Annotated in this window: 52 protein-coding genes and 1 pseudogene (1 of these 53 running past the window's edge); 32 read left to right on the plus strand and 21 right to left on the minus strand. The window is 59.7% G+C overall.

Annotation, left to right across the window (positions count from 1 at the left end):
* Positions 1 to 10 precede the first annotated feature (10 nt).
* A complete protein-coding gene (locus EV281_RS00830) occupies positions 11 to 1180 on the plus strand; it encodes an alpha-D-ribose 1-methylphosphonate 5-triphosphate diphosphatase (RefSeq protein ID WP_132651082.1) in 1170 nt (389 codons plus the stop codon).
* A gap of 18 nt (positions 1181 to 1198) precedes the next feature.
* Here the strand turns inward: EV281_RS00830 and purN are convergent, their stop codons facing one another.
* A complete protein-coding gene (gene purN / locus EV281_RS00835) occupies positions 1199 to 1864 on the minus strand; it encodes a phosphoribosylglycinamide formyltransferase (RefSeq protein ID WP_132651083.1) in 666 nt (221 codons plus the stop codon).
* Positions 1861 to 2934, minus strand: coding sequence for a phosphoribosylformylglycinamidine cyclo-ligase (purM, locus tag EV281_RS00840; RefSeq protein ID WP_132651084.1), 1074 nt, complete (start codon positions 2932 to 2934; stop codon positions 1861 to 1863). Before purM ends, purN begins: the two co-directional genes overlap by 4 nt.
* Positions 2935 to 3158: 224 nt before the next feature.
* Here purM and EV281_RS00845 point away from each other — a divergent pair, with 224 nt between their 5' ends.
* The 4 genes from EV281_RS00845 (at position 3159) to ppx (ending at position 8789) form a co-directional block, all read left to right on the plus strand.
* Positions 3159 to 4283, plus strand: a complete 1125-nt coding sequence (locus tag EV281_RS00845; RefSeq protein WP_132651085.1) for an AI-2E family transporter — start codon at positions 3159 to 3161, stop codon at positions 4281 to 4283.
* Positions 4276 to 4989 (plus strand): DnaA regulatory inactivator HdaA, encoded by a 714-nt coding sequence (gene hdaA / locus EV281_RS00850; RefSeq protein WP_132651086.1) that lies wholly within the window; start codon positions 4276 to 4278, stop codon positions 4987 to 4989. Before EV281_RS00845 ends, hdaA begins: the two co-directional genes overlap by 8 nt.
* Before the next feature lie 63 nt (positions 4990 to 5052).
* On the plus strand, positions 5053 to 7257 hold the full coding sequence (locus EV281_RS00855) for an RNA degradosome polyphosphate kinase (protein ID WP_132651087.1): 2205 nt from the start codon (positions 5053 to 5055) through the stop codon (positions 7255 to 7257).
* A gap of 11 nt (positions 7258 to 7268) precedes the next feature.
* The gene (gene ppx / locus EV281_RS00860; RefSeq protein ID WP_132651088.1) at positions 7269 to 8789 is read left to right on the plus strand and encodes an exopolyphosphatase; all 1521 of its coding nucleotides are present in this window, start codon (positions 7269 to 7271) and stop codon (positions 8787 to 8789) included.
* Between the two features lie 92 nt (positions 8790 to 8881).
* On the opposite strand, the gene EV281_RS00865 is transcribed toward ppx, so the two are convergent.
* The 4 genes from EV281_RS00865 to EV281_RS00880 all read right to left on the minus strand — a co-directional run bounded on the left by EV281_RS00865 (position 8882) and on the right by EV281_RS00880 (position 14317).
* Positions 8882 to 10237, minus strand: coding sequence for an esterase-like activity of phytase family protein (locus EV281_RS00865; RefSeq protein WP_132651089.1), 1356 nt, complete (start codon positions 10235 to 10237; stop codon positions 8882 to 8884).
* Between the two features lie 109 nt (positions 10238 to 10346).
* The gene (locus tag EV281_RS00870; protein WP_132651090.1) at positions 10347 to 11408 is read right to left on the minus strand and encodes an adenylate/guanylate cyclase domain-containing protein; all 1062 of its coding nucleotides are present in this window, start codon (positions 11406 to 11408) and stop codon (positions 10347 to 10349) included.
* A 173-nt stretch (positions 11409 to 11581) separates the two neighbouring features.
* On the minus strand, positions 11582 to 12733 hold the full coding sequence (gene rnd / locus EV281_RS00875) for a ribonuclease D (protein WP_132651091.1): 1152 nt from the start codon (positions 12731 to 12733) through the stop codon (positions 11582 to 11584).
* 192 nt (positions 12734 to 12925) lie between these two features.
* On the minus strand, positions 12926 to 14317 hold the full coding sequence (locus EV281_RS00880) for a multicopper oxidase family protein (RefSeq protein WP_132651092.1): 1392 nt from the start codon (positions 14315 to 14317) through the stop codon (positions 12926 to 12928).
* A 249-nt stretch (positions 14318 to 14566) separates the two neighbouring features.
* Between EV281_RS00880 and aspS the strand changes: the two genes are divergently transcribed.
* Positions 14567 to 16357, plus strand: a complete 1791-nt coding sequence (aspS, locus tag EV281_RS00885) for an aspartate--tRNA ligase (protein WP_132651093.1) — start codon at positions 14567 to 14569, stop codon at positions 16355 to 16357.
* 74 nt (positions 16358 to 16431) lie between these two features.
* Here the strand turns inward: aspS and EV281_RS00890 are convergent, their stop codons facing one another.
* Positions 16432 to 17619: a hypothetical protein gene (locus EV281_RS00890; protein WP_132651094.1), complete on the minus strand. Its 1188-nt coding sequence runs from the start codon at positions 17617 to 17619 to the stop codon at positions 16432 to 16434.
* Between the two features lie 230 nt (positions 17620 to 17849).
* Between EV281_RS00890 and parC the strand changes: the two genes are divergently transcribed.
* Both parC and EV281_RS00900 read left to right on the plus strand, forming a co-directional pair.
* On the plus strand, positions 17850 to 20105 hold the full coding sequence (parC, locus tag EV281_RS00895; protein ID WP_132651095.1) for a DNA topoisomerase IV subunit A: 2256 nt from the start codon (positions 17850 to 17852) through the stop codon (positions 20103 to 20105).
* 163 nt (positions 20106 to 20268) lie between these two features.
* Positions 20269 to 20766 (plus strand): SRPBCC domain-containing protein, encoded by a 498-nt coding sequence (locus tag EV281_RS00900; protein WP_132651096.1) that lies wholly within the window; start codon positions 20269 to 20271, stop codon positions 20764 to 20766.
* Here EV281_RS00900 and EV281_RS00905 read toward each other — a convergent pair.
* The 6 genes from EV281_RS00905 to hemB form a co-directional block, all read right to left on the minus strand.
* Positions 20756 to 21145, minus strand: a complete 390-nt coding sequence (locus EV281_RS00905; protein WP_132651097.1) for a type II toxin-antitoxin system death-on-curing family toxin — start codon at positions 21143 to 21145, stop codon at positions 20756 to 20758. The genes EV281_RS00900 and EV281_RS00905 overlap by 11 nt on opposite strands.
* Positions 21145 to 21366, minus strand: coding sequence for an AbrB/MazE/SpoVT family DNA-binding domain-containing protein (locus tag EV281_RS00910; protein WP_132651098.1), 222 nt, complete (start codon positions 21364 to 21366; stop codon positions 21145 to 21147). Before EV281_RS00910 ends, EV281_RS00905 begins: the two co-directional genes overlap by 1 nt.
* Positions 21367 to 21424: 58 nt before the next feature.
* Positions 21425 to 22303 (minus strand): DMT family transporter, encoded by an 879-nt coding sequence (locus EV281_RS00915; RefSeq protein WP_132651099.1) that lies wholly within the window; start codon positions 22301 to 22303, stop codon positions 21425 to 21427.
* Positions 22303 to 23079, minus strand: coding sequence for an arginyltransferase (locus EV281_RS00920; RefSeq protein WP_132651100.1), 777 nt, complete (start codon positions 23077 to 23079; stop codon positions 22303 to 22305). Before EV281_RS00920 ends, EV281_RS00915 begins: the two co-directional genes overlap by 1 nt.
* A 181-nt stretch (positions 23080 to 23260) precedes the next feature.
* Positions 23261 to 23719, minus strand: coding sequence for an RDD family protein (locus EV281_RS00925; RefSeq protein WP_132651101.1), 459 nt, complete (start codon positions 23717 to 23719; stop codon positions 23261 to 23263).
* A gap of 73 nt (positions 23720 to 23792) precedes the next feature.
* Entirely contained in the window at positions 23793 to 24806 is a 1014-nt protein-coding gene (gene hemB, locus EV281_RS00930) for a porphobilinogen synthase (protein WP_132651102.1), read from the minus strand.
* Positions 24807 to 24941: 135 nt separating this feature from the next.
* Here hemB and EV281_RS00935 point away from each other — a divergent pair, with 135 nt between their 5' ends.
* The 7 genes from EV281_RS00935 (at position 24942) to EV281_RS00965 (ending at position 31587) form a co-directional block, all read left to right on the plus strand.
* Positions 24942 to 25379 (plus strand): DUF6163 family protein, encoded by a 438-nt coding sequence (locus EV281_RS00935; protein WP_132651103.1) that lies wholly within the window; start codon positions 24942 to 24944, stop codon positions 25377 to 25379.
* A gap of 128 nt (positions 25380 to 25507) precedes the next feature.
* Positions 25508 to 26020, plus strand: coding sequence for a MarR family winged helix-turn-helix transcriptional regulator (locus EV281_RS00940; protein ID WP_132651104.1), 513 nt, complete (start codon positions 25508 to 25510; stop codon positions 26018 to 26020).
* A gap of 442 nt (positions 26021 to 26462) precedes the next feature.
* On the plus strand, positions 26463 to 27764 hold the full coding sequence (locus EV281_RS00945) for a L,D-transpeptidase family protein (RefSeq protein WP_132651105.1): 1302 nt from the start codon (positions 26463 to 26465) through the stop codon (positions 27762 to 27764).
* A 180-nt stretch (positions 27765 to 27944) separates the two neighbouring features.
* Complete coding sequence (gene glyA, locus EV281_RS00950; RefSeq protein WP_132651106.1) at positions 27945 to 29243, plus strand: serine hydroxymethyltransferase; 1299 nt, start codon at positions 27945 to 27947, stop codon at positions 29241 to 29243.
* Positions 29244 to 29351: 108 nt separating this feature from the next.
* On the plus strand, positions 29352 to 29828 hold the full coding sequence (nrdR, locus tag EV281_RS00955; RefSeq protein ID WP_132651107.1) for a transcriptional regulator NrdR: 477 nt from the start codon (positions 29352 to 29354) through the stop codon (positions 29826 to 29828).
* Positions 29829 to 29830: 2 nt separating this feature from the next.
* Positions 29831 to 30970, plus strand: coding sequence for a bifunctional diaminohydroxyphosphoribosylaminopyrimidine deaminase/5-amino-6-(5-phosphoribosylamino)uracil reductase RibD (ribD, locus tag EV281_RS00960; RefSeq protein WP_132651108.1), 1140 nt, complete (start codon positions 29831 to 29833; stop codon positions 30968 to 30970).
* Positions 30970 to 31587: a riboflavin synthase gene (locus tag EV281_RS00965; protein ID WP_132651109.1), complete on the plus strand. Its 618-nt coding sequence runs from the start codon at positions 30970 to 30972 to the stop codon at positions 31585 to 31587. The genes ribD and EV281_RS00965 overlap by 1 nt, the downstream gene beginning before the upstream one ends.
* On the opposite strand, the gene EV281_RS00970 is transcribed toward EV281_RS00965, so the two are convergent.
* The 3 genes from EV281_RS00970 to EV281_RS00980 form a co-directional block, all read right to left on the minus strand.
* Entirely contained in the window at positions 31584 to 32099 is a 516-nt protein-coding gene (locus tag EV281_RS00970; protein ID WP_132651110.1) for a GNAT family N-acetyltransferase, read from the minus strand. The two genes, EV281_RS00965 and EV281_RS00970, sit on opposite strands and share 4 nt — an antisense overlap.
* A 42-nt stretch (positions 32100 to 32141) precedes the next feature.
* On the minus strand, positions 32142 to 32636 hold the full coding sequence (locus EV281_RS00975) for a cupin domain-containing protein (RefSeq protein ID WP_132651111.1): 495 nt from the start codon (positions 32634 to 32636) through the stop codon (positions 32142 to 32144).
* 115 nt (positions 32637 to 32751) lie between these two features.
* Complete coding sequence (locus EV281_RS00980; RefSeq protein ID WP_132651112.1) at positions 32752 to 33108, minus strand: hypothetical protein; 357 nt, start codon at positions 33106 to 33108, stop codon at positions 32752 to 32754.
* 344 nt (positions 33109 to 33452) lie between these two features.
* Between EV281_RS00980 and EV281_RS00985 the strand changes: the two genes are divergently transcribed.
* The 3 genes from EV281_RS00985 to EV281_RS00995 all read left to right on the plus strand — a co-directional run bounded on the left by EV281_RS00985 (position 33453) and on the right by EV281_RS00995 (position 36728).
* Positions 33453 to 33908 (plus strand): 6,7-dimethyl-8-ribityllumazine synthase, encoded by a 456-nt coding sequence (locus EV281_RS00985; protein ID WP_132651113.1) that lies wholly within the window; start codon positions 33453 to 33455, stop codon positions 33906 to 33908.
* 3 nt (positions 33909 to 33911) lie between these two features.
* A complete protein-coding gene (gene nusB, locus EV281_RS00990; protein WP_132651114.1) occupies positions 33912 to 34394 on the plus strand; it encodes a transcription antitermination factor NusB in 483 nt (160 codons plus the stop codon).
* Positions 34395 to 34589: 195 nt separating this feature from the next.
* Entirely contained in the window at positions 34590 to 36728 is a 2139-nt protein-coding gene (locus EV281_RS00995) for a sodium-translocating pyrophosphatase (protein WP_132651115.1), read from the plus strand.
* Between the two features lie 70 nt (positions 36729 to 36798).
* Here the strand turns inward: EV281_RS00995 and EV281_RS01000 are convergent, their stop codons facing one another.
* On the minus strand, positions 36799 to 37332 hold the full coding sequence (locus EV281_RS01000) for an outer membrane protein assembly factor BamE (RefSeq protein ID WP_132651116.1): 534 nt from the start codon (positions 37330 to 37332) through the stop codon (positions 36799 to 36801).
* 188 nt (positions 37333 to 37520) lie between these two features.
* Between EV281_RS01000 and EV281_RS01005 the strand changes: the two are divergent.
* The 6 genes and pseudogenes from EV281_RS01005 to EV281_RS01030 all read left to right on the plus strand — a co-directional run bounded on the left by EV281_RS01005 (position 37521) and on the right by EV281_RS01030 (position 41952).
* Positions 37521 to 38112 (plus strand): annotated as a pseudogene (locus tag EV281_RS01005) (ubiquinol-cytochrome C chaperone family protein).
* Between the two features lie 11 nt (positions 38113 to 38123).
* Positions 38124 to 38678 (plus strand): DUF177 domain-containing protein, encoded by a 555-nt coding sequence (locus EV281_RS01010; RefSeq protein ID WP_132651118.1) that lies wholly within the window; start codon positions 38124 to 38126, stop codon positions 38676 to 38678.
* A gap of 102 nt (positions 38679 to 38780) precedes the next feature.
* Positions 38781 to 39827 carry a phosphate acyltransferase PlsX gene (plsX, locus tag EV281_RS01015; protein WP_132651119.1) on the plus strand — a complete coding sequence of 349 codons (1047 nt, stop codon included), beginning with the start codon at positions 38781 to 38783 and terminating at the stop codon, positions 39825 to 39827.
* Positions 39828 to 39846: 19 nt separating this feature from the next.
* A complete protein-coding gene (locus tag EV281_RS01020; RefSeq protein ID WP_132651120.1) occupies positions 39847 to 40818 on the plus strand; it encodes a beta-ketoacyl-ACP synthase III in 972 nt (323 codons plus the stop codon).
* 106 nt (positions 40819 to 40924) lie between these two features.
* A complete protein-coding gene (locus EV281_RS01025) occupies positions 40925 to 41263 on the plus strand; it encodes an integration host factor subunit alpha (RefSeq protein WP_132651121.1) in 339 nt (112 codons plus the stop codon).
* A 146-nt stretch (positions 41264 to 41409) separates the two neighbouring features.
* Entirely contained in the window at positions 41410 to 41952 is a 543-nt protein-coding gene (locus EV281_RS01030; RefSeq protein WP_132651122.1) for a MerR family transcriptional regulator, read from the plus strand.
* Positions 41953 to 42257: 305 nt separating this feature from the next.
* On the opposite strand, the gene EV281_RS01035 is transcribed toward EV281_RS01030, so the two are convergent.
* Entirely contained in the window at positions 42258 to 42575 is a 318-nt protein-coding gene (locus EV281_RS01035; protein ID WP_132651123.1) for a DUF1236 domain-containing protein, read from the minus strand.
* Positions 42576 to 42944: 369 nt separating this feature from the next.
* Between EV281_RS01035 and bcsN the strand changes: the two genes are divergently transcribed.
* From bcsN to EV281_RS01065, 6 genes are all read left to right on the plus strand, one after another.
* Entirely contained in the window at positions 42945 to 43928 is a 984-nt protein-coding gene (gene bcsN / locus EV281_RS01040; protein ID WP_132651124.1) for a cellulose biosynthesis protein BcsN, read from the plus strand.
* A gap of 53 nt (positions 43929 to 43981) precedes the next feature.
* Entirely contained in the window at positions 43982 to 46180 is a 2199-nt protein-coding gene (gene bcsA / locus EV281_RS01045; protein WP_132651125.1) for a UDP-forming cellulose synthase catalytic subunit, read from the plus strand.
* On the plus strand, positions 46177 to 48717 hold the full coding sequence (locus EV281_RS01050; RefSeq protein WP_132651126.1) for a cellulose biosynthesis cyclic di-GMP-binding regulatory protein BcsB: 2541 nt from the start codon (positions 46177 to 46179) through the stop codon (positions 48715 to 48717). Before bcsA ends, EV281_RS01050 begins: the two co-directional genes overlap by 4 nt.
* On the plus strand, positions 48714 to 49760 hold the full coding sequence (locus EV281_RS01055; protein WP_132651127.1) for a glycosyl hydrolase family 8: 1047 nt from the start codon (positions 48714 to 48716) through the stop codon (positions 49758 to 49760). Before EV281_RS01050 ends, EV281_RS01055 begins: the two co-directional genes overlap by 4 nt.
* Complete coding sequence (locus tag EV281_RS01060) at positions 49757 to 52168, plus strand: tetratricopeptide repeat protein (RefSeq protein WP_132651972.1); 2412 nt, start codon at positions 49757 to 49759, stop codon at positions 52166 to 52168. Before EV281_RS01055 ends, EV281_RS01060 begins: the two co-directional genes overlap by 4 nt.
* Before the next feature lie 154 nt (positions 52169 to 52322).
* Entirely contained in the window at positions 52323 to 52991 is a 669-nt protein-coding gene (locus EV281_RS01065; RefSeq protein ID WP_132651128.1) for an HAD family hydrolase, read from the plus strand.
* 97 nt (positions 52992 to 53088) lie between these two features.
* Here the strand turns inward: EV281_RS01065 and EV281_RS01070 are convergent, their stop codons facing one another.
* The gene (locus tag EV281_RS01070; protein WP_132651129.1) at positions 53089 to 53400 is read right to left on the minus strand and encodes a hypothetical protein; all 312 of its coding nucleotides are present in this window, start codon (positions 53398 to 53400) and stop codon (positions 53089 to 53091) included.
* A gap of 52 nt (positions 53401 to 53452) precedes the next feature.
* On the opposite strand from EV281_RS01070, the gene EV281_RS01075 reads away from it, so the two are divergent.
* Positions 53453 to 53695 carry a hypothetical protein gene (locus tag EV281_RS01075; protein ID WP_132651130.1) on the plus strand — a complete coding sequence of 81 codons (243 nt, stop codon included), beginning with the start codon at positions 53453 to 53455 and terminating at the stop codon, positions 53693 to 53695.
* A 72-nt stretch (positions 53696 to 53767) separates the two neighbouring features.
* Here the strand turns inward: EV281_RS01075 and EV281_RS01080 are convergent, their stop codons facing one another.
* Both EV281_RS01080 and EV281_RS01085 read right to left on the minus strand, forming a co-directional pair.
* Complete coding sequence (locus EV281_RS01080) at positions 53768 to 55741, minus strand: protein-L-isoaspartate(D-aspartate) O-methyltransferase (RefSeq protein ID WP_132651131.1); 1974 nt, start codon at positions 55739 to 55741, stop codon at positions 53768 to 53770.
* Between the two features lie 93 nt (positions 55742 to 55834).
* Positions 55835 to 56764 (minus strand): NADP-dependent oxidoreductase, encoded by a 930-nt coding sequence (locus EV281_RS01085; RefSeq protein ID WP_132651132.1) that lies wholly within the window; start codon positions 56762 to 56764, stop codon positions 55835 to 55837.
* 207 nt (positions 56765 to 56971) lie between these two features.
* Between EV281_RS01085 and EV281_RS01090 the strand changes: the two genes are divergently transcribed.
* Positions 56972 to 57133 carry the beginning of a YbhB/YbcL family Raf kinase inhibitor-like protein gene (locus EV281_RS01090; protein WP_132651133.1) on the plus strand. The gene runs 303 nt beyond the window's last position, so the window shows 162 of its 465 coding nt (coding positions 1–162); its start codon is at positions 56972 to 56974; its stop codon lies beyond the right edge, outside the window.

The raw sequence follows: 57133 nt of genomic DNA on the forward strand, positions 1-57133 counted from the left end.
GAGAAAGCCCATGTGGCTCGGTAATTTCACCCTCGTTTTGCCCAACGAGGTGGTGAATGAAGGTTCTGTGCGGATTGAAGACGGCTTGATCGCCGAAATCAGGCCGGAGCCGGTTGCCAACGCCGTTATCGATGGCGGAGGGCGTCTGCTGATGCCGGGTTTCGTCGATCTGCATGGAGATATGATCGAACGGGAAATCGCCCCGCGCCCGAACGCCCATATGCCGATCGACTTCGGCATCCACGAACTCGACAAGAAGCTTGCCGCTGCTGGCGTCACGACAGCTTTTGCCGCCGTCTCCTTCGCGACGGAAAGTGTCTACGGCCATGTCCGTTCGCTGGAGACGACCTCAGCGGTCATCGAGGGCATCAACACGCTGCGCGACAATCTGCTGATCGATCATCGCGTCCATGCCCGCTACGAAATCACCAATACCGGCGCAGCCCCGGCGCTGGAGCGCCTGCTGGAAGCCGGCCATATCAATATGGTCTCGCTGACGGACCACACGCCGGGGCAGGGCCAGTATAACGACATCAAGAGCTATATCCTGAGCATTTCCGAACGCCGCGCCGTATCGGAGGAAATGGCTGCAGAGATCGTCGCCCAGCGTATTGCCATGCGCGACAATCCCGAGATCGAGGCCAAGCTGAAGGATATCGTGGCGCTCGCCAAGAAGCATGGCCTGTCGCTCGCCTCGCACGATGATGACAGTGTCGAGAAGGTCGCCGAAATGTTCGATCTCGGCGTCACCATCAGCGAGTTCCCGGTCACGCTGCCGGCTGCCGAAGAAGCTCGCCGCCGCGGCCTTTGGACCCTGATGGGCGCGCCGAATGCGCTGCGGGGCAAATCCATGTCCGGCAATCTGAGCGCGCTCGATGCCGCTAAGGCCGGCCTGCTGACGGTGATTGCTGCCGATTACCATCCGGCTGCATTCGTACCCGGCATCTTCAAGCTGGCGGAAATGGTCGAAGGCGGTCTTCCCGCTGCCGTCGCCATGGCCACGTCGAATGCCGCCCGTTCAGCTGGCCTGATGGACCGCGGCGAGATCGAAATCGGCCAGCGTGCCGATCTCGTTGTCATCGAGCCGGGCGATGTCCATCGCATCCGCGCCACTTTCCGCGGCGGCCAGTTCGTCTATAGCGATGGTACGCTGCATCCACTTCAGGCTCTTGCGGCCTGAAGTCAGAACATTTCTGCTTTAGCCGCCGATCAGCGAAATAAGCTGCGATTTGGGGGCGGTGGCGGAAGCTGTCGTTCCGACGGCCTTCCGGCCTTCCATCTTCACCTTGCCTTCGGCAAAGAGCTTGAGCGCCTGCGGATAAAGCTGATGTTCGACGGTCAGTATGCGTCCTGCCAGCACCTCGGCGGTGTCGCCCGCAAGTATAGGCACGGCGGCCTGGCCGATGACTGGGCCTTCATCCATGCCTTCGGTGACGAAATGCACGGTGCAGCCGGCAATCCGCATGCCGGCGTCGATCGCCCGCTGATGCGTATGCAGCCCCGGAAAGAGCGGCAGCAGGGAAGGGTGGATATTGATGATCCGGCCTTCGTGGCGCTGGATGAAGGCGCCTGACAGGAGGCGCATATAGCCGGCGAGGCAGATAATATCCGGCGAAAGCTCATCGAGCGCGGCAAGGATTGCCGCCTCGTGCTCGTCCTTGTTCGCATAATCCTTGCGCACGAAGGCGAAGGTCGGGATACCCTCGGCAGCCGCCTTGGCAAGCCCGCCCGCATCCGCCTTGTCAGAGATCACGCCGACGATCTCGGCCGGATAATCGGCCGATTTTGCCGCCTGCACCAACGCCATCATGTTGGAGCCGCTGCCGGAAATGAAGACGACGGTGCGTTTGCGCGGCGAATTCATAGGGCGAGCGTGCCCTTGTAGATCGTGCCGGCTTCGCCTTCGGCGCGGGCGACCATGCGGCCGAGCGTGACGACTGTCTCGCCTTCTGCTTCGAGCACCTTGGAGACGGCGGCGGCATTTTCTTGCGCGACCACAACGATCATTCCGATGCCGCAGTTGAAGGTGCGCAGCATCTCCTTCGCCTCGACGCCGCCTGTCTTGGCAAGCCACGAGAAGACCGGCGACACATTGACGGCGGCAAGATCGATCTCGGCGGCAAGATGCTTCGGCAGCACGCGTGGAATATTTTCCGGGAAACCGCCGCCGGTGATGTGGGCGAGCGCCTTCAGCGCACCGGTCTCGCGGATCGCCTTCAGGAGCGGCTTCACATAGATGCGGGTCGGCATCAGCAGCGCCTCACCAAGCTTCTTGCCTTCGGCAAAAGGGGCCGGCGCATCCCAGCCGAGGCCGGAAAGCGCAACGATCTTGCGCACCAGCGAAAAACCGTTGGAGTGAACGCCAGAGGAGGAAAGGCCAAGGATGACGTCACCCTCGGCAATATCGCCAGACGGCAGCAGCTTGCCGCGCTCGGCAGCACCCACTGCGAAGCCGGCGAGGTCATAATCGCCGGAAGAATACATGCCCGGCATTTCAGCCGTTTCTCCGCCGATCAGAGCGCAGCCTGCCTCGCGGCAGCCGGCAGCGATACCGCCGACAATGGCAGCACCCTGATCCGGATCGAGCTTACCGGTCGCGAAATAGTCGAGGAAGAAGAGCGGCTCAGCGCCCTGCACGACCAGATCGTTAACGCACATGGCAACGAGGTCGATGCCGACTGTGTCGTGATAATCAGCGTCGATGGCGATCTTCAGCTTGGTGCCGACGCCGTCATTGGCCGCAACGAGAACCGGATCGGTGAAGCCCGCAGCCTTGAGGTCGAAGAGGCCGCCAAAGCCGCCGATCTCGCCGTCCGCGCCCGGGCGGCGCGTCGAACGCACGGCTGGCTTGATCTTCTCCACCATCAGGTTGCCGGCATCGATGTCGACGCCTGCATCGCTATAGGTCAGGCCGTTTTTTCCAGACTGGCTCATGATGATCTCCGGAGGATTTGAAGCTGCGGATAAAAGACCGCGTCACATGCCGGTCGCAATTGCATGAGAGTGCGCTTTATGCAAGCGTTGCAAGGGAAAAGCCCCCATTTTCCAGCTAATCCCCGTACGCTTTCCGGATTTGGTGCAACAGGGTTGACCATCTTTGCGCCTCCATCCTATGTGCTGGATGCGCACGGGCAGGGCGTGCGGTCAGCGGGGAAGCGATGCCACAACAGGTCAGCGGAACGATACTGAAGCGCCAGGTCATCTTCTGGGTGGCGGTTCTGCTCATCTTCATCGCCTTCCTCTATATTTTCAGCTCGATCCTGCTGCCGTTCATCGCCGGCATGTCAATCGCCTATTTTCTCGATCCCATAGCGGACAGACTGGAGCGCCTCGGCTTGAGCCGGCTGATGGCGACCATCGTGATTCTGGTTGCCTTCGTCATCGTCTTTGCGCTGGCGCTGGTGATCTTGATCCCGGTTCTCATCAACCAGTTCAACGATTTTGCCCAGCGCGTGCCGGGTTATATCAGCCAGCTTCAGGAATTCATCGCCCATTACCAGGATTCTGTGCTGCCCGGCTGGATCAAGAGCCAACTCGGGACCATCAAGAACAATTTCTCGACCATTCTGTCGGAAGGGATGGGCTTCCTGACCGGGCTCTTCTCGCAGATCTGGAACTCCGGCAAGGCGATCGTCGACGTCATCTCGCTGCTCATCGTCACACCAGTCGTCGCCTTCTATATCCTGCTTGATTGGGACCGCATGGTTGCCAAGGTCGATGAGTGGGTGCCGCGCAATTACGTGAAAGACGTTCGTCAGATCGCCACAGAAATGGATCAGGCGATTGCCGGCTTCATCCGCGGGCAGGGTTCGCTCTGCCTTATCCTCGGCATTTATTACGCGGCGGGTCTCTCGATCGTCGGCCTGAACTTCGGCCTGCTCATCGGCCTCTTCTCTGGCATGATCAGCTTCATCCCCTATGTCGGCTCGTTGGTTGGACTCGTCCTTGCCGTCGGCGTGGCGATCGTCCAATTCTGGCCCGACTATATCTGGATCGTCGCCGTTCTCGCGGTCTTCTTTTCCGGCCAGTTCCTGGAAGGCAACATCCTGCAGCCGAAGCTCGTCGGCTCCAGCGTCGGGCTGCACCCCGTATGGCTGATGTTTGCGCTCTTTGCCTTCGGTGCGCTGTTCGGTTTCGTCGGTCTGCTGGTTGCCGTACCCGCCGCCGCGGCCGTCGGCGTCCTTGTCCGCTTCGCGCTTTCGCGCTACCTTCAAAGCGATCTCTACTATGGCAGGTCGCCGGGCGGCCGTGCCGGGAAGACGAAATCTGTTTCCGATGAATGACGTGAAGAACGCTGATCCGAAGCGCAAGGCCGGAGAACAGCTTCCCCTGGCCTTTTCGCATGACGCCGCAACCGGCCGCGACGATCTCCTGATCTCGGAGCGCCTCGCTGCCGCGGTTTCGATCGTCGATGCCTGGCCGAATTGGCCGTCGCCGGTCGTCATTCTTGCCGGTCCCGTCGGCTCCGGCAAGTCGCATCTCGCCGGCATCTGGAAGGATTTGAGCGGGGCGGAAATCATCCATCCCACAGATGGCTCCGATGCCGCAGTCGTGGCCGCGAGTGGTCCCGTGCTTTTCGAGGATGTCGATCGTGTGGGCTTCGACGACGTAAAGCTCTTCCACGTCATCAACAGCGTGCGGGAAAACGGCACCAGCCTGCTGATGACGAGCCGTCTCTGGCCGATGTCCTGGCCGGTCATGCTGCCTGATCTGCGCTCGCGCCTGAAGGCTGCAACGGTTGTCGAGATCGGTGAGCCGGACGAAGAATTGCTGTCACAGGTCATCGTCAAGCTCTTTGCCGACCGCCAGCTTTATATAGATGACAAACTCGTCCTTTATATCGTCAACCGCATGGAGCGCTCGCTCAACGCCGCCCAAACGATTGTCGAAAGGCTTGATAGGCTTGCGCTTTCCAGAGGCACGGGGATCACTCGTTCGCTTGCCGCCGAAGTATTGAATGAGTTGGGCAATTCCGGCTCGAGCGATTGACTGTCACAGTTCCGTCGTGAAACTGATATATTCGCCGAGGCGGATAAAAGCAGGGTGTGGATCATGGATAGTGCATATCAGGAACATCAGGAATCCACCCCGGACAACAGTGCAGACCTGCCGCCGCTGGAACAGCTGCTGTCCAGCCCTGAGCGCTTCATCAACCGCGAATTCTCCTGGCTGCAGTTCAATCGCCGCGTCCTCGAGGAGACGCTGAACACCGAGCATCCGCTCCTGGAGCGGGTGCGTTTTCTGTCGATCTCGGCCGCCAACCTCGACGAATTCTTCATGGTGCGCGTCGCCGGCCTCGAAGGGCAGGTGCGCCAGAGCATCTTGGTCAAGAGCCCCGACGGCCGCACGCCGGCCGAACAGCTGGATTCGATCCTGAGCGAGATCGATCACCTGCAGATGGAGCAGCAGGCCTCGCTTGCCGTGCTGCAGCAATACCTCGCCAAAGAAGATATCCTGATCGTGCGTCCGGGTGCGCTGAGCGATGCCGATCGCCAGTGGCTGGCGAACGAGTTCGAGCAGTCGATCTTCCCGGTTCTGACGCCGCTGTCCATCGACCCTGCCCATCCGTTCCCGTTCATTCCGAATCTCGGCTTCTCGATCGGCTTGCAACTCGTGAGCCGCAATGGCCGCGAGCCGATGACGGCACTGCTGCGCCTGCCGCCGGCGCTCGACCGCTTCATCCGCCTGCCGGACGACCGCAACACGATCCGCTACATCACACTGGAAGATGTTGCCAATATCTTCATCCACCGGCTCTATCCCGGCTATGAGGTCCAAGGGTCGGGTACCTTCCGCGTCATCAGAGACAGCGATATCGAAGTTGAGGAAGAGGCCGAAGATCTCGTCCGCTTCTTCGAAACCGCGCTGAAGCGCCGCCGTCGCGGCAAGGTCATCCGCATCGAGACTGATTCCGAAATGCCCGCCTCGCTGCGCCAGTTCGTGGTCCAGGCGCTGAGCATTCCGGATAACCGTGTTGCCGTTCTGCCCGGCCTGCTGGCGCTCAATACGCTCTCCGAAATCACCAAGGCGCCACGCGACGACCTGCGCTTTCCGCCCTACAATGCGCGATTTCCAGAACGTGTCCGTGAACACGCCGGTGATTGCTTCGCCGCCATCCGCGAAAAGGACATGGTGGTCCATCATCCCTACGAGTCTTTCGACGTGGTGGTCCAATTCCTTCTCCAGGCTGCGCGCGATCCTGACGTTCTGGCGATAAAGCAGACCCTCTACCGCACCTCTAATGATAGCCCGATCGTGCGCGCCCTGATCGACGCCGCCGAGGCCGGCAAGTCGGTAACGGCACTGGTCGAGCTGAAGGCTCGCTTCGACGAAGAGGCCAATATCCGCTGGGCACGCGATCTGGAGCGCGCCGGCGTGCAGGTCGTCTTCGGCTTCATCGAACTGAAGACCCACGCCAAGATGTCGCTGGTCGTGCGCCGCGAAGAGGGCAAGCTGCGCAGCTACTGCCATCTCGGCACAGGCAACTATCATCCGATCACCGCGAAGATTTATACCGACCTGTCCTTCTTCACGTGCAATCCTGTGATCGCTCACGACATGGCGAACATCTTCAATTTCATCACCGGTTACGGTGAGCCGGAAGAAGGCATGAAGCTTGCCGTTTCGCCTTATACGCTGCGCTCGCGGATCCTTCGACACATCAACGAAGAAATCGAGCATGCCCGCAACGGTCGTCCGGCGTCGATCTGGATGAAGATGAACGCGCTTGTCGATCCCGACATCATCGACGCGCTCTATACCGCGAGCCGCGCCGGCGTCGAGATCGATCTCGTCGTTCGCGGCATCTGCTGCCTGCGTCCGCAGGTTCCGGGTCTCTCCGACAATATCCGCGTGAAATCAATCGTCGGCCGTTTCCTCGAACACAGCCGCATCTTCTGCTTTGGTAACGGTTACGGCCTGCCGTCCGACAAGGCTCTGGTCTATATCGGCTCGGCCGACATGATGCCGAGAAACCTCGATCGCCGCGTCGAAACCCTTGTTCCGCTGACGAATCCGACTGTCCACGAGCAGGTTTTGTCACAGATTATGCTCGGGAACGTGATTGACAATCAACAAAGCTACGAGATATTGCCCGACGGTACGTCACGGCGCATGGAAGTGCGCAAGGGCGAAGAACCTTTTAACGCGCAGCAATATTTCATGACCAATCCCAGCCTGTCCGGCCGCGGTGAAGCTCTGAAATCGAGTGCGCCAAAGCTGATCGCTGGTCTGCTTGAAGGCCGGAACAACAAATAAACTGGACCTGTATGGTTGAATCAGAAGCCCAGGGGCGACTTCCGGGTATCGCCCCGGTCTCCGTTGTCGATATCGGATCGAACTCCATCCGTCTGGTCGTCTACGAAGGCTTATCTCGTTCTCCGACCATTCTCTTTAACGAAAAGGTCCTCTGTGGCCTCGGCAAGGGCATAGCTCTCACCGGCAAGATGGATGAGGAAAGCGTCGCACGGGCGCTTCAGGCCCTTCATCGGTTCAAGGCTCTCTCCGACCAGGCACGCGCTGCCACCATGTATGTGCTGGCGACGGCTGCGGCGCGTGAGGCGAGCAACGGCCCCGATTTCATCCATCAGGCCGAGACGATCCTGCAGCGCCACGTTCGCATATTGTCCGGTGAGGAAGAGGCGCGCTTTGCGTCGCTCGGCGTTATCAGCGGTTTCTACAACCCCGATGGCATTGCCGGCGACCTCGGCGGTGGATCTCTGGAACTGATCGATATCAAGGGCAAGGATACGAGCGGTGGCATCACCCTGCCGCTCGGCGGCCTGCGCCTCTCCGAATATGCTGGCGGCTCCCTCTCCAAGGCGCGCGCCTTTGCTCGCAAACAGGTCAAGACCGCTAAGCTTCTCTCAAAGGGGGAAGGGCGCGTCTTCTATGCGGTCGGCGGTACCTGGCGAAACATTGCCAAGCTGCACATGGAGATCACCCATTATCCGCTGCACATGATGCAGGGTTACGAGGTTTCCCTCGAAGGAATGACGCAGTTCCTCGATCAGGTCGTCACGGCCAGAGATTCCAAGGAGCCGGCCCTTCAGGCGGTGTCCAAGCATCGTCGTTCGCTGTTGCCCTTCGGCGCCATCGCCATGAAGGAAGTGCTGAACGCCATGAAGCCTTCGGTGATCTCCTTCTCCGCACAAGGTGTTCGCGAAGGTTATCTCTATTCGTTGCTTTCCGAATCCGAACGCCGCACCGATCCGCTGCTGGCTGCTGCCGGCGAGCTTGCCATCCTGCGCGCCCGCTCGCCGGAACATGCTCGCGAACTCGCCGAATGGACCGGTCGCATGATGCCCTTCTTCGGAGTTCAGGAAACCGACGAGGAAAGTCGTTATCGTCAGGCCGCCTGCCTGCTTGCCGATATCAGCTGGCGCGCCCATCCTGATTATCGTGGCGCTCAGGCGCTGAACATCATCGCCCATTCTTCCTTTGTCGGCATCAGCCATCCCGGCCGCGCCTTCATCGCGCTGACGAATTACTACCGCTTCGAAGGGTTGCATGACGACGGCTCTACGGCGCCGCTCGCTTCCATCGCCGGCCCGCAATTCGTCGAACGCGCTAAGCTGCTCGGCGGCATGCTGCGCGTCGTCTATCTCTTCTCGGCTTCGATGCCGGGCATCGTGCGCAACCTCACCTTCCGCAAGGCTTCGTCCCCGGATCTCGATCTGGAATTCGTCGTCCCGCACGAATATCACGATTTCGCCGGCGAGCGGCTGGAGGGCCGCCTCCAGCAATTGGCGAGACTGACGAATAAGCGGCTGGCGTTCCGCTTCGAATAGGCCTGTTTCAGCAAAGGCGGACCGATACACAGTACCGGCACAAAAAGGGCGGCGCTTTTGCACCGCCCTCTCATTTCACACCGGACTGCGAATTACTTCGCGTTCAGGAACTCGCCGACTTCGAGAATGCTGAACTCGTTGTTGTCAGCCTTGTCGACAGTGCGGCCGGCCGAGAACGGCAGGTTGTTGTCGTTGCCGATGATGATGTGCGTGGCGTCGACGCGATCGACGTTTTCGATCGTCACGAACGGCATGTTGTAGACACCAGGGATATCGCCGGCCTTCTTCTTGTTGTCCGGATCCTGGATGTTCAGGAGATCGATGTAGCCGATCTTGCGAACGGCCTTGCCGACGTTGGCATCGTTGAATTCGATCTTGTAGACGCGCTTCAGTTCCGCTGGAGCTTCGAAGCAGTCCGGCTTCGGCTGCTTGGGATCGGCGCAAGCCTTATCCTTCGTGCCCGCGCCATTGTCGCGCTCGATGACGAGAGCGGTGGAATCGTCGAGCATGTTGAAGTCGCCAATTGAAGCACCCTTGTCTTCGAACGGATAGAACCAGCTGCGGCCGGTCCACTTCTTGGAAGCGACGTCGAATTCGATGACACGGATGGCGGTGTGACCGTCAACCGTTTCCATCTGGCCGTCAACGTAGATGGCGCCTTCGAGCAGGCCGTAGAGCTTGGAGCCGTCCTTCGACATGGCAAGGCCTTCGAAGCCGCCGGAGCGCTTCAGGTTGAAGGCCGGCATCTTGGCAGCCGGGTTGGCCGGCAGTTGCAGCAGCGCGTTATCGGGAGACATGACCGGCTTGCCGTCGAGTGTGGTCGGAATGACGTCCGTCAGGTGGCCTTCGGTGTCGATCTTCAGCAGGTACGGACCGAATTCATCGCCCAGCCAAAAGCCATCGGCAACCGGCTGCACGGATTCGATGTCGAAATCGGAACCGGTGAGGTAACGGGTATCGGATGCTTCCGCAACGATCGGGAAGGGAGCGATCTTGTTCGGGTCGGAGAGGAAGACGTTCTTGACGACGTCAACCTTGTTGGCATTCCAGTCGAACTTCAGCTGATGCAGGAAGAGCATGGAGTCGATGGAGTTGGTCTTGCCGCCGAAACCGTTGTCGGAGAGTGTCCAGAACGTGCCGTCAGGCATGGTCTTGATGCCGGAAAAACCCTGGATTGGCTGGCCGTCGAGCGGCAGTTTGACGTCGGTCACACGGGCGCCGTCCTTGCCGTCAACCGTACCGAGCTTGTCGGTGCGCTTGCGGTCCGGCGTGGTGAACTTTCCGGAGGTCTTGAGAAAAGCCGGCGCGTCGGCCGGAGCCGGAACGATCGTGTTGGCAGGCAGGATCACCTGGCTGGTCAGCTTTGCCGGGAAGAGCTGCTGGTCGGCAGAGGCAGAGCCTGCGGCGAGCATGAAAATGGATACGGAAGCAAAAAGAACGTTCTTCATGATGTCCCCATAGAACGGAGTGCAAAAGCGCCATCCGCTTAGCAGGGCATTCATGTCGCTAAATTGACGATTGGGTGAAGCTTTGGTGACGTGTGCACAAAGCCGCAATTCAACCGCGCCGCAGCGTTACAGCCTGGTTGAGAACGGTCACTGCGCGCGAGGAAAGGGCGACGACATCCAACCCCTGGCCGCGTCCTCGGACAGCGTGATTGCCAAGGTTTTCGCTGACGATCTCCTCGGGCAGCGTCATGCGCTCTGCAAGGTCGGCAGAGATCAGCACCGGCCTGTTCAGGGTCCGGCAAAGCGATTCCAGCCGCGCCGTGGTGTTCACCGTATCGCCGAAGAAACTGATCTTGTGATGGTCGACGCCGACTTCAGCCGTAATGACGCTGCCGCCATGAAGAGCGGCCCTGAGTTTTGGTACATGGCCATAGCTCTTCTTCCAGCTTGCGGCGTTGGCTTCGATATCCGCCAGGATATCGAAAAGGCAGCGAACGCAGGACGCATTCCGGATGCCGCGCTCCAGCGGCCAAGTGATGATCGCCGCATCGCCGACATAGTCGTTGATCATGCCCTTGTGGCGCCGCACCGGCTCGGCGAAGGCGGCAAACAGCGAGCTCAGAAGCTGCTGCGCTCTGAGATCCCCGTGCTTTTCCGCAAAGGCGGTGGACTCGGCAAGATCGATGAAGAGAAAGACCCGCTCTTCCTTGACCGGATTTCGGTAGCGGCTGACGATCATGCTGATGAAGACCTCGCGCCCCAGCAACTCGCGCACCCTGAGCAGGAAGATAATCGTGGCGCAGACCACAAGTGCATAGAGGAAGACGTCAAACGGCATGATCAGCACATGGATCATCTCCGGCGGCTTCAGCACGCCAATCAGCGCAAGGAGCAAACCCGCCGCTGCAAAGCCGATACTCATCAGGATTTCGTAGATGACGAGTTCTGAGGCGATGAAGAGAAGTGTTGGCAACTTCTGAATGCGCCGGTAGAGGCCGCGCAGAAACACCATACGCTCGAAGGCGATGATGGGCATGCCGATGAAAAGCGCAAAGATCGCTCCGATGACGGGCGTCTGGCCTGTAAAGAAATAGAGATCGTAGACCACGCCGCTGAGCGCCAGGACGAGCGTAATCAGGATCCAGTTCTGCGTCGGGGATATCTCTCTCATTCCGCCCTTTCGCCGAAGCACTTCATCCGGCTATTGTTTCCGGCGCTGGGCAGTGGTCAAGCGATTTCGAATTTAGAACATGTCGCGCAAAGTCTGCCGCGGTCTTGCGATAATGATATGGCGAAACAGAGGCTCAAAGCCTGGCAAGAGGATCTGAAAGATCGCGATGCGCTTTAGACAGGCAGGGCGACCGTCTCGACCTTGCGGCCGGCAAAACGCAGAGCGATCTCGCCCCGAATGAGCTGCAGCGCTGGCTCGCCGAAAAGATCGCGGCGCCAGCCATGCATCGCCCCGACATCGGCTTTCTCACCCTCGGCCGCAATCTTGTCCAGGTCGTCGCTGTTGGCAATCACCTTGGGCGCGACACCATGCTTTTCGGAGATCAGTTTCAGCAGCACTTTGAGAAGCTCGACGGCGGCCGCCGCACCTTCCGGCGGTTGCGCCTGACGCGGTACCTGCGGCATTTCGGAGCGGGGCAGGGCAAGCGCCGTATTGACCGCTTCGAGCACCGCCGTGCCGGCGCCCGAGCGCTCCCAGCCCTTCGGAATGGTTCGCAGGCGACCGAGCGCCTCGGCGTCTTTCGGCTGCTGCTGGGCGATTTCGTAGATCGCATCGTCCTTCAGTACGCGCGACCGCGGCACGTTTCGCGACCGCGCCTCGCGCTCGCGCCAGGCGGCCACATATTTCAGGATGGCCAGCTCCTGCGGCTTGCGCAGGCGCAGCTTCAGCCGCTGCCAGGCGTCGTCAGGATGGATATCGTAGGTCTCGCGCGATTCCAGGACGTCCATTTCCTCGCGCAGCCAGGAGGCACGGCCTTCGCGCTCCAATTCCGCCTTCAGATAAAGATAGGCGTCGCGCAGATGCGTGACATCAGCCAGCGCATATTCGAGCTGCTTGTCCGACAGCGGCCGGCGGCTCCAGTCCGTGAAGCGCGAGGATTTGTCGATATGAACGTTCTTCGTACGGCTGATGAGCTGATCGTAGGAAACGCTGTCGCCGAAGCCGCAGACCATGGCGGCGACCTGCGTGTCGAAGATCGGGTGAGGGATCAGATTGCCGCGATTGAAGATAATTTCGATATCCTGCCGTGCCGCATGAAACACTTTCAGCACGTTGGGATTGGCCATTAGTTCGAAGAAGGGCGAAAGATCGAGATCCTTCGCCAGCGGATCGACCAGTACCTCGACTGTCGGGCTTGCCATCTGGATCAGGCACAATTCCGGCCAGAAGGTCGTTTCCCGCAGGAATTCGGTATCGATGGTAATGAAATCGGACTTGGCCAGCTCTTTGCAGGCGGCCGCCAGATCGGCGGTGGTTTCGATCATATCAGTTCATTCGCAAGGAAAAGGTCGGTTGAACCTTCCTTCCTCTTTCGAAGAGATATGTCAATACAGTGAGCAGCCTTAGCCTTGGTGAAGCTTTATTCGCCGGGATGCAGGCGATGTTTTCTGCGGTTGCCGCGTTCATTGGCAAGCATGGCAACCCATCCGCCGATGGCGACTATCGCCGACATCAGATCAAACCACGCGAACGTAACTCGTCATGCCCGTCTTCTGATGCTCGATGATATGGCAATGCAGCACCCAGTCGCCGGGATTGTCGGCGACGAAAGCGAGCTGCACCTTCTCATCCGGTTGTACGAGATAGGTATCGGAAACGAGCGGCACGACTTCCCGCGTCGAGGAGGAGATGACGGTGAAGCTCATGCCGTGCAGATGGATCGGGTGGGCGTGCGGCGTGACGTTTTCCAGATTGAAGACGTAGCTCTTGCCGAGCTTGAGCTCTGCGAGCGGCGCGGTCGGATCCGATGTGTCGCCCGGCCACGGCACCTTGTTGATGGCCCAGAAGCTGTAGCCGAGCGTGCCGCAGATGCTTTCGACGGCGGCGTTCTCTGCGGTCGCGGATAGCACAAGTGGGATTGCTTCCGCAGACGAGAGATCGGCCTTCGGCACCGGATTTTCTGCAAGCGCGCCGAGATCGCCGATGTCGCGCTTCAATGATTGCCCGGTGGCGCGCAGACTCGCGATCACTTTGGGTGTCGTGCCGCGAATGTCTTCCAGCGTTGCAACCGCACCTTCGCCGTCAGGCATGCGAACGGCAAGATCGAGCCGCTGCCCCGGTCCGATCTGCAGGAGGTCCAGCGGGAAGCGCTTCGGCACCGGATTGCCGTCGATGGCGATGACGGTCGCATCGGCGCCCTCCATCTTCAGCGAGAAGATGCGGGTCACGTCAGTGACGACGATGCGCAGGCGGATGAGCCCACCGGCCGGCGCATCGTATTTCGGCTCCTGCTGCCAGTTTGCAGTGCGTATCGTGCCATATGTGCCGGCCTTGGCTGCATCGCGCGGGCGGAAGGGCGCGATGAATTGTCCGTCACTGCCGAGCCGCCAGTCGCGCAGGTTGAGCACGACTTCCGCGTCGAAAACCGGATCGGATGGATCTTCCACCACGAGCACGCCCGTCATGCCATGACCCATCTGGGTCAGCGTGTTGCAGTGCGGATGATACCAGAAGGTGCCGGCATCCGGCGGTGTGAAGACATAGTCGAAATTGTCGCCCGTATAGACATAGGGCTGGGTGATGAAAGGCACGCCGTCCATCTTGTTGTCGATGCGCAGGCCGTGCCAGTGGATCGTCGTCGGCTCGTCGAGATTGTTGCTCAGCCTCGCCGCATAGGGCTTTCCTCGCGGCATTCTGAGAATGGGCGGCAGGCCTCCGTCGCCCCAGGTCATGATGTCCCGGGTCGGTGGACCTTCGATGATCTGCGCTTCGGTCTTTCGCGCCGCCAATATACGTGGCTCGGGCGCCGCTTCCGCCAGCCCGAACCGCCCCGCGATCGCCATGCCTGCACCATAGGCGCCGGCAACGGCGGAAGCCTTGATGAGGTTGCGGCGTGTTATCAGGGGCATCGGAAACTCCGTCTTTGATGATGCCTCCTTTTAAAGTTGACCATCCCCATCATCAATATGGCGCCTTCGACCAAACTGCCGCAGCGCGAGTCCTGCAACTCTCCAGGAAACGCTGACGCAAACGGCCCGTTGGCCGCGCCAAGCCTTGACAAATCAGAGCGTCCGTGCGCTTGTCCGCCCGATTTTCTTGTCGGCGAGAAGGCCTTTGGCCATGCCGCCGTCTTAAGCCAAATACCAGGATTTGAGATTATGCACCGCTACCGCAGCCACACATGCGCCGCTCTTCGTAAATCGGACGTCGGCTCGACTGTCCGTATTTCCGGCTGGGTCCATCGTGTCCGAGATCATGGCGGCGTGCTGTTCATCGACCTTCGCGATCATTATGGTACGACGCAGATCGTTGCCGATCCGGATTCGCCTGCCTTCAAGCAGGCGGAAACCGTTCGCGGCGAATGGGTCATCCGCGTCGACGGCCTCGTCAAAGCCCGTACGGAAGATACCGTCAACAAGAACATGCCTACCGGCGAGATCGAGCTCTACGCGCAGGAGATTGAAGTTCTTTCTGCTGCCAAGGAACTGCCGCTGCCGGTCTTCGGCGAGCCGGACTATCCGGAAGACGTTCGCCTCAAGTACCGCTTCCTCGACCTGCGCCGCGAGACGCTGCACAAGAACATCGTCAAGCGCACGCAGATCATCTCGGCCATGCGCCGCGAAATGAACGGCGTCGGCTTCACCGAATATACGACGCCGATCCTGACGGCTTCCTCGCCGGAAGGCGCACGCGACTTCCTCGTGCCGAGCCGCATCCATCCCGGTACCTTCTACGCCCTGCCGCAGGCCCCGCAGCAGTACAAGCAGCTCTTGATGGTTGCCGGTTTCGACCGTTACTTCCAGATCGCGCCGTGTTTCCGCGATGAAGACCCGCGTGCCGACCGCTTGCCGGGCGAATTCTATCAGCTCGACCTCGAAATGAGCTTCGTGACCCAGGAAGACGTCTGGAACACGATGGGTCCGCTGATGACAAAAATTTTCGAGGAGTTCGCCGAAGGCAAGCCGGTCACCAAGGAATGGCCGCGTATTCCTTACGACGAAGCGATCCGCAAATACGGCTCCGACAAGCCTGATCTGCGCAACCCGATCGTCATGGAAGCGGTGACCGATCATTTCGCCGGCTCCGGCTTCAAGGTCTTCGCCAATATGATCGCCTCCAACCCGAAGGTTCAGGTCTGGGCGATCCCGGCCAAGACCGGCGGTTCGCGCGCCTTCTGCGATCGTATGAACGCCTGGGCGCAGAGCCAGGGCCAGCCGGGCCTCGGCTATATCTTCTGGCGCAAGGAAGGCGAAAAGCTCGAAGGCGCAGGTCCGCTCGCCAAGAACATCGGCGAAGAGCGCACGGATGCGATCCGCACGCAGCTCGGTCTCGATGACGGCGACGCCTGCTTCTTTGTCGCCGGCGAGCCCGAGAAGTTCTACAAGTTCGCAGGTGAAGCGCGTAACCGCGCGGGCGACGAACTGAACCTTATCGACCGCGACCGTTTCGAGCTGTGCTGGATCGTCGACTTCCCGTTCTTCGAATGGAACGAAGAAGAGAAGAAGGTCGACTTCGCACACAACCCGTTCTCGATGCCGCAGGGGGGCCTCGATGCCCTGCGGAACCAGGATCCTCTGACCATCAAAGCCTTCCAGTACGACGCCGTCTGCAACGGCTTCGAAATCGCCTCGGGCTCGATCCGTAACCAGTCGCCGGAAACCATGGTCGCCGCCTTCGAAAAGGTCGGCCTCAGCCAGCAGGATGTCGAGGATCGTTTCGGCGGCCTCTACCGCGCCTTCCAGTATGGCGCGCCGCCGCATGGTGGTGCCGCCTTCGGTATCGACCGCATCGTCATGCTGCTCGTCGGCGCGAAGAACCTGCGCGAAATCTCGCTCTTCCCGATGAACCAGCAGGCCCAGGACCTCCTGATGGGCGCGCCGACCCCGGCAACGCCCGCCCAGCTGCGCGAACTGGCGATCCGTCCGATTCCGCCGCAGAAGAAAGACTGAGGTGTAGGGTTACTCAGCAAAAAAAGGCCCGGCGATACCATCGCCGGGCCTTTTTTGTTGGATCGGAAACGAACTCAATCGTTCGCCGAAACCTTCACGCCGAGCATCTGCGGTATAGTGTTCGGTGCCCCCATGGCCGCGCCGACGATCATCGGGAAGACGACCGGCTTCTCAGGCGTGGCCTTGACGGTCAGGCTCTTCGGATTGTCGAGGAAGGTGCTGACAGCAGCGGCGATTGCGTTCTGCAGTTCCGGAATGTTGAGCTGCGCGAGCATGATCGGCGTCATGGCCTTCAGTGATTCCGCCATCTGCTGGCCGGAAACGTTCTGCTTGGAGCCGGCATAATCCAGCGTACGCTTGGTGATCGAGGCGTCCTCGAAGCGGATCTGTGCGCCTTCGAAGTTGAGCTGCTGGGCAAGGCCGAGCATGGCGAGGCCAAGTGCCTGCTGTGCTTCTTCCTTGTTCGGATTGGCTTCCGACTGCTTCATTGCGTCCTGCATCGATTTGATGAAGGCCATCGTGTAGCCGGAGATTTTGAAGCCGAAATTCAGCTTGCCGACATTGGTGATGTCGAGGGAAATCTCGGAAAGATCGACAGTACCCGGCTGAGGATCCCAGGCACCCTTCATGGTGATGTCGCCCTGGACATGCTGTAGTGCGAGCTTCTCGATCGCTTCCTTGCTGTCCGGAGTGTCCCCAGCCTGGCTGAGATCGGCCTTGATGCTCTTAAAAGTGCCGTCGAAATCGAAGCCGGACTCGTCTTCGCGCAGCGTGGCGTTTGCGTCGCTTTCCAACACTGAGAAGACCTCAGTACCATCCTTGACGATCTTGACCGCGCCTGTATGGGCGCTCTCGGCGAAGAACATGGAATCAATCGTGTCGCCGGGCTGGGCCGGAACGGAGATGCCGCCAAGCGTCAATTCCTGGGCGCTCAGAGTTACGCCATCCTTGGACGTGTTGATATCAGGGAAAGCAGCCTCTTCGATATAGTAGCTGCCGTCATCCTGCTCTTCCACGCCGGAGAGGGTGATTTCGCCGATGGAGATCGCCTCGCCGGCATTTGGCTTGAAGCTGGCGTTCTTGAGTGTGACCGTCGTACCGTCGACATCGACGGAATCGGCGGCAACCGTTCCGCCCTGCTGGCTATAGGCGGCATTGATCTTTTTCAGGAGATCCTGGCCGTCGAGCGCGAAAGCCGAACCGGCGAACGAGAGAATAGCTGCGCTCGACAGCATCAGCCGCGTCGTGCGGTAAAAGGTCATGAGAAAGCCCCCCTGGTGGCAAGTGCCGTTGAATATTGCAATGAAGCTACTGTGGAATGGTCCGGCTTTATATTTGCAGACCCCTAAATATTTGTTGAGAGGATCGGCAAACGAAGTTCCAAATTCGGGCGCCACCTTTTATGGTTTTCATGTCAACACCAAGACGTCATCCACAGCCGGAATGCCCGGATTCCTTGCCCCACAGGGGTTTCTGAGCTAGTCAGGATTCCATGGGACAAGAGATTTTACCGCCTTCCGGCGGAGACGGCGACAATATTCATCCGGTCGATCTGAAGGCGGCGCTCGAAGAGCGCTACCTTCGCTATGCGCTGTCGACCATCATGCACCGTGCATTGCCTGACGTGCGCGATGGCCTGAAGCCGGTCCATCGCCGCATCGTCTATGCGATGAACGACATGGGCCTGCGGCCGAATGCGGCCTTCAGGAAATGCGCCAAGATCGTCGGCGAAGTGATGGGTAACTATCACCCGCATGGCGACCAGTCGATCTATGACGCGCTGGCGCGTCTCGCGCAGGATTTCTCGCAGCGCTACACGTTGGTGAACGGGCAGGGCAATTTCGGCAATATCGATGGCGACAGTCCCGCCGCCATGCGATACACCGAATCGAAGATGACCGCGGTCTCCGAACTGCTGCTCGAAGGCATCGATCAGGACGCCGTCGATTTCCGCGACACCTACGACGAATCCAATTCCGAACCGATCGTTCTTCCCGGTGCCTTCCCAAACCTTCTGGCCAACGGTTCCTCGGGTATTGCGGTCGGCATGGCGACGTCAATTCCCTCGCACAACGTGCATGAGGTCTGCGACGCGGCACTGCATCTGATCAAGCATCCCGATGCTACGGTCGAGAAGCTCGTTGAATTCATCCCCGGCCCGGATTTCCCGACCGGCGGCATCATCATCGACAACAAGGAAAGCATCATCGAGAGCTACCGCACTGGCCGCGGCGGCTTTCGCGTGCGTGCGAAATGGGAGACGGAAGATCTCGGCCGCGGCGGCTACCAGATCATCGTCACCGAGATTCCGTTCCAGGTGCAGAAGTCGCGCCTGATCGAAAAGATCGCCGAGCTTTTGATTGCCCGCAAGCTGCCGCTGCTGGAAGACATCAGAGATGAGTCGGCCGAGGATATTCGCATCGTCCTGGTGCCGAAGAGCCGCACTGTCGATCCGACCATCCTTATGGAATCGATGTTCAAGCTGACGGAACTTGAAAGCCGCTTCCCGCTGAACATGAACGTGCTGTCGATGGGTGTGATCCCGCGCGTCATGGCGCTGAACGAGGTGCTGAAGGAGTGGCTGGACCACCGCCGCGAGGTTCTGCAGCGCCGCTCGCGCTTCCGCCTCGCCGCCATCGACAGGCGCCTCGAAATCCTCGGTGGTTTGCTCGTAGCCTACCTGAATATCGATGAAGTGATCCGCATCATCCGCGAAGAAGATGAGCCGAAACCCGTCATGATGGCGCGCTGGGACCTGACCGACGTTCAGGTCGAGGCGATTCTCAACATGCGGCTGCGCGCCCTGCGCAAGCTCGAAGAATTCGAGATCCGCAAGGAGCACGACGAACTCACCAAGGAAAAGGCCGATATCGAGGCGCTGCTTGCTTCCGACGAGAAGCAGTGGCAGACAGTTTCCTGGGAAATCGGTGAGGTGAAGAAGAAATTCGCCAAGGCGACCGAAATCGGCCGCCGCCGAACGCAGTTCGCAGAAGCGCCCGAGGCCGACGAGGAGGCCATCCAGCACGCGATGATCGAGAAGGAGCCGATCACCGTCGTCGTCTCCGAAAAGGGCTGGATCCGCGCACTGAAGGGCCACATTTCCGATACGTCGACATTGGCCTTCAAGGAAGGCGATGGCCTGAAGGTTGCCTTCCCGGCGCAAACGACCGACAAGATCCTGATCGTCACGACCGGCGGCAAGGTCTTCACCCTCGGCGGCGATAAGCTGCCCGGTGGCCGTGGCCACGGCGAACCTCTGCGCATCATGATCGACATGGATAACGATCAGGACGTGTTGACTGCCTTCGTTCACGACCCGGCGCGCAAGATGCTGCTCGTCTCGACTGCCGGCAATGGTTTCGTGGTGCCGGAAGCGGAAATGGTCGCCAATACCCGCAAGGGCAAGCAGATCATGAACGTCTCCATGCCTGATGAGACGAAGCTTCTCGTTCCCGCGAACGGTGATCACGTTGCGGTCGTCGGCGAAAATCGTAAGATGCTGGTCTTCCCGCTGAGCCAGGTGCCGGAAATGACGCGAGGCAAGGGCGTGCGCCTGCAACGCTACAAGGATGGCGGCATTTCCGACATTCGCTGCTTTGCGATCACCGATGGCCTGAACTGGGAAGACAGCGCCGGCCGCACCTTCACGAAGAACAAGGACGAGCTTGCCGAATGGCTGGCCGACCGCGCTACCGCCGGCCGTACCGTGCCGAAGGGCTTCCCGCGCAGCGGTAAATTCGCCGGCTGATCCCGGAATTTTGAGGCTCCGCCCTTGGCAGGCGGGGCAACTCCTCTATCTCCGTCCTGTCACCCAAAATAAGAGCCTATAAAGAAGGGCAATGTCGTTCTGTGGGCGGACGGGATGGCCGTGAACCGTCCGCTTAAAGCGTGCGAACGATGGAGGAACGTCGATGCCTGCCGCCAATACCATCAAACTGCATGTCGCCCACAGCTACAGGGCGCCGCCCGCTACGGTTTATGATGCCTGGCTCAATCCCGAAATCGCCCGTCGCTTTTTATTTGCGACCGACGACGGCCATGTCATCCGCGCCGATATCGACCCGCGCGTCGGCGGCCGCTTCATCATCGTCGACCGCCGCCCGACTGGCGATGCCTTTCATCACGGCGTCTTCCTGGAATTGAAGCGCCCTAGACACATCGTCTTTTGCTTTTCGGTCGAGGAGCACGACCATAATTGTGATCGTGTCGAAATCGACATCGAACCGCTCGGCAGCGGCAGCCGCCTGACCCTCACGCACGAGATGTGCGCTGAGTGGGCGGAATATGAGGAAAAGACCCGTCAGGGCTGGACGCATATCGTCGAAGGGCTGGATCGGGAACTGGAGCTTTCCGCTGGTTCGAAACGATCGAATCCCGAAGCAGGCCAGTCTGCAGGCGCTACGGCGTGAGCGGAAGTGTGTGATCGCGCAGGAAGCGGGTTGCGCCGTCCTCGTCGATTTCGCCTGCTGCCACACCTATAACAAAAGTGTACAGGTGAGCGTCGGTCGTCTCTATCGAATAGCCGTGCTGCAATAGAAAGACACCGCAACTGACAACGGCGATCCGTTTGTTTCCGTCAAGAAACGCGTGATTGCGCGCCAAACCGAAAAGATATGCGGCGGCAAGCTCAATGATGTCATCGCATCCGTAGTTTGCCTTGTTGATGGGGCGCCCCAGAGCGGATTCCAGCGAACCTTCATCCCGAAGGCCAGCGAGGCCGCCAAACCGTTCGATCTGCATCGCGTGCATCTGCTCGACCAGCCGTCTGCTCAGAAACTTCAATGTCATTATTCGGCAAGCTTCTTGAGCGCGACCTTATACTTCTCCATGAAGAGACGGGCGGCATTAAGCTCTTCGGAGATATCCTCATCAACAGGCTGCATATAAAAGCGACCGTCCTCGGCCTGAAGCTCCAGAATATCTCCCGCCTTCAACCCAAAACGGTCCAGCACTTCCTTCGGAATAATCACGCCTTCCGAATTGCCGATCTTACGAATGGTGACGTTCATCATCGCCTCTTGTTGTAACAGGGTTATAACCGAAAGATACGCTACAACCAGTGGCCAATCAAGCGATTTGAACGGCTTTGCTCCGGGGCATCAAGACCGAGTGCACCGCAATCGCCGCAACGAGTATCGCGCCGCCGAGGAGGGTCATGGCGGCGGGTGTTTCGGCGAAGATCAGCCAGACCCAGATCGGCGCAAGTACCGTCTCCAGCAGGTAGAACATGCCGACTTCGGGTGCGGAGAGGTAACGCGGTCCGGTCGCAAGACACCAAAAGGCCACCGGCATCATGATGGCACCATTGAAGACGATCCAGCCGGGATGGGCGATTGAAAGTCCTGAAGGCAGGACCTGCGCTAGGCCGAGTACGGCTGGCAAGATTGCGGCAAGCAGCGGAACGAAACCCATCTCCCGGCGCGAGGCCCGTCCGACAGTGATGGCGGCGGCAAGCACCAGTGCGCTCAAAAGCGCCATGGTGTCGCCAAAGACGTGGCCGCTCGAAAGTCCCTCGCGCGCGATCAGCCCGACGCCGAAGATCATGAACAGCATGGCGATCAAAGTTACCGGCTGCGGTTTCTCCTTGAGAAACAGCCACGACAGCAGCGCTCCGAACATCGGATTGAAGGCGACGATGAAGACAACATTGGCGGTGGCCGTGTTGAAGACTGCCAAGACGAAGGTCACGGAAGAGAGGCCGTAGAGCAGTCCGGCAACCAGTCCAGGGCGACCTAGCACGAGCGGCGGCCATTTGCCGGAGAAAAAGCGCATCGCAATCAGGATGACGAATGTGGCAAGAACCGTCGCCAGGCTTCGTGCGGTCAGGATCGACCAGATATCGCCATCGGCAAGACGAACGAGCGGAATATCCATGGAAAGCGCCAGTCCGCCGACTGCCGTCAGCAACAGGCCCTTCCGGTGATCGGAAAGGTGGGCAGGAAGCATCAGTCCTGCGGATCGTCCTGGAGGGAAGAGGGATCGAAGCGTTCCCAACCGCGCGGCGTCAGATGTTCCTGCGGCTGGAAGCGTGTCTTGTAATCCATCTTCCGCGATCCCCGAACCCAATAACCGAGGTAGACATGCGGAAGGCCGAGCGCCTTCGTGCGGCGCACATGATCGAGGATCATGAAGGTGCCCAGCGAGCGCCGGTCAAGATCGGGATTGAAATAGGAATAAACCATGGAAAGACCGTCGCTCATCGTGTCGGTCAGCGCGGCGGCGAGCAACTCGCCCTTCGGCCGTGTTTCCAGCCCCGAGCCCTCCTCGCGCCGGCGGTATTCGATGATCTTGGTGTTTACGTGCGTGTCTTCCACCATGATTGCGTAGTCGAGCACGGTCATATCGGACATGCCGCCCTGTTGGTGGCGAAAGTCGAGATAGCGGCGGAAGAGGGAATATTGCTCGCTCGACGGCTGGGCCGCAAACTCCGTGGAAATGACATCGGAATTGGCCGCCAGCACCCGCTTCATCGATTTGGTGGGTTCGAATTCCTGCGCCAGGATGCGCACGGACACGCAGGCGCGACAGGCTTCACAGGCAGGACGATAGGCGATGTTCTGCGAACGGCGGAAGCCGCCCTGGGTCAGGATATCGTTCATCTCCGCCGCTCGCGGGCCGACGAGATGGGTGAAGACCTTGCGCTCCATCTCGTGCGGCAGATACGGACAGGTAGCCGGGGCCGTCAGATAAAACTGCGGGGATGGCGTGGTCTGCGTATTCATCTCTCGCGGAGATTTCCTTTCGGGGCGCTATCAATCCAGACAGCATGACGTAAGAATAGAAAACGTCAACTGCGCAGCATTCGGTGCCGCGCAATCGAATATTCCATTTCTTGGATATGGCGCTCTTTTGTGGCCGTCAAAGGGCCGACGGAGACTTTATTTCGTCTCCGCATAAGCTGGATCAGACGGTGCGAACCGTCACTGTACCGACGAGAAAATCGTGCAGCAGGCGCGAGCGCTCCGTAAACAGGCCGACCAGCAGAATGAGCGGCGTCAGGACCGAGTTCAGGATCCAGAACAGCGCCAGATGGACGATCGCCGTCAGGAAATCCATCGGCCGGCCGTCGACACGCATGATCGCGATGCCCATCGCGCGCATGCCGAGCGAGGCCTGTGTGGCGCCGCCGACCGTCATGCCGAAATAGAGGCCTGCGACGATGACGAAGAGGGCCGGATAAAGAATGAAGCCGAGCCCCAGCGTGACGATCCCCAGGAAGAAGACGACGATCGCCGCCGGAATGCAGAGCAGGGCAACGATGATATAATCGAGGACAAAGGCAAAGACGCGACGGCTGAGCACGCCGCTATAGGCGCGCCAGTCCTCCGGTGCGGCATAAAGCGGGTTTGGGTTGTAGCTCATCCATATCTCCCTTCGAAAGACGATGCCGCTGATATGGTATCGCCGAGGGGAAATACAATAAATCGCCCGAAAATCACCTTTTTGCGAGGATTTTCGCCACTTCCGGCGCAAAATACGTCAGGATACCGTCGCAACCTGCACGCTTGAAGGCCAGCAGAGTCTCCATCATGATCCGCTCGCCGTCGATCCAGCCATTCATTGCCGCAGCCTTGATCTGCGAATATTCGCCAGACACCTGATAGGCGAAGGTCGGCAGGCCGAAAGCCTCCTTCACCCGCCAGCAGATGTCGATATAGGCAAGACCCGGCTTGACCATCAGCATGTCGGCGCCTTCCTCGACATCGAGGGCGGCGTCGCGGATTGCTTCCGTGCCGTTTGCCGGATTGATGTAATAGCTGTTCTTATCGCCTTTCAGCAGACCCTTGGTATTGATTGCCTCGCGGTAGGGACCGTAGAAACCGGAAGAGAATTTCGTGGCATAGGACATGATGCCGACGCTCTGGTGTCCTGCGGCATCGAGCCCGCGGCGGATTGCGCCGATGCGCCCGTCCATCATTTCGGAGGGGGCGATGATGTCGGCCCCGGCATCGGCCTGCAGGATTGCCGCCTTGACCACCTGATCGACCGTCTCGTCATTGACGATTTCGCCGTCGCGCAAGATGCCGTCATGCCCATGGCTGGTGAAGGGGTCGAGCGCCACATCAGTAATAATGCCGATATTGGCCACCGCCTTTTTGATGGCCGCCGTTGTCTGATTGATAAGGTTATTGGCAACGAGGCTGTTGGAACCCGTTTCGTCACGAAGTTCCATCTCGATATCGGGAAAAGTGGCAATGGCCGGAATGCCGAGATCGGCGGCTTCCTTTGCCGCCTCGACCGCCTTGTCGACGCTCATGCGGTTCACGCCGGGCATGGCAGCGATCGGATCGACGATACCGGTTCCCGGAACGATGAAGATCGGCCAGATCAGATCGTCGACCGTCAGGCGGTTTTCCTGCACCAGCCGGCGCGTCCAGTCTGCCTTGCGGTTGCGCCGCATGCGGCGGTGGCCGGTGATTTCATCCACGAGATGCGTCTTGTCCTGCATGATATCTATCCCTGGGCCATTCCATTTATCGGAGCGGTCATTATCATGCGCTCCGGAAAATCCAAACCGGACGATTGGCCGCGGCGGATGAAACCCGGAAAATTGAATTCGCGACTTGGAACGTGAGGTCTCGCCATGGAACCAGACTCTCCGACGATGCCGAAACGGACGCTGACGGACATCCTCTTCATCTTCTTCCTGCGGCTGGTTGCCGTTTCCTGCTTCTGGTTCGGCCTGCAATACTGGGCGATGCTCGTCGGCTATTCGCTGGTCGGCGCCGGCCGCTTCGATCTGCTGAGCCTGCCGTGGAAGGTCGCGAGCACCTGCCTTGCCGTTCTTTTCCCCGTCGCGTCCCTCGGCCTCTGGCTCACGGTTTCCTGGGGGCCGGTCATCTGGGTGCTGGCCGCCGGAGGCCAGATCCTCATGTATGGCCTGCTTCCGCAGATCTTCGGACCCAACCACCTGATCATCCTGCTCCACGTGATCGTGGCCGTCATCTACTGGATTTTCAGGCTTTCCCTGTGGCTGGAGCGGCGCCGACAGCGTCGTCAAGTAAGCGTTGATTTACCCTGATACATCAAGGGGTTTTCGTAAGCCTCTGTTAAGCCTGCGGTTTAAGTCGAATTTTATATGTATTCGATAGGGTCTCACTCAAGGCGGGAAGAAAACGACACCGCCAAACAAAACAGTGAGGCAGTCAAATGAACACGAAAATTAAGCCGCAGGCGGCATCGACTTTCCACGCACAGGATCAGGCCATCCGTGATCTTTACATGGAATCCCTTCATCTTGTTGAACGTCTTCATCGTCGTCTTCTCGACGTCATCAAGGACGAGTTCGACCGTCAGGGCCGCAGCGACGTCAACGCCATCCAGGCGCTTCTCCTCTTCAACATCGGCAACTCCGAACTGACCGCCGGCGAACTGCGTTCCCGCGGCTACTATCTCGGCTCGAACGTTTCCTACAACGTCAAGAAGCTGGTCGACCTCGGCTTCATCAACCACCAGCGCTCGCGCATCGACCGCCGCTCGGTCCGGATCAGCCTGACCGAAACCGGCCAGGATATCGCCGAAACGGTGGCTCGCCTCTACGAACGCCATATCACCTCGATCGACAAGGTCGGCGGCATCGGCACGGATGAGTTCACCCAGATGAACAAGCTGCTGCAGCGTCTGGATCGCTTCTGGAACGACCAGATTTTGTATCGCCTCTGAGACCCGAAACCTCCTTTCAGGGTTGATGAAAACCGGATGCGTTCCCTGCGCGTCCGGTTTTGCCGTTCGCGCCTGCGTGGCATCTTTGCAACGCATGGCAGACAAGCGAAAAGCCCGGTATTCAAGCCGTTTTTTAGCCGTTATTAACCAGCACCGTTTACCCGTCATATGGTTCGTTGCATGCGGTTTCCGGCAACCGGCAGTCTGTCTCCGGCCCGGCAACACGAATTGGCCATATTGATGTGACAGCGGAATATTCGATAGCGGGCGTCCTCGATGGACCATTGGCGCCATCTTAGGTTGCTCCTCGCGATCTTGTGATGGGACTGGCGGAATTTCCAGGTGCGCCGGCAGTACGAACGGATAGGGATCTGCGTTAAAGCGCGGGGATATCGCAAATAGCCGCGGCTTCCTCCACCGCGGCATTGAGTGGTTGGGACGAATGTCTAAGAAGAACGGAATTGAAGCTCTTTCGCGTCGCGCCTTCCTGGCGTCGGCGGCAACGGTTGGTGCCGGCGCGCTTGCCGCACCAGCATTCGCGCAATCGGCGCTCGATGGCCTGCTGAATGCCCCGAGACGCGGCAACTGGGACGACCAGTTCGATGCTAAAGCCGCCTCGCGCACGGCGACGGCCGTCCTTTCCAATACCCCGATCCTCAGCCCGCAGTCGGTGCCGAGCACGCAGCAGGCGATCATGCAGTATCAGCAGATCGCTTCGGCTGGTGGCTGGCCGGAGGTCAATCCGGGCGATGCCCGCCTGCAGCTCGGCGTCAGCCATCCGGCGGTTCAGGCGCTGCGCCAGCGTCTGGCGATTACCGGCGACCTGCCGCGCGAGGCCGGCCTTTCGAGCGCCTTCGATTCCTATGTCGACGGCGCCGTCAAGCGCTTCCAGGCCCGTCACGGCCTGCCGGCCGATGGCGTGCTCGGCGAATTCACGCTGAAGGCGATGAACATTCCGGCTGACGTCCGTCTGCAGCAGCTGAATACCAACTTGATCCGCCTGCAGACCTTCCCCGAAGATCTCGGCCGCCGCCACCTGATGGTCAACATTCCGGCCGCCTATGTGGAAGCCGTTGAAGACGGCAGCGTTGCGACGCGCCATACCGCGGTTGTTGGCCGCCTGAGCCGTCCGACGCATCTTGTCAACTCGAAGGTCTATGAAGTCATCCTCAACCCGTATTGGACCGCGCCGCGCTCGATCGTCGAAAAGGACATCATGCCGCTGATGCGCAAGGATCCGACTTACCTCGAAAAGAATGCGATCCGGCTGATCGACGGCAAGGGCAATGAGGTCGCCCCGGAAACCGTCGACTGGAATGGCGAGGCGCCGAATCTGATGTTCCGTCAGGATCCGGGCAAGATCAACGCCATGGCCTCCACGAAGATCAACTTCTACAACAAGAACGGCGAGTATATGCACGACACGCCGCAGCAGGGCCTGTTCAACAAGCTCATGCGCTTCGAATCGTCGGGCTGCGTACGCGTCCAGAACGTGCGCGACCTGTCGACCTGGCTGCTGCGCGAGACTCCTGGCTGGAGCCGTCAGCAGATGGAGCAGGTGATCGCAAGCGGCGTCAACACGCCGATCAAGCTTGCCGTCGAAGTTCCTGTTTATTTCGTCTACATCTCCGCCTGGGGCATGCCTGACGGCGTCGTCCAGTTCCGCGACGACATCTACCAGATGGACGGCAATGCCGAACTGGCACTCGACACGACCGCCGGCATGGAGCAGCCGGTCCAGTAATCCGGACAGCAAACGATCTCGAAAGCCGCGCCAAGTGCGCGGCTTTTTCATTTCAGCTAGGCCATGCCCAACGCAAAGTGCTGTCCCCGCGCGCTTAGCCCAGCAAATGTCGTTCTTCGTATTGCCCTCGCATCTGCGGAACGCTAATACCTTGCCGCATTCCACCGTAGGAGCCCGCTCATGACCAATGCTTCCACCGAATCCTTCTTCAATCGTTCGCTTGCAGACGTCGATCCGGAAATCTTCGGCGCGATCGGAAAGGAACTCGGTCGTCAACGGCATGAGATCGAACTGATCGCGTCCGAGAACATCGTTTCCCGCGCCGTTCTGGAAGCCCAGGGCTCCATCATGACCAACAAATATGCCGAGGGTTATCCAGGCAAGCGCTATTATGGCGGCTGCCAGTTCGTCGATATCGCCGAAGAACTCGCGATCGAACGCGCCAAGAAGCTCTTCGGCGTCAACTTCGCCAACGTTCAGCCGAACTCCGGTTCGCAGATGAACCAGGCCGTATTCCTGGCGCTGCTGCAGCCGGGCGATACCTTCATGGGCCTCGACCTCAACTCCGGCGGTCACCTGACGCATGGTTCGCCGGTCAATATGTCCGGCAAGTGGTTCAACGTCGTTTCCTACGGCGTTCGCGACGGCGACAACCTGCTGGATATGGATGAAGTCGAGCGCAAGGCTCAGGAACACAAGCCGAAGCTCATCATCGCCGGCGGCACCGCCTATTCCCGTATCTGGGATTGGAAGCGTTTCCGCGAGATCGCTGACTCGGTTGGCGCCTATCTGATGGTCGACATGGCCCATATCGCCGGTCTCGTTGCCGGTGGCGTGCATCCGTCGCCGTTCCCGCATTGCCATGTTGCTACGACCACGACTCACAAGTCTCTGCGCGGCCCGCGCGGCGGCGTTATCCTCACCAATGACGAGGATCTGGCCAAGAAATTCAACTCGGCTGTCTTCCCCGGCCTTCAGGGCGGCCCGCTGATGCACATTATCGCCGCCAAGGCAGTCGCATTCGGTGAAGCTCTGCAGCCGTCGTTCAAGGACTATGCCGCTCAGATCGTCAAGAACGCCAAGGCGCTTGCTGAAACCCTTGTCGCTGGTGGCCTTGATGTCGTCTCCGGCGGCACGGACAACCATCTGATGCTGGTCGACCTGCGCAAGAAGAACGCAACCGGCAAGCGCGCCGAAGCAGCCCTCGGCCGCGCCTACATCACCTGCAACAAGAACGGCATTCCCTTCGATCCCGAAAAGCCTTTCGTCACCTCCGGTGTGCGCCTCGGCGCCCCGGCTGGCACGACGCGCGGCTTCAAGGAAGCCGAATTCCGCGAGATCGGTAATCTTATCGTTGAAGTTCTCGATGGCCTGAAGGTTGCCAATTCTGACGAGGGCAATGCCGCCGTCGAGGCCGCTGTCCGCGGTAAGGTGCTGAATTTGACCGATCGCTTCCCCATGTATGATTATATGGGCTAGAGCGCCCCGTGCGCCCGTTCGGGCGCACACGCTTTAACTCTTTGAATATGCGCATTAGACTTTCCGAAAATCGATACCGGTTTTCGGGCCGATGCTGAAGGAGAAGGCATGCGCTGCCCGTATTGCGGTTCGGAAGACACTCAGGTCAAAGATTCCCGCCCGGCAGAGGATAATACCTCCATCCGCCGCCGTCGCATCTGTCCGGATTGCGGCGGCCGTTTCACAACCTTCGAGCGCGTGCAGCTGCGCGAGCTGATGGTCATCAAGAAGACCGGCCGCAGGGTTCCTTTCGATCGTGACAAGCTGGTTCGATCCTTCGACGTGGCGCTGCGCAAACGCCCCGTCGATCGTGATCGTATCGAGCGCGCCGTCTCCGGTATCGTGCGCCGGCTGGAAAGTTCGGGCGAGACGGAAATCTCCTCCGAGCAGATCGGTCTGCAGGTCCTCGAAGCCATGAAGAGCCTCGATGATGTCGGCTTCGTGCGCTACGCCTCGGTCTATCGCGATTTCTCGCATGCCGAGGATTTCGAAAAACTGATCGCCGAGCTGAACGCCAAGATCGCCGGCGATCCACTGGACGTATAATCATGGGCGAGGGGATCGCTCAGCCTGAGGACGAACGCTTCATGGCCGCCGCAATCCGCCTGTCGCGATGGCATACGGGCCAGACGTCCACCAATCCCTCCGTCGGCTGCGTCATCGTTCGCGATGGCGCCATTGTCGGCCGCGCCGTGACTGCACTGGGCGGGCGCCCGCATGCCGAGCCGCAGGCGCTCGCCGAGGCGGGCGAACTTGCCCGCGGTGCGACGGCCTACGTCACGCTCGAGCCCTGCTCGCATCACGGCAAGACGCCGCCCTGCGCCGAGGCCCTGATCGCCTATGGCGTCGGCCGCGTCGTCATCAGCGTGACCGATCCCGATGTCAGAGTGTCCGGCCGCGGCATTTCCATGCTGCGCGATGCCGGCATCGAGGTGACGACGGGCGTGCTGGAGGAGGAGGGCCGACAATCGCTTGCTGGCTATCTCACCCGCCAAACGAAAAACCGCCCCTATGTGACTCTCAAACTTGCCGTTTCCGCCGATGGCATGATCGGTAGGGAAGGGGTAGGGCAGGTGGCGATCACAGGTCCGGAAGCCCGCGCCCAGGTGCAGGCGCTGCGGGCCGAAACCGATGCCATTCTTGTCGGCATCGGCACGGCGATTGCTGACGATCCGCTGCTGACGGTGCGGACACCGGGCCTTGAGGCGCAATCGCCTGTTCGTATCGTGCTCGACCCTATGCTGGCGCTGCCGCTGACGAGCAAGCTCGTCGAGACGGCGCGGGAAGTGCCTGTTATCGTGGTGGCGAGTGAGGAAGTGTCGCCATTAGGGTCCGAGGGGGGTATTTCACCCGCCAACCCCACAGAGATGGACTCCCGCCGCACCGCGCTCGAAGCCGCCGGCGTCGAGATCCTCTACTGCAATCCCTACCACCCCGAAGTCCTGCTGCCGGCGCTTGCCACGCGCGGTATTTCCTCGCTTCTGGTCGAAGGCGGCGCAAAGACTGCGAGGCTTTTTCTTGAAGCAGGTCTTGTCGATCGCATCCAGCTCTATGAGGCGCCTGTCGTCATCGGCGAGGGCGGTATTGAATCCCCGTTGCAGACAACCGACATACCATCCGGTTTTGCCCATAGGGGCACTTATATATTCGGCGCGGATCGCCTGGATGAATACGAAAGAGAGAATTGATGTTCACCGGAATTGTCACTGATATCGGCACGATCGAATCCGTTTCGCCGTTGAAGGAGGGCATCAAGCTCCGTGTTGCGACGAATTACGATCCGGCGACCATCGATATGGGCGCCTCGATCTCCCATTCCGGTATCTGCCTCACCGTGACCGGCCTGCCGCAGGAAGGTAGCAATGGCCGCTGGTTCGAAGTCGAGGCATGGGAAGAGGCACTGCGCCTCACCACCGTTTCCACCTGGCAGCCGGGCAGTCACATCAATCTCGAACGCTCGCTGAAGATCGGCGACGAGCTCGGCGGTCACATCGTCTCCGGCCATGTCGACGGCAAGGCCGAGATCCTCTCGGTGACGGAGGAGGGTGATGCCACGCGCTTCCGTCTGCGCGCACCCAACCATCTCGCCAAATTCGTGGCACCCAAGGGCTCCATCGCACTCGACGGCACATCGCTGACCGTCAATGCCGTTGAAGGCACTGATTTCGATGTACTCCTGATCCGCCACACGCTTGAGGTCACCACCTGGGGCGAGCGCAAGGCAGGCGACTTCGTCAACTTCGAGGTCGATACGATGGCGCGTTATGCCGCTCGCCTCGCCGAGTTTCCGACCGCATCGGCCTAACGCGAAAACTGAATGATCGGGCCGTTGTAGTCCGTCCGCGCCATTTCCTTAAAGCCCAGCTTTTCGGCAACCTTCAGTGACGGCGCATTGTCCGGGTTGATGATGCAGGTCATCGGCCGCCCCGGAAACGTCTCCTCGCCCCAGCCGATGATCGCCTTCAGCGCTTCGGTGGCATAGCCCTTGCCATGGGCGGACGGCATCAGCGCCCAGCCGACTTCCATCGTGCCTTCGATCGGCGGCTGCATCTCCCGTTTGGCTTCGAGAAAGCCCGCTTCGCCGATGAAGCGGCCGCTTTTCTTCTCCTCGATTGCAAAGAAGCCGAAGCCCATGTGGTGCCACATGCCGGCAATCCGCAGCAGCCGTGCCCAGCTCTGCTCTCGGGTGGAGGGCACGCCGCTGATGAAGCGCACGACATCTTCGTCTCGCCAAAGTTCGAAATGCGCGTCGAAGTCGTCACGCCGATGCGCGCGCAGGATGAGCCGTCCGGTCTCCAGTGTCGGAATATCGATCATGAATAAGGGGCCTTGAAACGTGTTCCGATGATGGGGTGGACATCAGGAGCCGGGTTCACCTTCCCAGTAATCGAGCGCATTCTCGCCCCGGCCGATATGGCGGAAGGAACCGCCGTCGCGGTTGGTCTTGGCGAGAAATTTGCCGGAATCGGGATATTCGCAGATTTCAGTCTTCGCCTTCGTCGATAAACCCAAATAGATCAGCGGCGTTGATCCGGTATTGATGATCTGATGTGCCGTTTCCGGGCCACCTGCCGGCGCGCCAAGGACGTCGCCCTGTTTGATCGGATAGCGCTGATCGCCGAAGCGATATTCGCCCGTACCTTCGATAATGTAGAAGAGCTCGTCTTCGACATGATGATTGTGGAAGGGACAGCCGCACTTGCCCGATGGTACTTCATTATAGCTGATGCCGAGATTGGCAAGCCCGAGGTCCTTTCCGAAGGACGCATCGCGGCTTTCGAAGAGCTTTCCCTTGGTCCAGTGATCAAGGGATAGATCGGCCGTATTGATGACAGGCTTTGCGTTCATCGCCATAGAGTCCTCCTTTTTGCGGAAAGACAATCCCATCTGGCTGAAAATGCAACCAGAAAATGGCAGCATGGTCGGTGAGGAGATCAGCCGCCCATGCTCGCCTCCCAAGTTGGCAGCTTTAGCGAACGTAGAACGTAATGCTGCCGTCTGCGGCCTGCTCGGCGTTCACCACGTTACGAACATTGACACCATCATCGTTGAGCTTGCGTGCCAGCGATCTGTTGGCGTCGATGGAGGCTTGGATGGCGTGGACAGCGCTTTGGGGACGCTGAAGGACGGAGCGCGGACCGGTGCTCTCATCATCGAGATTGCGCCAGTTATAGACCGGCTGAACATTGAAGTTGCCCTGGAAGGTACGAAGCGTCTGTTCGATGCCCTGAGCGGTATTCATACCGAGGCTTTCTGCGCGGCTGACGCCGGCAAATGCAAGGGAGGAGAAAGCGGCGGCAATAGCGATTTTAGCAACGCGGTTCATGATGGTATCCTTTCGTCTGCTGTGACGGTCGGCTGTCAATGAGGGGATCGTCTGCGTTACGATTGGGATCTGGCACTGCAGCATTCCCCTTTCAATGGCCTAAGTCACTGAAAATGCATTAATAATTCTTCACGAAATTTGCCTTGGATTTGCCGTTATTGCGTCACCCGGCTAAGCATGTTCTGAGCCTACTTGCGCCACTGAACGGCACCGCCTGCTATCCCATTGCGTATATTTTGTCTTTCCTTTCGAGGCGCCTCCCGAATTTGCTTGCCATTCGCTCGAAGGCGTGTTTTGACCGCGCCTGCCCGAGTGGAAAATGCCCCTCCAAACGTAGGTGACCCATGCCGAGAGAGACCGCTCCCCATATTTTGATCGTCGAAGCACGTTTCTATGACGACATGGCCGATGCTCTTCTGGAAGGCGCGACCGTGGCTCTCGAAGAGGCCGGCGCCACTTTCGACGTCGTTACTGTGCCCGGCGCGCTGGAAATTCCGGCGGCAATTGCCATGGCGCTCGATGGCGCCGATAATGACGGTACGCAGTATGACGGTTTCGTTGCGCTCGGCATGGTCATTCGCGGCGAGACTTATCATTTTGACATCGTGTCGAACGAATCCTCGCGCGCTCTCATGGATCTCGCCGTCAGCGAGTCCCTTGCCATCGGCAACGGTATCCTGACCGTCGAGAACGACGAACAGGCCTGGGCGCGTGCGCGCCGTTCGGACAAGGACAAGGGCGGTTTCGCCGCCCGTGCAGCTCTCACCATGATCGAGCTGAAGAAGAAGTTGGGTGCATAAAGAATGAGCGACGAAAATACCGAACGACCGGTCAAGGCTGCCAACCAGCGGGGCGCGGCGCGCCTTGCGGCTGTGCAGGCTCTATATCAGATGGATATCGGCGGCACCGGCGTTTTGGAAATCGTGGCGGAATATGAGGCGCATCGCCTCGGCCAGGAAATCGACGGCGCGACTTATCTGAAGGCCGACGCGGGCTGGTTCCGTTCGATCGTCTCGGGCGTCGTGCGCGACCAGCTTCGCCTCGACCCCCTGATCGCCTCTGCCCTGCAGGATGACTGGGCGCTGTCGCGTCTCGACAGCACTGTCCGCGCCATCCTGCGTGCCGGCGTCTTCGAACTCGTCGACCGCAAGGACGTGCCGGTCGCCGTCATCGTCACCGAGTATGTCGAGATTGCCCGCGCCTTCTTCGATGATGATGAGCCGAAGCTCGTCAATGCCGTCCTGGACCGCATCGCCAAGCAGGTGCGCGGCGATCAGAAGAAATAGGCACTTAGCCACCAAACAATCCCTCCCTTTCTTTCTGCGGAACTGCAAGGCTTTTGAAGTTTTGTAGTCTTGACGCGACGTTGTCGACCACGCAATCTCCGTTCGCCTGCTGGGCGTTTCTGTGGAGAGGAGTCGATTCAGCAGCATTCGTCGCCGGAGAAGGAGTGAGCTCCGGCTTATGGGAGGAAAGAGCGAATGACCATTCTTTTATTGGTAATCGCATGTGGCCTGCTCTCGGTGGTCTATGCCATCTGGGCAACCCGGTCGGTGCTTGCTGCCGACCAGGGCAACAGCCGCATGCAGGAGATCGCGGGCTATATCCGCGAGGGCGCCCAGGCCTATCTGACGCGCCAGTATAGAACTATTGCCATCGTAGGCATTGTTGTTTTCATTGCAGCATGGCTGCTCCTTTCCGCCACGGCCGCGATCGGTTTCCTGATCGGCGCAGTCCTCTCGGGTGCTGCCGGCTTCATCGGCATGCATGTTTCCGTCCGCGCCAACGTGCGCACCGCCCAGGCAGCATCCGCCAGCCTCAAGGCCGGCCTGGACATTGCCTTCAAGTCAGGCGCGATTACCGGCATGCTGGTCGCCGGCCTCGCGCTGCTCGGCGTTTCCATCTATTATTATATGCTGACAGTCGTACTCGGCCATGAAAATGGCTCGCGTGACGTCGTCGACGCACTCGTGGCGCTCGGCTTCGGAGCATCGCTGATCTCTATCTTTGCTCGTCTCGGCGGCGGCATCTTCACCAAGGGTGCCGATGTCGGCGGCGATCTCGTTGGCAAGGTCGAGGCGGGCATCCCGGAAGATGATCCGCGCAATCCGGCCACCATTGCCGATAACGTCGGCGACAATGTCGGCGATTGCGCCGGCATGGCGGCAGACTTGTTCGAAACCTATGCGGTGACCGTCGTTGCGACCATGGTTCTGGCGGCGATCTTCTTTGCCGGCGCGCCTATCCTGCAGTCGGCTATGATCTATCCGCTGGCAATCTGCGGCGCCTGCATCATCACCTCGATCATCGGCACGTTCTTCGTCAAGCTCGGCCCGAACGGCTCGATCATGGGCGCCCTCTATAAGGGCCTTATCGTCACCGGCCTTCTGTCGATCATCGGTCTTGGTGCTGCAACCTCGATGACTGTCGGCTGGGGTTCACTTGGCCAGGTGGCCGGGTTCGACGTAACCGGCGCGAGGCTCTTCGTCTGCGGCCTCGTCGGCCTCATCGTCACGGCGCTGATCGTCGTCATCACCGAATATTACACCGGGACCGGCAAGCGCCCGGTCGTCTCGATTGCCCAGGCGTCGGTCACCGGCCACGGCACCAACGTCATCCAGGGCCTCGCGGTATCCCTGGAATCGACGGCACTTCCGGCACTGGTCATCGTCGGCGGCATTCTTGCCACTTATCAGCTCGGCGGCCTGTTCGGCATCGGCATCGCGGTCACTGCCATGCTCGGCCTTGCCGGCATGATCGTCGCACTCGATGCCTTCGGTCCGGTCACGGATAACGCCGGCGGCATTGCCGAAATGTCCCACTTGCCACCGGAGGTGCGCAAATCGACCGACGCGCTCGATGCCGTCGGCAACACGACGAAGGCCGTTACCAAGGGTTATGCAATCGGTTCGGCCGGTCTCGGCGCTCTGGTCCTCTTTGCTGCCTATGCGAACGACCTGCAATATTTCGCTTCGCATCCCGACCAGTATCCGTATTTTCAGAATATCGGCACGATCTCATTTGATCTGTCGAACCCTTATGTCGTGGCCGGTCTCTTGTTCGGCGGACTGATTCCGTACCTCTTCGGCGGCATTGCCATGACCGCCGTCGGTCGTGCTGCCGGCGCGATCGTCGAGGAAGTGCGCAAGCAGTTCCGCGAAAAACCCGGTATCATGGAAGGCAAGGAACGGCCTGACTACGGCAAGGCGGTCGACCTGCTGACCAAGGCGGCGATCCGCGAAATGATCATTCCGTCGCTGCTGCCGGTCCTGGCGCCTGTCATCGTCTATTTCGGCGTGCTCGTTATCTCGGGCTCCAAGGCATCCGCCTTTGCAGCCCTTGGTGCATCGCTGCTCGGCGTTATTATCAACGGCCTCTTCGTAGCAATCTCGATGACCTCGGGCGGCGGCGCATGGGACAACGCCAAGAAGAGCTTCGAAGATGGCTTCGTCGACAAGGACGGCGTGCGCCACATGAAGGGTTCCGAGGCCCACAAGGCTTCCGTAACGGGCGATACTGTCGGCGATCCGTACAAGGATACGGCAGGTCCTGCCGTCAACCCGGCGATCAAGATCACCAATATCGTGGCGCTGCTGCTGCTGGCGATTCTTGCAAGCTGAACCACTTTGAAGAGATGAAAAAACCCGCCGGATCGCTCCGGCGGGTTTTTTGTATGAGAAACAGCTTGCCTTAGCGCAGGCTGGATGGGTTCTGCGGCGTGCCGCCGGCACCGCCACCGAAGAGGCTCTTGGCCGCATTTGCTGCACTGCCGCCAGACAGCATCTGCTGCAGGAAGGTGAGTTCGCGCCCGCCAGTCGGCGTAACGCGCGAAATCGTGTCAAACACCTTGCCGTCCTTCAGGGTGTAGTTGGCGCGGCGGGTGACGACGCCGTCCTTATCGAAATAGATGGCGAGAATGCTTTGGTCGGTGACGCGCAGCTTCTGGAATGCCATCGAGCGCTGACGGCGCTGCGAGATATAATAGAAGACTTCCCCGTCAAATGTTGCCGTGGTCGAGGGCGTACCGAGCGACAGCAGCACTTGCTCACGGCTGGATCCTTCAGGCACCAGCGCCAACGACTGCTCGTCGACGATATAGCCGCCGTTCAGTACGGTGCTCGTCTGGCAGCTGGAGAGGGCGGTGGCGGAGGCGATGATGATGGCAATGGCCGCATTGCTGAAGAATTTCTTATCAGACTTGAAATACCGTTTATTCAACGACATCTACTCCCTTGAGTATCGATAGCAGCCATTCCAAACACTGCGTGCTCCCTCCTGCAAAACCATTGTGGCCATTCCGGGGTCGAATTCTCCCGATCTGCCTCGTCGTGCACCGGAGCGCACCTGTCCCGAAACCGGCCACGAACAGCATTGCAATTCGCGCCTGCTTCGGTAAACCAGCTTTCGAAATCATGCAACAAGGCCCGGCGTCGCTCGGTGCCAAGAATGAGGCATTTCCGGAAAAAACAAATGATCTTCGGGCTCTTCGGTAAGAGAAACAGCAATCAGGCGATCGTCGATCGGCAATATGCAACGCTGACGGCTGCCGCCCGCATGCCGGAGCTTTATGAGCGCCTGAATGTGCCCGACACCGTCATGGGCCGCTTCGAGATGCTGTCGATCGTCATGATTCTGTATTTCCGCCGCACCCGCACATCCGGGACGAGTGGCCAGGAAATCGCCCAGGAAATCGTCGACGCATTTTTCCAGGATATCGACTATTCGATTCGTGAACTCGGCATCGGCGACAACAGCGTGCCGAAGCGCATGAAGAAGCTTGCGGGCATGTTTTACGGCCGGCTGGAAGCCTATTCGAAGGCGATGGATGCAGGCGATGCTGTCACTCTTTCCGCAGCCCTTCAGCGCAATATCTATCCGGGAGCGGCTGAGCCTGCCGACATGACCGGGCTGGCACAATGGATGTTGGCGGCAGAGGTCCACTTGTCGGCCATTGCAGAAGAAGCGATCGCTACCGGCTCGGCGACGATTCCTGAGGTCGCCTGAGGAGTAGAATCATGAAGAAAGATCTGAACGCGATTCCCTTTTCCTACCCGGTCAAGGTCGGCCATATCTCCGCCAATCCTGTCGAGGTCCGCGTCACCGCTGACAAAGATGAACTGAAGGCGCTGGCCGAAAGCTGGAATGTCGTGTCGGTGGATAATCTCCATGCCGATCTGCAGATCAACAGGTGGAAACGCGACGGCATACGCGTCAAAGGGCGCGTCCAGGTGAAGATCGTCCAGTCCTGCGTCGTCACGCTCGAGCCGGTCGAATCGGAGATCGACGAGACGTTCGAACAGATATTCGTGCCTGAAAATTCTAAGCTTGCCCGTCATCCCGCCAATGATGCCGGCGAAATGGTACTCGATCCCGACGGTCCCGACCTGCCGGAAACCTTTACCGGCGATACGATCGACGCCGGCGAGATTGTCGCGGAATTCGCGGCACTCGCTATTGATCCTTATCCGCGCAAGGAAGGCGTGGAGTTCCAAGCGCATATCGAAGATACGGGCGAAAATGACGGAAAGCCCTCTGCATTCGCTGCGCTCAAGGATTGGAAAAAGGACTGAAGCCTCTCTGGCATTTGATATAATTCAGTTGTAAGCGACGCCAAAACCGGTATTTTGGCCGAAATTTCGCCCCCTCAGGCGAAAAAAAAGGATCAGGGACGCGTGATCAAAATATCTCTCGACCTCATGGGTGGCGACTTTGGTCCCCAGGTTGTCATCCCCGGCGCTGCCAAGGCGCTGGACAGGCATCCGGATATTTCCTTCGTCTTTTACGGTATCAAGGAACAGTGCGACCCGGTTCTGGCGAAGTTTCCCAAGGTGAGGGAAAGATCTGTCTTTCACGATTGCGAGCTTGCCGTCAGCATGGAGGAGAAGCCGAGCCAGGCGCTTCGCCGCGGCCGCTATGTCTCCACCATGTGGCGCACCATCGAAGCAGTGAAGTCGGGCGAGGCCGATGTCGCCGTTTCTGCCGGCAATACCGGCGCGCTTATGGCGATGGCCAAGTTCTGTCTGCGCACGATGGCCAATATCGAACGCCCAGCAATCGCCGCCATTTGGCCGACGATAAAGGGCGAGAGCATCGTGCTCGATGTCGGTGCCACGATCGGTGCCGATTCCCAGCAGTTGATGGATTTCGCCCTCATGGGTGGCGCCATGGCGCGCGCGCTTTTTGAACTGGAACGCCCGACCGTCGGCCTGCTGAATGTCGGCGTCGAGGAAATCAAGGGCCAGGAAGAGGTCAAGGAAGCCGGTCGCCTGCTGCGCGAAGCCAATCTCGATTCGCTCGAATATTTCGGCTTCGTCGAAGGTGACGATCTCGGCAAAGGCACAGTCGACGTGGTGGTGACGGAAGGTTTCTCCGGCAATATCGCGCTGAAGGCGGCCGAAGGTACGGCACGCCAGATCGGCGCCTATCTGCGCGCCGCCATGTCGCGCACGCTGCTTGCCCGCATCGGCTATCTTTTCGCCAAGAGCGCCTTCGACATGCTGCGTGAGAAGCTCGATCCGAGTAAGGTGAATGGCGGCGTGTTTCTCGGGCTCAATGGCATTGTCATCAAGAGCCATGGTGGGGCGAATGCCGAAGGCATCGCCGCGGCTATCGAAGTCGGTTATGACATGGCCAAGAATGGCCTGACCCAGAAAATAGAAAACGATCTCAAGAAATATCATGCCAAGCGGCTGCCCCCGATGGGGCCGGAAGCCGCGTGAGCAACGGGGTTCAAGCAATATGATCCGATCAGTGGTTCGTGGTTTCGGGGCAGCGCTGCCGAAACGCGTGATGACCAATCGCGAAATGGAAGGTATCGTCGATACGTCGGACGAATGGATCGTCCAGCGCACCGGCATCCGGCAGCGCTACATTGCCGGTGACGACGAAACCACGGCGTCGCTCGGCGAGGCGGCAGCGCGTGCCGCGCTGGCAAACGGCGGTCTGACGCCTGATGATATCGATGTGATCATCTGTGCGACCTCTACGCCTGACAACACCTTCCCGGCGACATCAGTCAACATCCAGAACCGTCTCGGCATGGCACATGGCTTTGCCTTTGACGTTCAGGCAGTTTGCACCGGCTTCGTTTATGCGGTTACCACCGCTGACGCCTATATACGCGGCGGGCTCGCCAAGCGCGTGCTCGTGATCGGCGCCGAGACCTTCTCCCGCATCCTCGATTGGAATGACCGCACGACTTGCGTGCTTTTCGGCGACGGCGCTGGTGCGATCGTGCTGGAAGCAGCCGAAGGCGAGGGAACGACGGCTGACCGCGGCGTGCTGACCGCGCATCTGCGTTCCGATGGCTCTCACAAGGACAAGCTCTTTGTTGATGGCGGTCCGTCCTCGACGGGTACGGTCGGCAAGTTGCGCATGGAAGGCCGCGAGGTCTTCAAATATGCTGTGGGTATGATTACCGACGTTATCCAGGCAGCTTTCGATTCGACCGGAACGACATCAGAGGATCTCGACTGGCTGGTCCCCCACCAGGCTAATCGCCGCATCATCGACGGTTCGGCAAAAAAACTGAACATTGCCCTGGAAAAGGTTGTCGTTACTGTCGATCTTCACGGCAACACGTCCGCAGCCTCTATTCCGTTGGCACTTGCGACGGCTGCCGGCGACGGACGCATCAAGAAGGGCGACCTCGTGATGTTGGAAGCGATGGGCGGTGGTTTCACCTGGGGCGCAGTTTTGCTGCGCTGGTAGGCACGAATCCTAAAAAACTGGCGGCGAACAAGAGCTTGACCGTAAGGCACAAGACAAATACTCTTCGGGCGCTTTCAAAAAATATCTTCTATTTGGCGGGGAAACCATGACCGGAAAGACAGTGACGCGAGCAGACCTGGCGGAATCCGTTTTTCGAAAGGTCGGTCTCTCCCGGACAGAATCTGCTGAGCTCGTCGAAACGGTTATCGACGAGATCTGCAACGCCATCGTGCGCGGCGAGACCGTCAAACTCTCATCCTTCGCAACCTTCCAGGTGCGCGACAAGAACGAGCGCATCGGCCGTAACCCGAAGACCGGCGAGGAAGTTCCGATTTCGCCCCGCCGCGTCATGACCTTCAAGGCCTCGAATGTGCTTAAGACGCGCATTCTCAAGTCCCACCTTGCCCGTAAGGGCAAAGCCAAGCCGCAAAACCCGGCTGCCTGATCATCTTCTTCCCGTTGAACGGAATTTTTTGCCGCATAGCTCCTCCGGCTGTGTGCAACGCGAAGACGTGACTTGAATTCGCGGCTCCAAACCGTTGAAATATGATGAGTCGCCGTTTGGATCGATCCGCGAGGTCGCGTAGCAGTATGACGTTGGACAAGAGCCCGGATGCCTTTCGCACCATCAGCGAAGTTGCTGATGATCTCGACCTGCCGCAGCATGTGCTGCGCTTTTGGGAAACCCGCTTTCCGCAGATAAAGCCGATGAAACGTGGCGGCGGCAGGCGTTATTACCGGCCGGAAGATGTCGATCTTTTGAAGGGCATTCGCCATCTTCTCTACGATCATGGTTATACGATCAAGGGCGTGCAGAAGCTCTTGAAGACAAACGGCAACAAGTTTGTCGTCGCGGTCGGTCATGGCGATCTGGCGAGCGTCGAAGCGCTTGCCGCCAACGTCAACGATACGGTCGCAGGTGAACCGCGCATCGCTATGGCGGAAGAGGACCAGATCGTCGGCCGCGCCAAACCGCCGATCACGCGCCGCTTCTTCAATTTCGTCAGCGGCGAGGATGATCAGCCGGAAATCTCGATTGGCAAGTCGAGCGTCGGCAAGGAGGATCGTGCGCTTCTCCAGGAAGCGCTTTACGATCTCCTGGAATGCAAGCGCCTGCTCGATCAGGTGCGCTAAGGCATGTCGCGCAGAATGCGCAGCGGGTTTGCGGTTAAGGACATGCGTGAAACAGGAACCTAAAGCGTGAAGCGAATCTCAACGATCGAGTTTCACCTTAGATCTGCAAATCTTCAGCACTTTTTCGAGTTCGGAGCTCGTCGCAAAGACATGGGACTTGCCAGACGCTTCAAGCAGTTGCGACCGGTAGCGAACCGGCGTTATGCGAGGATAGCCGCGTCGAATTTCTCGTTCCGGGCCGCATCGACACCTGCTCTGGGAAATGGCGATGAGGCGGGAAAGGCCTCATCGCCTTGCCGAAAGCCCTATTCCAGAACCTGAATGATACGGTGCGTCTGCGGCTCCACAATCACGCGGCGTTGGTTGATGACCGTATAGGCGTAGCCATCCGCGTCGGGGACGGGATGGACTTCCACGGTATCGGGAAGCGTGGCGCCGACGGTAATGTCGCCGTCATAGACGACGGAGGGAGTGTTCTGCTCCATCACGTAGGTGCGTACTTCCCCCGGAAGCACAACGGTCGAACCGGTCTGGGCCGGGTCGGTAACGATGACGCTGCTCTGCGCGAAGGCGGAGCTTGCGGTCAGCATGAGGGCGGCCGCGGCCAGCATGGTCTTGCGCATGGATATTCTCCTTTTCCTACCCAGCCATCAGAAAGAACGCCAGCCATGCTTCATAGTTCCTGCGTGGCGGTGCCCCACTTGCAATCGGTCTGATCGTCCGGCGAGCTTGATCCTTCTCGCCTCAGCGGGGGCGCCTCACATTCCCATATCCTCCGAGGAGCGAAGCAAGCCGGACAAGATCGAGACCTCATCCGCGGAGGTGGGGCATCGCGGATTTTTCTAGGTACGACTATGGGTAAGGTGTTGACCATTTGTTAACCATGGGCATCGTTTGTTCATGATGAACGACATCGGGGTTGTTGATTCGCAAATTCGTCGCTCTCTGTCCCTTCAGGCGGAGATTAAAAATACGATAGCAACGGCCAGGATATGCATTTTCTGAAGACGATATCGCTGGTGGCAGTTGCGGCCATGATGACTGGCTGCACGTCGACAGGGGGAGTGCGTCGGCCTGCCGGGCCTGAGACTGTGGAGCCGGAAAAGGCGTTGGTCCTGCCGCCTCCAGGAGGGCCGTCGATCGTCAGCGTCGTTGAGCGAAAACGCGGAAATGGTGTGGAACAGACGATATCGCTCTTCACCTCTTCATCGGTTCAAGGCCAGAATTTCTTAAAGGCGCAATTTCTCGGCGCGACCGGTGCCAATCCCGGCGCCGGCAACGATACCTATAGGATGATCCGGGAAGGGGATATTGCCCGCGAGATGGCGCGTTCGGTCCCCGGCGTTCCGATGGCAACATCAGCTACCTTCCTTCAAAATAGTTACGGTCCCTTTGGCTATGCTTCTGGCCGCAGCCGCGCCGGTGATACCTGCGTCTATGCTTGGCAGCAGATTCGCTCCAGCCAGTCAGCCCACACGCAAGCGCGCAACTTCGGCATGATCCAGATTCGTCTGCGCCTCTGCGATGCCCGCGCCACCGAGCGCCAGCTTCTCGGTATCGTCTACGGCTATACCGTCACCGGTACTTTCGATGGCGATATCTGGAATCCCTATGGCGCTCCGCCGCCGGCCAATCCAACGCTCGGTCAGACCGGCGCGCCAATTTATCCCGACGAGGGCGGTTATCGCCCGAATACCATGCCGATCGGTTATGAGCCTGCTCCGGCCGTGGTTCGCCAGCAGCGGACCGTGGCCGTGCGTCGTGTGCAGCCGTATGCCGCAGCAGGGGCGCCAGTGTCGCAAGCACCTGTCGGACCGCACGTGCCGCTGCCAAATGACGACACGCAGACGAATGCGATAGAACGCTCGTCAGAGGCGCCGGCAATGATCCAACAAACGGCAAGGCCGATCGGTGTGACCGTGCCTTCGCCTGATTGTATAGGTGATGCGGCCATGACGGCCGACTGCCGGGAATAGCAAATAGCCCCAATGCGCGGGAGCGCAGGGCGAGCCATTTCGAAGGAACGTTTATGCGTAAGGCTGGCAGTGTTCTCATATGGGCTTTGGTCTCGCTCTGTGTGATCGCCCTGATCACGCTGCCCGTCAATCTGCAGACCCAGCTCATCGCCAGCATCACCGTCGTCACGCTCATGGCACTCATCAAGGTGTTGAAGTGGGAAGGCACATGGCGTTTGGTGGCGCTCGCCTTCGGTACGTCCATTGTTCTGCGCTATGTCTACTGGCGCACGACCAATACGTTGCCACCTGTCAACCAGCTCGAAAACTTCATTCCCGGCCTGCTGCTCTATCTCGCTGAAATGTACAGCGTGATGATGTTGGCGCTGTCGCTCTTCATCATCGCCACGCCGTTGCCGCCGCGCCCGTCGCGCGCCGCCAAGCTCGAGCGCTTCCCGCATGTCGACGTCTTCGTCCCGTCCTATAACGAAGAGGCCGACCTGCTGGCAAATACCCTCGCCGCCGCCAAGGCGATGGACTACCCGGCCGACAAGCTGCATGTCTGGCTGCTGGATGACGGGGGGACCTTACAGAAGCGAAATTCCGGCAAGCTGATCGAGGCGCAGGCTGCCGCAGCACGCCATCACGAGCTCAAGCAGTTGTGCATCGATCTCGATGTCAATTACCTGACACGCGACCGCAACGAACATGCCAAGGCCGGCAACCTGAATAACGGCATGCAGCACTCGAGCGGAGAGCTGATCGCCGTTTTCGACGCAGATCATGCGCCGGCGCGCGACTTCCTCCTCGAAACCGTCGGTTATTTCGACGACGATCCGAAGCTATTCCTGGTCCAGACGCCGCATTTCTTCATCAATCCGGACCCGCTGGAGCGCAACCTGCGCACGTTCGACAAGATGCCGAGCGAGAACGAAATGTTCTACGGCATCATCCAGCGTGGCCTCGATAAGTGGAACGCCGCCTTCTTCTGCGGTTCGGCGGCAGTCTTGAGCCGCCGCGCGTTGCAATCCACGAACGGCTTCAGCGGTGTCAGCATCACCGAGGATTGCGAGACCGCTCTTGCCCTTCACGGCGCCGGCTGGAACAGCATCTATCTCGACAAACCGCTGATCGCAGGTCTGCAGCCTGCGACTTTCGCAAGCTTCATCGGCCAACGCAGCCGCTGGGCGCAGGGCATGATGCAGATCCTGCGCTTTCGCTTTCCGCTGCTCAAGCGCGGCCTCTCGCTGCCGCAACGCCTCTGCTATATGTCTTCGTCGCTGTTCTGGCTGTTCCCGTTCCCCCGTACGATCTTCCTGTTCGCGCCGCTCTTCTACCTGTTTTTCGATCTTGAGATCTTCACGGCCTCAGGCGGTGAGTTCCTGGCTTATACGCTCGCCTACATGATCGTGAACCTGATGATGCAGAACTATCTCTACGGATCGTTCCGCTGGCCGTGGATTTCCGAACTCTATGAGTATGTGCAGACGGTTCACCTGTTGCCGGCGGTCGTCTCGGTAATGCTCAATCCGCGCAAGCCGACCTTCAAGGTCACCGCCAAGGACGAATCCATCGCCGTCAGCCGCCTGTCGGAAATCAGCAGGCCCTTCTTCGTCATCTTCGCGGTGCAGATCATCGCCGTTGCGATCACCATCTATAAGATTTACGCCGAACCCTATAAGGCCGATGTCACGCTCGTCGTCGGCGGCTGGAATATCATCAACCTGATCCTTGCCGGCTGCGCGCTCGGCGTGGTCTCGGAGCGAGGGGAAAGGGCATCCTCGCGGCGCGTGCGCGTTAATCGTCGCTGTGAATTCGGTGTCGGCGACCAATGGTACACCGCCTCGATCGAGGACGTTTCCGTCCACGGCGCGCGCCTGCACATCTTCAGCAAGCATTTCGATGCGGTGCAGGTTGGAACGCTTGGTGAGATCCGCTTCCGCCCCTATAGCGGCGCCGATCTCGAAACCCTGCCGCTCATCGTCCGCAACATCGAACCGTCGGGCGATATCACCAATGTCGGCTGCCAATATCAGCCCAAGAGCGCGCTGGATCACCGCCTGATCGCCGACCTGATCTTTGCCAATTCGGATCAATGGACGCAGTTCCAGATCTCGCGCCGCCGTAATCCGGGCCTCATCAGAGGCACCATCTGGTTCCTCGGCCTCTCGCTCTATCAGACGAGCCGTGGCCTGGTTTATTTCTTCCGCAGCATGCGGCCGGAGCGTGAGGAGCATCGACAGCAGCAGACGGCAAAGGCGAACGCCGGATGAGAAAGTTCTTCGCTGCCTCCCTTCTTCTGATCGGCACATCGGTTCTCGCTTTTGCGCAGACCGCTCCGTTCGACATGTCCGGTGAGCGCCCGGCGGGTGCGCCGCCGGCAAAGCCGCGCCTGACGCTTCCGACCCAGCCCGCGCAGCCTTCCCGGCCGGCATCGGCCCCCGTTCCCGTCGTTCCGCAGACGATTGCCCCGCAGAGGGTGCAGCCTTCCGCGCCCGCGCAGAGTCAGGCACCTACGACCGCAGCGCCGCCGGTCAGCGTCATTCCCGCAGCCCCTTCGCCTTCACCTCAATCCGCGCCGGCGGTGCCCTCCAACCCGGTCCAGGCCCAGCCGCAGTCGGCCACCCCTGTCGTCCGTCCTGCCGCGGCCGCTCCACAGACCGGCGATTCCAGGCGTTATATCGTGCCTTTCTCCGATCTCGGCCTTGGTGGTGAGTACGACCGCAGGTCATGGTCGATCTATCTGACAAGGGAGCAGGCGGCGGCAAAGGCGCGGTTCACCTTCACCTATCAGAACGCCATCGTCGTCGCTCCCGAAGCATCGCAGCTGACCGTCTTCATCAACAACCGTATCATCGGTCAGCAGCAGGTCGGTTCGCCCGACAGTCCTTCGGCAGTCAGCTTCGATGTTCCTCCGGGTCTCCTCCAACCCGGTGCCAATCTCGTCACCTTCGAGGCTAATCAACGCCACCGCACGGATTGCAGCATCGACTCCACCTATGAGCTCTGGTCGAACATCGATCCGGCCGGCACCTATCTGAGCTTTGCCGGCGGCGATGCCGGCCAGCTTTCCGGCACGGATGCGATCCGCGCCATCGGTGTCGATGGCGCGGGCAAGACGGAATTTGATCTGGTCGTTCCGGCGATGGAGCAACCCGGTACCACCAAACCGCTTCTGCGTCTGACGCAGGGCCTGTCGCTCCTGAGCGGCATGCCGAACCAGGTTTTTGCCTTTAGTGCCGCCTCTCCGCCAGCAGGTGGTCCCGGCAAGATGGCTGTTTTCGTCGGTACCGCCACTGAGTTGCGTCCGATCTTCCCCAGCCTTCCCCAGGGCGCTGAAAGCGCGCCGCTTGCGGCCTTTGTCATTGACCCCCGCAGTGGTTCGCCCGTCCTGTTGATCAGCGGTCCATCCTGGCAGGCGGTTTCGACGGCGATCGATACTATCGTGTCTCCGACCGACCGCGCCCCTGAGGTTCGTCGCGACGTGCTGACTACTCAGCGCTGGACAGCGCCTGACGCGCCGCTTTTCTTTTCTGATGCGAGTATTCCGTTTTCGCAGCTCGGCTTGCGGACCATCGACTTTTCCGGCCGCCGCTTTCGCACCGGCTTCAATATCGGCGTGCCGGCTGACTTTTATGCCAATGCCTATGGTGAGGCGAAAATCCTGCTCGATGCCGCCTATTCCAGCAAGGTACTTCCCGGCAGCCATATCGATGTCTACGTGAACGGCAATATTGCCTCCACCGTGCCGATCGCGACGACCAATGGCGGGATTGTCCGTCAGCTTCCGATCCGCGTGACCATGCGGCATTTCAAGCCTGGGCTGAATTCGATCGCCATAGAAGCAGTTTTGATGACCGATGACGATGCTGCCTGCGTCCCCGGCGCGACCGCGTCGCCTACGCCGCGTTTTGCGCTTTTCGATACGTCTAAATTCCATATGCCGGATTTCGCGCGCGTCGGGCAGCGACCGAACCTCGCGGCCATGGCCGGCACATCCTACCCCTATGGACGCAGTCCAGACCCGACGCCGCTGTTCATCGATCGCACCGATGCCGACACGCTTTCTGCCACTGCGACCCTGCTAGGCCAACTCGCGATCATGGCGGGCCATCCGATCGCGATGGAAACGGTGGCCTCGCCGGGTGTGATAGGGGACCGCAACGCGATTTTTATCGGCTCGATTTCGCAGATGCCGGCAACGGCGCTCACACAGGTCAATGTCGCAACAGCCAGCCAGGCCTCCTGGCGGCCGGTAACGGATTCGCAGCCGACGGAAATCGACAATAGTAAAGCGCTGGAGGAGTGGCGTTCGCGCATCAGCGGCGGTGCGCTGCAGGGGCGCATAGAAGCGCTCCGCGAATGGCTGCGCCGCAGCTTCGACATCACTGCCGGCTCACTGCAGTTCGTACCAAATGCCGAACAAGTATTCACGCCATCGAATGCGGCGTCTCTGATGGTCGCCCAGGGCAAGAGCCCGGCTGGTGGTGGTACGTGGACTGTGGTGACAGCGCCCTCGGCCAAGGACCTGCGCGAGGGGCTGAGTTCCCTGACGGCCCAGATGAACTGGCCGCAGATTGCGGGCCATGTCACCACCTATTCCAGCCTCACCGGCAAGATCGAGAGCGTGCCGGTCACGCGCTTCGATTTCGTGCCCACTGACGGCCTGTCGATTGTTAACTACCGCCTGATCGCGGCTAACTGGCTTTCGACCAATATTCTTTCCTATTCTTTCCTTTTGGTCGTCCTGTCGCTGCTGATTGGTCTCGCCACTTCCAGGATGCTCTTAAAGCTCGGCAGGTCGGAATGAAGGGCTGGGCCACCATATTGCTCGCAGGCACGATGATGTTGGCATCCGCCAGTGAACCAGCCTTTGCTCAGCAGCCGCGGATCAGCGGCGAGGCCTGGACAGCCTACAAGGCGAAATTCCTCGATCCGAGCGGCCGCATCGTCGACAATGGCAACGGCAACATCAGCCATAGCGAAGGCCAGGGCTATGGTCTGCTGCTTGCCTACCTTGCTGCAAGCCCAGCCGATTTCGAGCAGATCTGGTACTTTACCCGCACAGAACTATTGTTGCGCAACGATGGACTTGCGGTCTGGAAATGGGATCCATCCGCCACCCCCCATGTGACTGATAGCAACAATGCTTCCGATGGCGACATACTGATTGCCTATGCGCTTGCGCTGGCTGGCTCCGCCTGGAACCGCGCCGACTATATCACAGCGGCCACCCGCCTGGCGCAGTCGACACTGTCTGAGACCGTGGTCGATTTTGCTGGCCGTACTCTGCTGATGCCCGGTGCGGAAGGCTTTGCTGGCGCGGATCGTGATGATGGTCCCGTTATCAACCCATCCTATTGGATCTATGAAGCGCTTCCCGTCATGGCGGCACTTGCACCTTCCGATCGATGGCAGAAACTCGCCGATGATGGTCTCTCGCTGCTTAAGGCCATGCAGTTCGGCCCGCGCAAGCTGCCCGCCGAATGGGTGAGCTTGAAGCGCCAACCGCAGCCGGCCGAAGGTTTCGACGCGGAGTTCGGCTATAACGCGATCCGGATCCCGCTCTATCTGGTCCGAGGCGGCGTGACCGATGGGGCACTGCTGACGCGCCTCAAGGAAGGCATGGCCGCAAACGGCCTGCCAGCCACCATTGATCTGTCCACCGGGCGGTCGAAGACGGAGCTTTCCGACCCTGGTTATGAAATTATTAACCACGTTGTAGCCTGTGTATTGGACGGAACGAAGCTGCCGGCCGAAGCGCTGCAATTTGCACCTGTCTATTATTATCCATCAACGCTTCAGCTTTTGGGGCTGGCCTATGTCGGGGAGAAGCATCCAGAGTGTTTGTGAAATCTTCTCTCGTGGCAGTCACGACAGTAGCTTTCGTGGCGACGCTCATCACTGGGCTGAAGGACCGCGAAGCATTGCAGGAACGTTTCGGCTTCGGTGGCAGGACGCCCGAGATGATGATGATGGGCCGCATCAAGGGGCCGGACAGCGATCATCAGCCTGTTGACGTGCAGGCCGTTTCGGACCGAATCCAGGCGGCGAGACAGGTTGATTCCTCAGAGCGGACCGAAAGCGTTGCCCAGACGACCCCGCCTCCGGCAAATCCGCCTTCAACGAACCAGACGCCGAGTTCGCCCGTCCAAACAGCACCGGTTCCGGCCGTCCCGCCAGCTACGATATCGACGGCGGCGGACGCCGCTACGACACCCAGTAATCCTCCACAGGCTGGCGCGGCGGAGCAGCCGGTCGTTGATGAAAGTGCCCTTCGTTATTTCGCAACCCGAGGCGACAAGCTCCGCCTGCAGGCGGAAATCTCCCGCCTTCAGGCGCTCTATCCGAACTGGGTGCCGCCTGCCGATCCGCTCGCTATCCCACAAAATGGTGACCGGCAGCTCGAAAACATGTGGCGGCTTTATTCGGAGGGCCGGTACGCCGAGCTGCGCAAGGTGATCGCCGACCGTCAGGCTGGCGAAAACGGTTGGCAACCGCCGGCGGACCTGCTCGATCGCCTCGATGTCGCTGAATCCCGCGCCCGACTGATCAATGCCTCCGATCTCAAGCAATATGCGACGGTCGTCAATATCGCGGCCGAAACGCCGAGCCTGCTGACTTGTGCCGAGATAGATGTGCTCTGGCGTGTCGCCGAAGCTTTTGTTGGCACGAACAGGCAGCAACGCGGGCAGGATGCCTATACCTACATTCTGAAGAATTGCACTGAGCCGGCCGAACGTCTGGCGACGATCCAGAAGGCGGCTGCTCTTCTTCCATACGGTCCGATGCAGGCGCTGCTTTCCCTTGAAAAGCCTGCCGACGCCAGTGGCGCCAGGGAGTTCGACAGCCTGCGTGACGATCTCGCCCGCCGCTTTGTGGCCGATGGTAATGACGACGCTAAGCTTGACGTCGCTCCGGATTATATTTCTCGCGTCGAAAAGCTTGCCGAAGAGCGGCAGCTGCCCTCAGACGCGCTGCTGCTCGGCTGGTATCAGCTTCGCCGCAACAACGACGCGGATGCCGAAAAGTGGTTCCGCATCGCCCACGAGAAGCAAGATTCGGCCGCTGCTTCGCAGGGCCTGGCGCTGGCTCTTATCGCCCGCAAATCTCCGCAGGAAGCGGAAGATGTCATGTATAAATGGCGCGACGATTCCAAGGATGCAACCGCCACTTATCTTGCCGCGACCGCCAATCTGATGGCACTGCAGCCGCCGGCTGATCTGAGCGAGGATGTGCTCGGCCGCATCGCGGCTGCGGTCATCGAGCAGAAATACGTTCCCACGGCCCAGCAGTTCGGCTGGTATGCCCGTTCGTTGAACCAATTCCAGACGGCTGCCCGCTGGTTCGAGACGGGACTACGCTGGAAGCCGGATGACGAACCCTCAGCCTACGGGCTTGCCGTTACCCGCCAGCAGTTGAATGATCGGGCCGGCGTGGCGGAAATCCAGCGTCTCTGGGCTGGTCGTTCGCCGCGTATAGCCACCTTGAACGACGTGTCTGCCGCTTCCCGAACCAACGCTCCATTGCCGGCCCCAGGCCCGGTGGTCGAGCAACCGCCGGCAGCTCAAGCTGCTGCAGCCAAAGCCCAGACTGCGCCGACCGAGAGCGGTCCGGCGCTTCGGCCCCCAGCGCAATTTCAATCTCAGCCCTCGCAAGCGCAGCCGCAGCCAGTTGCACCGGCAAGGTCCGAGCGGGTCATGCAGACCGTTGCGGTCGAGCGCGGCCCGCGCGAGTTTCGAGGCTGCTCCACGACCGTTGATCCCGCCCGCCTCCGCCCCGGCGATGCGCTGGCGCGCGGCTGGTGCCTGATGGACATCAACAGGCCGATGGAGGCGGTGAAGGCTTTCGAGGCTGCGCTGGCAAGTCCAGTGCGTAAGGAACGTGAGGATGCCGCTTACGGCCAGAGCCTCGCCTATTTGCGCGTAGGCCTTTCAAACAACGCTGCGATCGCAGCCACCAAAGCACCTCAGAGCCGCGACCGTGCCTCCGAGCTGCAGGTTGCAATCCTTGCCGATCGCGCGCTTGCCGCCTTCGAAGGCCGCCGCTATCGTGAAGCGCTCATTTATCTCGACCAGCGCGCCCAGTTGCAGCAGGAGCGCGTCGACCTCATGGTGTTGCGCGGCTACAGCTACATGAATCTGAAGATGTATGGCGATGCTACGCGAGTTTTCGAGGCTGCGGCCGCAACCGGCAATCGCGATGCCGCGCGCGGGCTTGCGGATGTGAGGAGCGTCACCCATCCCGAGGTCAACGACTAAAGCGATAGCGATCTTCGCCGCTGCGTTTCCGCTCTTTGTCTGACATGTCCTCATCTCGAAACCGCGCACGTTTGGCGACGTGTTTTAGGTTGACGCCGCTTCCGCTCTCGGTTAGTCGCGGAGGCCCGACGCCCCGCTTCGCAAGGAACATCCTGTGTCCTCATCTCATCGCGTTCTCGGCAAGACCTATGATGCCTTCCTCTTCGATATGGACGGCACGGTGCTGAATTCCATCGCCGTTGTTGAGCGCGTCTGGAGCGAATGGGCTATCCGCCACGGTTTCGAACCTGAAGTCCTTCTCAAGACCATTCATGGCGTTCGCGCAGCCGATGCCATCCGTCAGCTCGGTCTTCCCGGTGTTGATCCGATCGCTGAGGCCAAGCTTCTTCTGAAAGAGGAGATGGAGGATTTCGAGGGCATCATCGAGATTCCAGGTTCCATCAGCTTCTTGAATGGGCTCCCAACCGACCGCTGGGGTATCGTCACCTCCGCGCCCATCGAACTCGCTCGCCGCCGTATGGCGGCCGCGGGTATCCCAATGCCGAAAATGATCGTCAGTGGTGAGGAAGTATCGGCAGGCAAGCCCAGTCCGGAATGTTATCTGCTGGGTGCCAGCCGTCTCGACGTCGATCCGGCTTGCTGCCTGGTCTTCGAGGATGCGGTTGCCGGTATTCTCGCCGGTGAAGCCGCTGGTGCCGATGTTGCCGTCATTACCGAAACCCATACGACGCCCTTCGAGACGCCGCATTTCACGATTTCCAATTATGCCTCCTGGCAGTCGCGTGTGGCGCCGGATGGAAAGCTTGTTTTGTCGGCCCTATAAAGTTGGCGGTGAGGGGGCAGAATTTATAGCCGACACCCGACATGGATCTGCCCGCTGGATGGATTCGGTCCGGTGGTAGGACAAAGACCGGCAAGGCTCAGAGCCTGATGCGATTGCCCAGATTGTCGATCATCTGCAGCACCTTGCCATCCGTCTTGATGGTGATGCAGTCCGTCTGCTTGTTGGGGAAAAGAACGCAGATCTGGCCATTCGAAATCTTGTAGCCGTTCGGATTGCCCTTGCGGTATTCATACCCGTTCGGGGCCCTCTGCAGGTCGCTGGCGCCCTTCAGGAGCTGACGGATCTCATTTTCCCTGGCGTTTCGGAACTGGACGTTTTCTGCCAATGCGATATGCGAGGACGCCAGCGTCACGATCACGCCGATGAGAAGTGAGCGGCTTGGCAGCATATGGTAAACTCCAGGCAACGGTAACGGTCTGCAGGAAATCGAAGAGAGTAAAATGATCAGGGTTGCGCTTGCCCTAGCTTTAGCAATGCTTGCCGGTAATGCAATGGCTGTCGATCCGACAAATCCGCGCGTCGATCGCCAAAACCGCCAGGATTGCCGCCGCTTTCCTGAGCGCTGCGCCGGCGACGACCGCAACCGCAATCGTCGCGATTATTATCGTGACAACATGCGCCAAGGCTCCGGTCAATACATCTACCGCGGCCAGCGTCGCATATGGACGGATGAATCACGCTGAGGGCAGCGCCGATGCACGCCTTCCCGATCTCTGCTAGGCAATCGATCGCGACTTTGATGAGCCTGTCACTCGTCAAAGACCGAAGGGAAAGGTTTCCTGACTGCCTCCGGCAGCTTTTTGCCGGTAGAGCGGCGTCAAGGCATGGGTCTCGTCGAACCACAGGAAGGCGTCGTATTGCTGGGGCAGGGAGGTCAGCATGTAGTGGCTCAGGCGTTCGGTTTCCGGCCTGTAGATGACACCGATGAAACGTTGAAGCCGTCGATCGATAAGTCCTGCATGGAGATCCTGGTTGCGGTCGAAATCGAGGAAAAACCGTTCCTTTCCGACTTGATGACACAGATCCTCGTAACTGTCCGCAAGTGCCGGATTGATCTTCTTCTTCTCGGCCAGCCCGTCCCAGTTGCTTGCCGCCAGAACTTCGCCGGAATGTGTGCCGCAGCCGATGAGGCTGGTCATGCCGTCTAAACGCTGCCGGCAGAGCTGGCCGAGATTGAGTTCATCACGCGCGGCGGACATCTCGGTAAAGCGCGCGTCACCGATATGAGAATTGTGCGCCCACACGATCATTTTGGCGTCCGGCCCATGGAAATCGAGGAGATGCTCGATGGTTTCGGCCATGTAGGTGTCACGCAGGTTCCAGGCTTTAGAGCCGCCATAATACATGATGCGGTAATATCGCTCTGCCGCTGCCAAAAGCCTTGCTGACTGTGTCGCGTCAAGAAAACCATCATCATCGCTATCACTCTCGCCGAGAGACCTGGTTAGAAGCTCTTGGCATTGTTGCGCTACGGCCTCCTCGCAGGATTTATAGGCGTCGGTCAGAATCGCGCGCCCATAGGTCACAGGATTGTTCTGCCAGGGGCTGAGGCAGCCATAGCGTTCACGGGCGACCACGGCGGCATCAGGACTGACGCGATCGAGATAATCGATCACCATGCGGATGGACTCCGTCATGTTGTAGAGGTCGAGCCCATAAAAGCGGATGGCATCCACTCGCGATGCCTGCCGCCGGGCGTTTTCCGCACGCATCCACCGAACGAACTCGACGAATTCCGCATTGTGCCACATCCAGGCGGGGAAACGTTCGAAGGAGCGGCCCTGCGGAAAATCTCGCCCGGTAATCAGCCGATCGACGGCTGCTGCATCCGGCCAATCAGCTTCGACCGCGATCAGGTCGAAGCCGTGGCGCTCGATCAGATGCCGGCTGATGGCGGCGCGCGCATGGTAGAATTCGGCCGTGCCATGGGTAGATTCACCGAGAAGGACGACCCGGCTGTCGGCAAAGCGATCGAAGAGCCGTGTGAAGCTTTCGTCATCAACTGACGAAAATGTCTCGGCGGTGTCTGAGATCAGTTGCGCGGGCGTTCTTTCGGTCCGCGCGGCAGGGGTATAGAGCGGATGCGCCGCCGTCCACGCATCCTCGCCGATCAGTGGAACAAAGAGTACGCCGCCAAGATCTTCTTCTTCGAATGCGTCCGCGCTGATGCGAGTAATGCGCTTGAGACGCTGCTGGTCGTTGCGGCCGACGGGGATGATCAATCGTCCACCAAGATCGAGCTGTTCTTTCAAAGAGGGGGGTACCTCCGGCGCCCCGGCCGAGACGATGATTGCGTCGAAAGGAGCTGCCTTGAGCCATCCCTTGCTGCCATCGCCGATGCGAACGTCGATATTGCTGTAACCAAGCCGGGCAAAACGTTCTCGCGCCTGTTGGGCAAGCGCTTCATGTCGTTCGAGAGTGTAGACATGTCTTGCTATGCGGCTGACGACTGCGGCCGCATAACCGGAGCCGGTGCCGACTTCGAGCACCTTGTCTCCCGCATCGAGATCGGCCTTCTCGATCATCAGCGCAACAATGAAAGGCTGCGAGATCGTCTGGCCCTGGCCGATTGAAAGCGGCGCGTCTTCATAGGCGAATTCTTCGAAGCCGGGATCTACGAACATCTCCCGCGGTACGATGCGCATTGCGCGGGCGACGGTTTTGTCCCGAATACCGCGGCGGATAAGATGCTGCTCCACCATGCGGTCGCGGTCGCGGATTAGGTTCATGAGAGACCTCCTGTATCCGGCAAGTCTGCGTGGAATCCTCAGATGGCGCAGTCGCAATTCGGCACGAAGCTCAGGACATTTCGGTGCGCATGTTCACCCAAGCACGCGAAGAACGAGTTTTCCGCGAACATGGGTGTTCTCAAGGGCTTTCTGTGCCTCTGCGACCTGGCCGAGATCAAATGTCTTGTCGACGACGACCTTGACCTTTCCCTCGTCAATCAGATCGGCGATCTCCTGCAATTGAGCGCCGCTCGGCTGGGCGGTGTAGCGTCCGACGCGGATCTTTCGCTGGGCGGCCCCTGCGGCATCGGGTTCCGTCAGGGTCGATATCAGAGCGCCGCCCGGCTTGATGAGATCGAAGCTACGCTGCTGAGTGTCGCCGCCGACGAGGTCGAAGACGAGATCGACCGGTTCGACCTGGTCTTCAAAACGCTCGCTCTTGTAGTCGATGGCTTGATCGGCGCCCAGGTCTTCGACGAAGGCCTTGTCTGTGCCTGATACCGTCGTCGCGACCCAAGCGCCGCGGGCCTTGGCAAATTGAATGGCAAGGTGGCCGACGCCGCCCGCCCCACCATGGATCAATACGCGCTGGCCGGGCCGCAGATCGCCGTGATCGAAGAGACCCTGCCATGCGGTTATGCCGGCGAGTGGTACAGCGGCGGCGGTGATCGGATCGAGTGATTTCGGTTTCATCGCGATTTCATTTGATCCGGCAATTACGAATTCCTCATACCCGCCGTTTTTCGGCGACAGGAAGGCGAATACCTGATCGCCCATTAGGAAGCCGGCAACGTCATCGCCGAGATCGGCGATCTCGCCGCAGACGTCACGGCCGAGCACATGGGGAAGTTCCTTCTCCGTTACGACAGGGTATTTACCCTCCCTTATCTTGGCGTCGACCGGATTGACGCTTGCGGCAAGAACGCGGATGACAACTTCGTGACCGGCGGGGATCGGCTCGTCCACCGTCTCGATTTTTAGAACCTCGGGACCGCCGAAGCGATGAATGCGGACGGCGCGCATCGCATTTCCTTTCAGGTTGTGGGTAAGGACAGGTTTCTCGACATTCGAACAACATCTGCCGGAAAAGGTTCCCTGTTCATCGATCAAGCACGGTCGAAGCGGGAACTTTGACGCCCGGCCCATGTTGGACGTGTAGGTTTGAAACAATCCTCAGATTGTGGAACGGCAAACAGGCATTGCCGGTCCTGACCGCCTAAGGAGGCCTTCATGTCATTCACACTCACGAGTTCCGCTTTCGCTGACGGGGTAGCTATTCCGATCAAGTATACGCGGCTCGGCGAAAACATCGCGCCACCTCTTACATGGGCCGGAGCACCGGACGCGGCACGGAGCTTTGCGCTCATCGTCGAAGATCCGGATGCGCCGAAC

The sequence above is a fragment of the Rhizobium sp. BK418 genome (assembly GCF_004341105.1).
Classification (GTDB): domain Bacteria; phylum Pseudomonadota; class Alphaproteobacteria; order Rhizobiales; family Rhizobiaceae; genus Rhizobium.

Excerpts from the sequence above, each read along its gene's own strand:
- EV281_RS00830 (WP_132651082.1), top strand. The coding sequence starts at position 11 with ATGTGGCTCGGTAATTTCACCCTCGTTTTGCCCAACGAGGTGGTGAAT.
- purN (WP_132651083.1), bottom strand. The coding sequence starts at position 1,864 with ATGAATTCGCCGCGCAAACGCACCGTCGTCTTCATTTCCGGCAGCGGC.
- purM (WP_132651084.1), bottom strand. The coding sequence starts at position 2,934 with ATGAGCCAGTCTGGAAAAAACGGCCTGACCTATAGCGATGCAGGCGTC.
- EV281_RS00845 (WP_132651085.1), top strand. The coding sequence starts at position 3,159 with ATGCCACAACAGGTCAGCGGAACGATACTGAAGCGCCAGGTCATCTTC.
- hdaA (WP_132651086.1), top strand. The coding sequence starts at position 4,276 with ATGAATGACGTGAAGAACGCTGATCCGAAGCGCAAGGCCGGAGAACAG.
- EV281_RS00855 (WP_132651087.1), top strand. The coding sequence starts at position 5,053 with ATGGATAGTGCATATCAGGAACATCAGGAATCCACCCCGGACAACAGT.
- ppx (WP_132651088.1), top strand. The coding sequence starts at position 7,269 with ATGGTTGAATCAGAAGCCCAGGGGCGACTTCCGGGTATCGCCCCGGTC.
- EV281_RS00865 (WP_132651089.1), bottom strand. The coding sequence starts at position 10,237 with ATGAAGAACGTTCTTTTTGCTTCCGTATCCATTTTCATGCTCGCCGCA.
- EV281_RS00870 (WP_132651090.1), bottom strand. The coding sequence starts at position 11,408 with ATGAGAGAGATATCCCCGACGCAGAACTGGATCCTGATTACGCTCGTC.
- rnd (WP_132651091.1), bottom strand. The coding sequence starts at position 12,733 with ATGATCGAAACCACCGCCGATCTGGCGGCCGCCTGCAAAGAGCTGGCC.
- EV281_RS00880 (WP_132651092.1), bottom strand. The coding sequence starts at position 14,317 with ATGCCCCTGATAACACGCCGCAACCTCATCAAGGCTTCCGCCGTTGCC.
- aspS (WP_132651093.1), top strand. The coding sequence starts at position 14,567 with ATGCACCGCTACCGCAGCCACACATGCGCCGCTCTTCGTAAATCGGAC.
- EV281_RS00890 (WP_132651094.1), bottom strand. The coding sequence starts at position 17,619 with ATGACCTTTTACCGCACGACGCGGCTGATGCTGTCGAGCGCAGCTATT.
- parC (WP_132651095.1), top strand. The coding sequence starts at position 17,850 with ATGGGACAAGAGATTTTACCGCCTTCCGGCGGAGACGGCGACAATATT.
- EV281_RS00900 (WP_132651096.1), top strand. The coding sequence starts at position 20,269 with ATGCCTGCCGCCAATACCATCAAACTGCATGTCGCCCACAGCTACAGG.
- EV281_RS00905 (WP_132651097.1), bottom strand. The coding sequence starts at position 21,145 with ATGACATTGAAGTTTCTGAGCAGACGGCTGGTCGAGCAGATGCACGCG.
- EV281_RS00910 (WP_132651098.1), bottom strand. The coding sequence starts at position 21,366 with ATGAACGTCACCATTCGTAAGATCGGCAATTCGGAAGGCGTGATTATT.
- EV281_RS00915 (WP_132651099.1), bottom strand. The coding sequence starts at position 22,303 with ATGCTTCCTGCCCACCTTTCCGATCACCGGAAGGGCCTGTTGCTGACG.
- EV281_RS00920 (WP_132651100.1), bottom strand. The coding sequence starts at position 23,079 with ATGAATACGCAGACCACGCCATCCCCGCAGTTTTATCTGACGGCCCCG.
- EV281_RS00925 (WP_132651101.1), bottom strand. The coding sequence starts at position 23,719 with ATGAGCTACAACCCAAACCCGCTTTATGCCGCACCGGAGGACTGGCGC.
- hemB (WP_132651102.1), bottom strand. The coding sequence starts at position 24,806 with ATGCAGGACAAGACGCATCTCGTGGATGAAATCACCGGCCACCGCCGC.
- EV281_RS00935 (WP_132651103.1), top strand. The coding sequence starts at position 24,942 with ATGGAACCAGACTCTCCGACGATGCCGAAACGGACGCTGACGGACATC.
- EV281_RS00940 (WP_132651104.1), top strand. The coding sequence starts at position 25,508 with ATGAACACGAAAATTAAGCCGCAGGCGGCATCGACTTTCCACGCACAG.
- EV281_RS00945 (WP_132651105.1), top strand. The coding sequence starts at position 26,463 with ATGTCTAAGAAGAACGGAATTGAAGCTCTTTCGCGTCGCGCCTTCCTG.
- glyA (WP_132651106.1), top strand. The coding sequence starts at position 27,945 with ATGACCAATGCTTCCACCGAATCCTTCTTCAATCGTTCGCTTGCAGAC.
- nrdR (WP_132651107.1), top strand. The coding sequence starts at position 29,352 with ATGCGCTGCCCGTATTGCGGTTCGGAAGACACTCAGGTCAAAGATTCC.
- ribD (WP_132651108.1), top strand. The coding sequence starts at position 29,831 with ATGGGCGAGGGGATCGCTCAGCCTGAGGACGAACGCTTCATGGCCGCC.
- EV281_RS00965 (WP_132651109.1), top strand. The coding sequence starts at position 30,970 with ATGTTCACCGGAATTGTCACTGATATCGGCACGATCGAATCCGTTTCG.
- EV281_RS00970 (WP_132651110.1), bottom strand. The coding sequence starts at position 32,099 with ATGATCGATATTCCGACACTGGAGACCGGACGGCTCATCCTGCGCGCG.
- EV281_RS00975 (WP_132651111.1), bottom strand. The coding sequence starts at position 32,636 with ATGGCGATGAACGCAAAGCCTGTCATCAATACGGCCGATCTATCCCTT.
- EV281_RS00980 (WP_132651112.1), bottom strand. The coding sequence starts at position 33,108 with ATGAACCGCGTTGCTAAAATCGCTATTGCCGCCGCTTTCTCCTCCCTT.
- EV281_RS00985 (WP_132651113.1), top strand. The coding sequence starts at position 33,453 with ATGCCGAGAGAGACCGCTCCCCATATTTTGATCGTCGAAGCACGTTTC.
- nusB (WP_132651114.1), top strand. The coding sequence starts at position 33,912 with ATGAGCGACGAAAATACCGAACGACCGGTCAAGGCTGCCAACCAGCGG.
- EV281_RS00995 (WP_132651115.1), top strand. The coding sequence starts at position 34,590 with ATGACCATTCTTTTATTGGTAATCGCATGTGGCCTGCTCTCGGTGGTC.
- EV281_RS01000 (WP_132651116.1), bottom strand. The coding sequence starts at position 37,332 with ATGTCGTTGAATAAACGGTATTTCAAGTCTGATAAGAAATTCTTCAGC.
- EV281_RS01010 (WP_132651118.1), top strand. The coding sequence starts at position 38,124 with ATGAAGAAAGATCTGAACGCGATTCCCTTTTCCTACCCGGTCAAGGTC.
- EV281_RS01020 (WP_132651120.1), top strand. The coding sequence starts at position 39,847 with ATGATCCGATCAGTGGTTCGTGGTTTCGGGGCAGCGCTGCCGAAACGC.
- EV281_RS01025 (WP_132651121.1), top strand. The coding sequence starts at position 40,925 with ATGACCGGAAAGACAGTGACGCGAGCAGACCTGGCGGAATCCGTTTTT.
- EV281_RS01030 (WP_132651122.1), top strand. The coding sequence starts at position 41,410 with ATGACGTTGGACAAGAGCCCGGATGCCTTTCGCACCATCAGCGAAGTT.
- EV281_RS01035 (WP_132651123.1), bottom strand. The coding sequence starts at position 42,575 with ATGCGCAAGACCATGCTGGCCGCGGCCGCCCTCATGCTGACCGCAAGC.
- bcsN (WP_132651124.1), top strand. The coding sequence starts at position 42,945 with ATGCATTTTCTGAAGACGATATCGCTGGTGGCAGTTGCGGCCATGATG.
- bcsA (WP_132651125.1), top strand. The coding sequence starts at position 43,982 with ATGCGTAAGGCTGGCAGTGTTCTCATATGGGCTTTGGTCTCGCTCTGT.
- EV281_RS01050 (WP_132651126.1), top strand. The coding sequence starts at position 46,177 with ATGAGAAAGTTCTTCGCTGCCTCCCTTCTTCTGATCGGCACATCGGTT.
- EV281_RS01055 (WP_132651127.1), top strand. The coding sequence starts at position 48,714 with ATGAAGGGCTGGGCCACCATATTGCTCGCAGGCACGATGATGTTGGCA.
- EV281_RS01070 (WP_132651129.1), bottom strand. The coding sequence starts at position 53,400 with ATGCTGCCAAGCCGCTCACTTCTCATCGGCGTGATCGTGACGCTGGCG.
- EV281_RS01075 (WP_132651130.1), top strand. The coding sequence starts at position 53,453 with ATGATCAGGGTTGCGCTTGCCCTAGCTTTAGCAATGCTTGCCGGTAAT.
- EV281_RS01080 (WP_132651131.1), bottom strand. The coding sequence starts at position 55,741 with ATGAACCTAATCCGCGACCGCGACCGCATGGTGGAGCAGCATCTTATC.
- EV281_RS01085 (WP_132651132.1), bottom strand. The coding sequence starts at position 56,764 with ATGCGCGCCGTCCGCATTCATCGCTTCGGCGGTCCCGAGGTTCTAAAA.